58 protein-coding genes and 1 pseudogene (1 of these 59 running past the window's edge) are annotated in these 56153 nt (G+C 69.3%); 21 read left to right on the forward strand and 38 right to left on the reverse strand.

Going from position 1 to position 56153, the window contains the following annotated elements; all coding sequences use genetic code 11:
- Positions 1–105: pseudogene (locus tag ACWEPG_RS26465) on the forward strand (pyridoxal 5'-phosphate synthase lyase subunit PdxS); the annotation flags it as partial.
- Positions 106–201: 96 nt separating this feature from the next.
- Here the strand turns inward: ACWEPG_RS26465 and ACWEPG_RS26470 are convergent.
- A complete protein-coding gene (locus ACWEPG_RS26470; RefSeq protein ID WP_450115696.1) occupies positions 202–1050 on the reverse strand; it encodes a TIGR02569 family protein in 849 nt (282 codons plus the stop codon).
- A gap of 106 nt (positions 1051–1156) precedes the next feature.
- The gene (gene moeZ, locus ACWEPG_RS26475) at positions 1157–2395 is read right to left on the reverse strand and encodes an adenylyltransferase/sulfurtransferase MoeZ (RefSeq protein WP_452595738.1); all 1239 of its coding nucleotides are present in this window, start codon (positions 2393–2395) and stop codon (positions 1157–1159) included.
- Positions 2396–2516: 121 nt separating this feature from the next.
- Between moeZ and ACWEPG_RS26480 the strand changes: the two genes are divergently transcribed.
- Positions 2517–2960, forward strand: coding sequence for an acyl-CoA thioesterase (locus ACWEPG_RS26480; RefSeq protein WP_450115698.1), 444 nt, complete (start codon positions 2517–2519; stop codon positions 2958–2960).
- Between the two features lie 22 nt (positions 2961–2982).
- On the opposite strand, the gene ACWEPG_RS26485 is transcribed toward ACWEPG_RS26480, so the two are convergent.
- Positions 2983–4116, reverse strand: coding sequence for a DUF3152 domain-containing protein (locus ACWEPG_RS26485; protein WP_450115699.1), 1134 nt, complete (start codon positions 4114–4116; stop codon positions 2983–2985).
- Between the two features lie 290 nt (positions 4117–4406).
- Between ACWEPG_RS26485 and ACWEPG_RS26490 the strand changes: the two genes are divergently transcribed.
- Positions 4407–5054: a TetR/AcrR family transcriptional regulator gene (locus ACWEPG_RS26490; RefSeq protein WP_450115700.1), complete on the forward strand. Its 648-nt coding sequence runs from the start codon at positions 4407–4409 to the stop codon at positions 5052–5054.
- A 64-nt stretch (positions 5055–5118) separates the two neighbouring features.
- Here the strand turns inward: ACWEPG_RS26490 and ACWEPG_RS26495 are convergent, their stop codons facing one another.
- On the reverse strand, positions 5119–5346 hold the full coding sequence (locus tag ACWEPG_RS26495; protein WP_450115701.1) for a DUF3107 domain-containing protein: 228 nt from the start codon (positions 5344–5346) through the stop codon (positions 5119–5121).
- Positions 5347–5481: 135 nt separating this feature from the next.
- Positions 5482–6162 carry a ferritin-like fold-containing protein gene (locus ACWEPG_RS26500; protein ID WP_450115702.1) on the reverse strand — a complete coding sequence of 227 codons (681 nt, stop codon included), beginning with the start codon at positions 6160–6162 and terminating at the stop codon, positions 5482–5484.
- A 357-nt stretch (positions 6163–6519) separates the two neighbouring features.
- Between ACWEPG_RS26500 and ACWEPG_RS26505 the strand changes: the two genes are divergently transcribed.
- Both ACWEPG_RS26505 and ACWEPG_RS26510 read left to right on the forward strand, forming a co-directional pair.
- Positions 6520–8103, forward strand: a complete 1584-nt coding sequence (locus ACWEPG_RS26505) for a DEAD/DEAH box helicase (RefSeq protein WP_450115703.1) — start codon at positions 6520–6522, stop codon at positions 8101–8103.
- Between the two features lie 9 nt (positions 8104–8112).
- Positions 8113–9345, forward strand: a complete 1233-nt coding sequence (locus ACWEPG_RS26510; RefSeq protein ID WP_450115704.1) for an Rv3212 family protein — start codon at positions 8113–8115, stop codon at positions 9343–9345.
- Positions 9346–9348: 3 nt separating this feature from the next.
- Here ACWEPG_RS26510 and ACWEPG_RS26515 read toward each other — a convergent pair whose 3' ends face one another.
- The gene (locus tag ACWEPG_RS26515) at positions 9349–10137 is read right to left on the reverse strand and encodes a ParA family protein (protein ID WP_450115705.1); all 789 of its coding nucleotides are present in this window, start codon (positions 10135–10137) and stop codon (positions 9349–9351) included.
- A 61-nt stretch (positions 10138–10198) separates the two neighbouring features.
- Between ACWEPG_RS26515 and ACWEPG_RS26520 the strand changes: the two genes are divergently transcribed.
- On the forward strand, positions 10199–10810 hold the full coding sequence (locus ACWEPG_RS26520) for an acid phosphatase (RefSeq protein WP_450115706.1): 612 nt from the start codon (positions 10199–10201) through the stop codon (positions 10808–10810).
- Between the two features lie 48 nt (positions 10811–10858).
- Entirely contained in the window at positions 10859–11332 is a 474-nt protein-coding gene (locus ACWEPG_RS26525) for an N-acetyltransferase family protein (protein ID WP_450115707.1), read from the forward strand.
- Between the two features lie 9 nt (positions 11333–11341).
- Here the strand turns inward: ACWEPG_RS26525 and ACWEPG_RS26530 are convergent, their stop codons facing one another.
- On the reverse strand, positions 11342–11767 hold the full coding sequence (locus tag ACWEPG_RS26530; protein ID WP_450115708.1) for a hypothetical protein: 426 nt from the start codon (positions 11765–11767) through the stop codon (positions 11342–11344).
- A 76-nt stretch (positions 11768–11843) separates the two neighbouring features.
- Between ACWEPG_RS26530 and ACWEPG_RS26535 the strand changes: the two genes are divergently transcribed.
- Complete coding sequence (locus ACWEPG_RS26535) at positions 11844–12800, forward strand: diacylglycerol/lipid kinase family protein (RefSeq protein WP_452595739.1); 957 nt, start codon at positions 11844–11846, stop codon at positions 12798–12800.
- Between the two features lie 353 nt (positions 12801–13153).
- Positions 13154–13408, forward strand: a complete 255-nt coding sequence (locus ACWEPG_RS26540) for a WhiB family transcriptional regulator (protein WP_007537924.1) — start codon at positions 13154–13156, stop codon at positions 13406–13408.
- Between the two features lie 66 nt (positions 13409–13474).
- Here ACWEPG_RS26540 and ACWEPG_RS26545 read toward each other — a convergent pair whose 3' ends face one another.
- Both ACWEPG_RS26545 and ACWEPG_RS26550 read right to left on the reverse strand, forming a co-directional pair.
- The gene (locus tag ACWEPG_RS26545; RefSeq protein WP_450115710.1) at positions 13475–14989 is read right to left on the reverse strand and encodes a sensor histidine kinase; all 1515 of its coding nucleotides are present in this window, start codon (positions 14987–14989) and stop codon (positions 13475–13477) included.
- A 12-nt stretch (positions 14990–15001) separates the two neighbouring features.
- The gene (locus ACWEPG_RS26550; RefSeq protein WP_450115711.1) at positions 15002–15217 is read right to left on the reverse strand and encodes a biotin/lipoyl-binding carrier protein; all 216 of its coding nucleotides are present in this window, start codon (positions 15215–15217) and stop codon (positions 15002–15004) included.
- Positions 15218–15315: 98 nt separating this feature from the next.
- Here ACWEPG_RS26550 and ACWEPG_RS26555 point away from each other — a divergent pair, with 98 nt between their 5' ends.
- The 3 genes from ACWEPG_RS26555 (at position 15316) to ACWEPG_RS26565 (ending at position 17023) form a co-directional block, all read left to right on the forward strand.
- On the forward strand, positions 15316–15390 hold the full coding sequence (locus ACWEPG_RS26555; RefSeq protein WP_095887907.1) for a 50S ribosomal protein bL37: 75 nt from the start codon (positions 15316–15318) through the stop codon (positions 15388–15390).
- A gap of 244 nt (positions 15391–15634) precedes the next feature.
- Positions 15635–16270, forward strand: coding sequence for a hypothetical protein (locus ACWEPG_RS26560; RefSeq protein ID WP_450115712.1), 636 nt, complete (start codon positions 15635–15637; stop codon positions 16268–16270).
- A gap of 21 nt (positions 16271–16291) precedes the next feature.
- The gene (locus ACWEPG_RS26565) at positions 16292–17023 is read left to right on the forward strand and encodes a hypothetical protein (protein WP_450115713.1); all 732 of its coding nucleotides are present in this window, start codon (positions 16292–16294) and stop codon (positions 17021–17023) included.
- A gap of 129 nt (positions 17024–17152) precedes the next feature.
- Here ACWEPG_RS26565 and rsrA read toward each other — a convergent pair whose 3' ends face one another.
- The gene (rsrA, locus tag ACWEPG_RS26570) at positions 17153–17434 is read right to left on the reverse strand and encodes a mycothiol system anti-sigma-R factor (protein WP_450115714.1); all 282 of its coding nucleotides are present in this window, start codon (positions 17432–17434) and stop codon (positions 17153–17155) included.
- Complete coding sequence (locus ACWEPG_RS26575) at positions 17431–18081, reverse strand: sigma-70 family RNA polymerase sigma factor (protein WP_450115756.1); 651 nt, start codon at positions 18079–18081, stop codon at positions 17431–17433. Before ACWEPG_RS26575 ends, rsrA begins: the two co-directional genes overlap by 4 nt.
- A 230-nt stretch (positions 18082–18311) precedes the next feature.
- Here ACWEPG_RS26575 and ybaK point away from each other — a divergent pair, with 230 nt between their 5' ends.
- Together ybaK and ACWEPG_RS26585 are read left to right on the forward strand one after the other, a co-directional pair.
- Positions 18312–18806, forward strand: coding sequence for a Cys-tRNA(Pro) deacylase (ybaK, locus tag ACWEPG_RS26580; protein ID WP_450115715.1), 495 nt, complete (start codon positions 18312–18314; stop codon positions 18804–18806).
- 80 nt (positions 18807–18886) lie between these two features.
- Complete coding sequence (locus tag ACWEPG_RS26585) at positions 18887–19882, forward strand: LLM class flavin-dependent oxidoreductase (protein ID WP_452595746.1); 996 nt, start codon at positions 18887–18889, stop codon at positions 19880–19882.
- Positions 19883–20016: 134 nt separating this feature from the next.
- Here ACWEPG_RS26585 and ACWEPG_RS26590 read toward each other — a convergent pair whose 3' ends face one another.
- A complete protein-coding gene (locus tag ACWEPG_RS26590) occupies positions 20017–20796 on the reverse strand; it encodes an SOS response-associated peptidase (RefSeq protein WP_450115716.1) in 780 nt (259 codons plus the stop codon).
- A gap of 118 nt (positions 20797–20914) precedes the next feature.
- Between ACWEPG_RS26590 and aroA the strand changes: the two genes are divergently transcribed.
- Both aroA and rsgA read left to right on the forward strand, forming a co-directional pair.
- The gene (gene aroA / locus ACWEPG_RS26595) at positions 20915–22210 is read left to right on the forward strand and encodes a 3-phosphoshikimate 1-carboxyvinyltransferase (protein WP_450115717.1); all 1296 of its coding nucleotides are present in this window, start codon (positions 20915–20917) and stop codon (positions 22208–22210) included.
- Positions 22168–23211 carry a ribosome small subunit-dependent GTPase A gene (gene rsgA / locus ACWEPG_RS26600; protein WP_450115718.1) on the forward strand — a complete coding sequence of 348 codons (1044 nt, stop codon included), beginning with the start codon at positions 22168–22170 and terminating at the stop codon, positions 23209–23211. The genes aroA and rsgA overlap by 43 nt, the downstream gene beginning before the upstream one ends.
- Before the next feature lie 344 nt (positions 23212–23555).
- Here the strand turns inward: rsgA and ACWEPG_RS26605 are convergent, their stop codons facing one another.
- The 6 genes from ACWEPG_RS26605 to ACWEPG_RS26630 all read right to left on the reverse strand — a co-directional run bounded on the left by ACWEPG_RS26605 (position 23556) and on the right by ACWEPG_RS26630 (position 29784).
- A complete protein-coding gene (locus ACWEPG_RS26605; protein WP_450115719.1) occupies positions 23556–24797 on the reverse strand; it encodes a fatty acid desaturase family protein in 1242 nt (413 codons plus the stop codon).
- Positions 24798–24886: 89 nt separating this feature from the next.
- Positions 24887–26098: a fatty acid desaturase family protein gene (locus ACWEPG_RS26610; protein WP_450115720.1), complete on the reverse strand. Its 1212-nt coding sequence runs from the start codon at positions 26096–26098 to the stop codon at positions 24887–24889.
- An 8-nt stretch (positions 26099–26106) separates the two neighbouring features.
- A complete protein-coding gene (locus ACWEPG_RS26615; protein ID WP_452595740.1) occupies positions 26107–27222 on the reverse strand; it encodes a ferredoxin reductase in 1116 nt (371 codons plus the stop codon).
- Positions 27223–27304: 82 nt separating this feature from the next.
- Positions 27305–27838, reverse strand: a complete 534-nt coding sequence (locus tag ACWEPG_RS26620; protein WP_450115722.1) for a DUF6912 family protein — start codon at positions 27836–27838, stop codon at positions 27305–27307.
- A gap of 10 nt (positions 27839–27848) precedes the next feature.
- The gene (locus tag ACWEPG_RS26625; RefSeq protein ID WP_450115723.1) at positions 27849–29324 is read right to left on the reverse strand and encodes a WS/DGAT/MGAT family O-acyltransferase; all 1476 of its coding nucleotides are present in this window, start codon (positions 29322–29324) and stop codon (positions 27849–27851) included.
- A 13-nt stretch (positions 29325–29337) separates the two neighbouring features.
- Positions 29338–29784 (reverse strand): HAD family hydrolase, encoded by a 447-nt coding sequence (locus ACWEPG_RS26630; RefSeq protein WP_450115724.1) that lies wholly within the window; start codon positions 29782–29784, stop codon positions 29338–29340.
- A 197-nt stretch (positions 29785–29981) separates the two neighbouring features.
- Between ACWEPG_RS26630 and ACWEPG_RS26635 the strand changes: the two genes are divergently transcribed.
- Complete coding sequence (locus ACWEPG_RS26635; protein ID WP_450115725.1) at positions 29982–30542, forward strand: Rv3235 family protein; 561 nt, start codon at positions 29982–29984, stop codon at positions 30540–30542.
- 44 nt (positions 30543–30586) lie between these two features.
- Here ACWEPG_RS26635 and secA read toward each other — a convergent pair whose 3' ends face one another.
- From secA to ACWEPG_RS26720, 17 genes are all read right to left on the reverse strand, one after another.
- Entirely contained in the window at positions 30587–33388 is a 2802-nt protein-coding gene (secA, locus tag ACWEPG_RS26640) for a preprotein translocase subunit SecA (RefSeq protein ID WP_452595747.1), read from the reverse strand.
- A gap of 260 nt (positions 33389–33648) precedes the next feature.
- Positions 33649–34317, reverse strand: coding sequence for a ribosome hibernation-promoting factor, HPF/YfiA family (gene hpf / locus ACWEPG_RS26645; RefSeq protein ID WP_450115726.1), 669 nt, complete (start codon positions 34315–34317; stop codon positions 33649–33651).
- A 175-nt stretch (positions 34318–34492) separates the two neighbouring features.
- The gene (locus tag ACWEPG_RS26650) at positions 34493–35152 is read right to left on the reverse strand and encodes a ComF family protein (protein WP_450115727.1); all 660 of its coding nucleotides are present in this window, start codon (positions 35150–35152) and stop codon (positions 34493–34495) included.
- A gap of 63 nt (positions 35153–35215) precedes the next feature.
- Positions 35216–36979 carry an MtrAB system accessory lipoprotein LpqB gene (gene lpqB, locus ACWEPG_RS26655; protein WP_450115728.1) on the reverse strand — a complete coding sequence of 588 codons (1764 nt, stop codon included), beginning with the start codon at positions 36977–36979 and terminating at the stop codon, positions 35216–35218.
- The gene (gene mtrB / locus ACWEPG_RS26660; protein WP_452595748.1) at positions 36976–38694 is read right to left on the reverse strand and encodes an MtrAB system histidine kinase MtrB; all 1719 of its coding nucleotides are present in this window, start codon (positions 38692–38694) and stop codon (positions 36976–36978) included. The genes lpqB and mtrB overlap by 4 nt, the downstream gene beginning before the upstream one ends.
- Positions 38695–38708: 14 nt before the next feature.
- Positions 38709–39386, reverse strand: a complete 678-nt coding sequence (mtrA, locus tag ACWEPG_RS26665) for an MtrAB system response regulator MtrA (RefSeq protein WP_450115729.1) — start codon at positions 39384–39386, stop codon at positions 38709–38711.
- 4 nt (positions 39387–39390) lie between these two features.
- Complete coding sequence (locus ACWEPG_RS26670) at positions 39391–40056, reverse strand: dTMP kinase (protein ID WP_450115730.1); 666 nt, start codon at positions 40054–40056, stop codon at positions 39391–39393.
- Positions 40057–40265: 209 nt separating this feature from the next.
- A complete protein-coding gene (ahcY, locus tag ACWEPG_RS26675) occupies positions 40266–41744 on the reverse strand; it encodes an adenosylhomocysteinase (protein WP_450115731.1) in 1479 nt (492 codons plus the stop codon).
- A gap of 53 nt (positions 41745–41797) precedes the next feature.
- Positions 41798–42415 carry a TetR family transcriptional regulator gene (locus tag ACWEPG_RS26680; protein ID WP_450115732.1) on the reverse strand — a complete coding sequence of 206 codons (618 nt, stop codon included), beginning with the start codon at positions 42413–42415 and terminating at the stop codon, positions 41798–41800.
- A gap of 133 nt (positions 42416–42548) precedes the next feature.
- Complete coding sequence (locus ACWEPG_RS26685; RefSeq protein WP_387474511.1) at positions 42549–42722, reverse strand: rubredoxin; 174 nt, start codon at positions 42720–42722, stop codon at positions 42549–42551.
- A gap of 13 nt (positions 42723–42735) precedes the next feature.
- Positions 42736–42903: a rubredoxin gene (locus tag ACWEPG_RS26690; RefSeq protein ID WP_450115733.1), complete on the reverse strand. Its 168-nt coding sequence runs from the start codon at positions 42901–42903 to the stop codon at positions 42736–42738.
- Position 42904: 1 nt separating this feature from the next.
- Positions 42905–44116: an alkane 1-monooxygenase gene (locus tag ACWEPG_RS26695; RefSeq protein WP_450115760.1), complete on the reverse strand. Its 1212-nt coding sequence runs from the start codon at positions 44114–44116 to the stop codon at positions 42905–42907.
- A 254-nt stretch (positions 44117–44370) separates the two neighbouring features.
- Positions 44371–45933 carry an amino acid permease gene (locus ACWEPG_RS26700; protein ID WP_450115734.1) on the reverse strand — a complete coding sequence of 521 codons (1563 nt, stop codon included), beginning with the start codon at positions 45931–45933 and terminating at the stop codon, positions 44371–44373.
- A 281-nt stretch (positions 45934–46214) separates the two neighbouring features.
- Complete coding sequence (gene manA, locus ACWEPG_RS26705) at positions 46215–47444, reverse strand: mannose-6-phosphate isomerase, class I (RefSeq protein WP_450115735.1); 1230 nt, start codon at positions 47442–47444, stop codon at positions 46215–46217.
- Positions 47445–48572 carry a tobH protein gene (locus tag ACWEPG_RS26710; RefSeq protein ID WP_450115736.1) on the reverse strand — a complete coding sequence of 376 codons (1128 nt, stop codon included), beginning with the start codon at positions 48570–48572 and terminating at the stop codon, positions 47445–47447.
- 144 nt (positions 48573–48716) lie between these two features.
- A complete protein-coding gene (locus tag ACWEPG_RS26715) occupies positions 48717–50093 on the reverse strand; it encodes a phosphomannomutase/phosphoglucomutase (protein WP_450115737.1) in 1377 nt (458 codons plus the stop codon).
- Between the two features lie 160 nt (positions 50094–50253).
- On the reverse strand, positions 50254–50631 hold the full coding sequence (locus tag ACWEPG_RS26720) for a DUF3499 domain-containing protein (protein ID WP_450115738.1): 378 nt from the start codon (positions 50629–50631) through the stop codon (positions 50254–50256).
- Between the two features lie 81 nt (positions 50632–50712).
- Here ACWEPG_RS26720 and ACWEPG_RS26725 point away from each other — a divergent pair, with 81 nt between their 5' ends.
- Positions 50713–51198 (forward strand): metallopeptidase family protein, encoded by a 486-nt coding sequence (locus ACWEPG_RS26725; RefSeq protein WP_450134781.1) that lies wholly within the window; start codon positions 50713–50715, stop codon positions 51196–51198.
- A gap of 131 nt (positions 51199–51329) precedes the next feature.
- On the opposite strand, the gene ACWEPG_RS26730 is transcribed toward ACWEPG_RS26725, so the two are convergent.
- On the reverse strand, positions 51330–51596 hold the full coding sequence (locus tag ACWEPG_RS26730) for a WhiB family transcriptional regulator (protein ID WP_450115761.1): 267 nt from the start codon (positions 51594–51596) through the stop codon (positions 51330–51332).
- 513 nt (positions 51597–52109) lie between these two features.
- On the opposite strand from ACWEPG_RS26730, the gene cofD reads away from it, so the two are divergent.
- Genes cofD through ACWEPG_RS26745 form a run of 3 tightly spaced genes read left to right on the forward strand, consistent with a single transcriptional unit; the run spans position 52110 to position 55029 of the window.
- Positions 52110–53087, forward strand: coding sequence for a 2-phospho-L-lactate transferase (gene cofD / locus ACWEPG_RS26735; protein ID WP_450115740.1), 978 nt, complete (start codon positions 52110–52112; stop codon positions 53085–53087).
- 23 nt (positions 53088–53110) lie between these two features.
- Positions 53111–54481: a coenzyme F420-0:L-glutamate ligase gene (locus ACWEPG_RS26740; protein WP_450115762.1), complete on the forward strand. Its 1371-nt coding sequence runs from the start codon at positions 53111–53113 to the stop codon at positions 54479–54481.
- Complete coding sequence (locus tag ACWEPG_RS26745) at positions 54478–55029, forward strand: NUDIX hydrolase (protein WP_450115741.1); 552 nt, start codon at positions 54478–54480, stop codon at positions 55027–55029. The genes ACWEPG_RS26740 and ACWEPG_RS26745 overlap by 4 nt, the downstream gene beginning before the upstream one ends.
- A 4-nt stretch (positions 55030–55033) precedes the next feature.
- Here ACWEPG_RS26745 and ACWEPG_RS26750 read toward each other — a convergent pair whose 3' ends face one another.
- Both ACWEPG_RS26750 and ACWEPG_RS26755 read right to left on the reverse strand, forming a co-directional pair.
- Positions 55034–55714, reverse strand: coding sequence for a GNAT family N-acetyltransferase (locus ACWEPG_RS26750; RefSeq protein ID WP_452595741.1), 681 nt, complete (start codon positions 55712–55714; stop codon positions 55034–55036).
- 171 nt (positions 55715–55885) lie between these two features.
- A protein-coding gene (locus ACWEPG_RS26755; RefSeq protein ID WP_452595742.1) for an SGNH/GDSL hydrolase family protein crosses the window boundary here: on the reverse strand, positions 55886–56153 show its final stretch. 518 nt of this gene lie beyond the right edge of the window; 268 of the gene's 786 nt are visible here — the last part of the coding sequence; the start codon falls outside the window, past its right edge; it ends in the stop codon at positions 55886–55888.

Genomic DNA, 56153 nt, shown 5'->3' on the forward strand with positions numbered 1-56153 from the left:
CCGGATGTGCTCGCGAAGGTCTCGCGTGGTCTGGGCGAGGCGATGGTCGGCATCAACGTCGACGAGATCCCGCAGCCGCACCGGCTCGCCGAGCGCGGTTGGTGACCTGGCTGCATCGTGCGCCGGGTGCGGCCCGTGACGCCGCCGCACCGGCTCGCCGAGCCTGGTTGGTGACCCGGCTGCATCGCACGCGGGTCCTGCTCAGAGCATCAGCCTGATCAGGTCGGCCGTACGCACAAGTCCGGGCAGCGCCTCCGCCGTGGACCGGGGATGCAGGGCGTGCACGGCGAGCCGGAACATCAACGCCCGCAACAACATCTGCGGCCATTCGGGCAGTTCCTCCCAGCGCCCGATCAGTTCCTCGTCCGCCCCGCCCCAGGAGAGCGCGTCGACGACGACCACACCGGCCGCCCACGCCGCCGGTCTCCAGTAGGGGGTGATGTCGGTGATGCCCGGCGCTTCCGACCCCGAGAACAGCACGGTGCCGAACAGGTCGCCGTGCACCAACTGATCGGGGCCGTGCACCGGCTTGCGCAGGGTCGCGAGCTGCCCGATCAGCTCCACACTGGTGCGTCCGTCCGTCGATGCCGGCTCGAACTGCCCCTTGACGCCACGGAGCGGGACCTGCTCCCACGCGGCCCGGTCGGCCGCGACGAACACGTCGACGTCCTGCCACGGCGGCACCGGCGGCTGCACCAGGAACCGGGGCCGCTCCAGCGCAGCGGTCGCCGCATGCAGCCGCAGCGACAGCGACACCACCTCGTCGTGCCGCGGTTCCGGCGAACCCTCGATGTAGGTGTCGGCGCGCCACCCGGAGACCACGTACCGCCCGTCCGTCGCTCGCACCGGACGCGCCAACCGGACGCTGTCGGGGTTGAGGGTCTCGCGCACCTTCGCCGACCACGCCGCGCGCGCGTGATCCGCGACCGGCGAGAGCACGACGTCGCCGCAACGCCAGCCACCCTCCCAGTCCGGACCGAGCGCGACGGGGCTGGTCTCGCGCAGACCGAAAGTGGACCGCACGTGGGCGGGAGGTTCGACGGAGCTCACGCTCGTCACGCTACCGCCGAGGCCGGTCCCGACCGGCGCTGACGCGCCCTGAGGGTGATCTCTTTACCCCGGTAGAGGTGCGGATCACCCACAGGCACTCCAGGCGCTAGTAGGTCGGAAGGCTCGGATCGACCTGGTTCGCCCAGGCGATGATGCCGCCGTGCAGGTGGGTCGCGTCGGCGAACCCGGCGCGCTTGAGCGCGGCGAGCACCTCGGCGGAGCGGATACCGGTCTTGCAGTAGAGCGTGATCGGGCGGTCCTGCGGCAGCTCCGCGAGGGCGTCGCCGGACAGGATGCGATCCTTGGGAATCAGCGTCGCGCCGGGCAGGTGCACGATGTCCCACTCGACGGGCTCCCGGACATCGATCAGCGCGACGTCCTTGCCCGCGTCCAGCAGGTCGGCGAGTTCCCTTGCGGTGACCGTCGACCCGGCCGCGGCGTTCTGCGCGTCCCCATCGGCCCGGGACGGGTCGACCGGATCCTCTGCGACGACCCCGCAGAACGCGTCGTAGTCGATCAGTTCGGTGACCGGCTCCCGGCCGGGATCGCGCCGCAGCCGAATGGTGCGGTAGTTCATGGCGAGGGCGTCGTAGATCATCAGCCGCCCGAGCAGCGGCTCCCCGATGCCGGTGATCAGCTTGATCGCCTCGGTCGCCATGATCGAGCCGATCGACGCGCACAGCACGCCGAGCACGCCGCCCTCCGCGCAGGACGGCACCATGCCCGGTGGCGGCGCCTCCGGGTACAGGTCCCGGTAGTTCAGTCCGCGCCCGTCGGGTGCCGCCTCCCAGAACACCGACACCTGCCCCTCGAACCGGTAGATCGATCCCCACACGTACGGCTTGCCCGCCAGGATCGCCGCGTCGTTGACGAGGTAGCGGGTGGCGAAGTTGTCGGTGCCGTCGAGGATCAGGTCGTACTGCGCGAACAGATCCACCGCGTTGGTGTTGTCGAGCCGGTACTCGTGCAGCCGCACGTCGATGCGGTCGTTGATCTCGAGGACGGAGTCGCGGGCGCTGTGCGCCTTCGGCCTGCCGACATCGGAACGGCCGTGGATGACCTGACGCTGCAGGTTCGACTCCTCGACGTCATCGAATTCGACGATGCCGATCGTCCCGACCCCGGCGGCCGCGAGGTACAGCAGGGTCGGCGACCCGAGGCCACCGGCGCCGATCACCAGAACCTTCGCGTTCTTGATCCGCTTCTGCCCGACCATGCCGACGTTCGGGATGATCAGGTGGCGGCTGTAGCGCGCCACCTCCTCACGGCTCAACTCGGCGGCCGGCTCCACCAGCGGCGGCAGCGCACCCGTCGGTGTGGCGGAGGGCTGTACGGATGTCGACATGCCTCCCATTCTCCCCGTCGGTGCCGAACGGGTGTCGAGGACCCGGCATCGCACGGCCGCCATCGGCTACGGTCCTGGTCGCCGGTCCCTCAACATCTCGACGCCGACCTCCAGGAGCACGATGACCACGTCCGCCACGCCCGACGACGCCGTCCACCGGACGCGGATCTCCGTCCGATGGTCCGACATGGACGCGTTCAAACACATCAACCACGCCCGGATGGTGACGCTGCTCGAGGAGTCCCGGATCGACTGGCTGGCGTCCGTGGACCCGGAGGTGTCGGCGCTGCTGCAGAACTCGGTCGTGGCCCACCTGGAGGTCCGTTACCGCACTCCGCTCACCCACGCGGACACGCCGCTGCAGGTGTCGATGTGGCTCGAGCGGCTGCGCAGCGCGGACCTCACCGTGCGCTACGAGGTCCGGGCGGCCGACGCGGATCCCGGGTCCCGGCCCGCGGTGGAGGCCTCGACGCAGCTGGCACTCGGCGACCCGTACACGCAGACGTTGCGTCGGCTGACCGCAGAGCAGCGCGCACAGCTGGCACCGTGGGTGCGCCCGGACTGACGACCGGGCAGCCCGTGCCGGCTCAGCCGCGCGGGTACGGCCAGGGGTTGAACCGGCAGGTCTTGCCGTCCATCGGCACGACGCCCTCCGGGTCGAGCTTGGCGATGTCGTTGTTCGCCGTTCCGAAGGTCTGCTGCATCATCACCGGTGCCAGCCCGCCGTCCGCCTCGCACGGCTGGTGCGCCTGGTATCCGATGGCGTGTCCGACCTCGTGGTTGATCTGGTACTGCCGGTACGACCCGATGTCGCCCTGATACGCGACGGCACCGCGCACCCACCGCGGCTCGTTCAGCACGACGCGGTCGATGCCCGGGTTGTAGCAGGAGACCTCCAGCTGGATGTCGTACCCGCATGCCTCGCGGATCGTCATCTGCGAGGTCAGTGAGATCCGGAAGGTCGGGTCGCCGGTGTCGATGCGCTGGAACGCGAATCGCGGGTCGTGGGTCCAGCTCTTCGGATTCGCGAGGGTCTGGTCGACCATCCGGGCGAAGGACTCGTCTCCCCCGAATCCCGCGGTGTCGACGCCGTCCTCGACCTCGACCGTGTAGGTGAACACCTGCTCGGTGCCCTGCCCCGCCTTCGGGCCGGTGCCCGGGATCACCCGCCAGGTTCCCGCACCGGTCGCGGTGAACGGTCCCCCCTCGGGCAACGCACCGGACGGGATCGTCTCGGCGAAGTTGCCGTCGGCCAGCGGCGGAACCCCGATAACTCCAGTGCCCTCGCTGGTGCTGCGGGCACCGAACCCGGGATCGCCGTACGGGAGGGACTCGGGTTCCCCGACGCCCCGTAGCGCGTCGACGAGGACGAGGACGGTGACGACCGCCAGAACCGGGATGGCGTAGGCACGCCACCCGTAGGTGGCGACGAACTTGCCGAGTCGGCTCTGCTTGCGCACCTGCCGTTCGGGGCGGGAACTGCGCGGCCGACCGCGGTCCTCGCCGATCGGATCCCACTGCGCTCGCAGCGGCTGGTGTGACCCGACCTGGGTGCGGCTCCACCGGTCCGACGCGCTGTCCGCCTCGGGCCGGTCGGGGTTCGTGGTGTCCTCGCGCTCGCCGGGACGCGGGCCGTCCGGGTGACCTGTGCGCGCATCCGTCGAGTCGTCTGGACTCCAGGGGTGTCCACCCCGCAGTCGCGGTCCGCCTCCATCCGTCACCGGTCCAGCGTCTCACAACCGCGAACGTCCTCCGCCCGGGCACGCCGATCGGCGATCACCCGCCGCGGCCGACCGGAACCCGCTGCGACCTGCAGCGGGACCACCCCAGGCACACTGGACACCTATCGGCAACAGTGACCTGGAATACTCGGGGCAGGAGCATTCGCCATTCCGCGGATGGCCGGGCACAGGTCCGGTATCGTTCGATCACTTTGTGCACCCGGTGCCGTGAGCAACCTCACCCGCGCAGCACGAGGCACGGATGGTGACAACGCAAGATTGGGAGCACGATGACTGAACTCGCGGATCGTTCCGCAACGTCGACCGGGCGTCAGGGCGCCAAGCGCAGCACCCGACTGCCCCGGGACGCTCGCCGGCTCCAGCTGCTGCAGGCCGCCAGCGAAGTGTTCGTCAGCCGTGGCTACCACTCGGCAGGCATGGACGAGATCGCCGAGTGCGCCGGGGTCAGCAAGCCCGTGCTCTACCAGCACTTTCCCGGCAAGCTCGACCTGTACCTCGCGGTGCTGCAGAGCTACGTGGACAGCCTGATCTCCGGTGTCCGCCAGGCGCTGCGCTCGACCACCGACAACCGGCAGCGCGTCCGCGCCGCCGTGCAGGCGTTCTTCGACTTCGTCGACAACGACAACCAGGGCTACCGGCTGGTGTTCGAGTCGGACTTCATGGGCGACCCTCAGGTCCTCGCCCGCGTCGACCGCGCCACGGAGGCGTGTGTGGACGCCGTCTTCGACCTTGTCGCCCACGACTCCGGACTCGACCCGTACCGGGCGCGCATCCTCGCCGTCGGACTCGTCGGGACCAGCCAGTTCACCGCCCGCTACTGGCTGCAGGCGAACCGGCCGATCCCCAAGGAGGAAGCGGTGGACATCACCGTCCAGCTCGCCTGGGGCGGCCTCTCCCACGTGCCCATGCACAACTGAACGACCCGAACGCAAGAAAACGGGGCGCGCGGATCATTCCGCGCGCCCCGTTTCCGATTCGATGTCAGCTCGCGAAACCGACCTTGCGGCTGTCCGGCTGCCCGATCTCGACGTAGGCGACCTTCGAAGCCTGGATCAGGAACTTGCGACCCTTGTCGTCGGTGAGGGCGAGAACTCCCGATGCGTCGCCACCGATCGCCGCTGAGACGAGCTCGGTCACCTCTTCCGGGGTCTGCGCGCTGCTGAGGATCAGCTCGCGCGGGCTGTCAGAAATGCCGATCTTGACCTCCACGGCCAACCTCCGAACTCTCGTGCCATCACTACCTGATGCCAGGCTAATGCAGCCCGCCTCCACCCCACCCGCTGCCGGCGTGTGCTGAGAGCGAACACCTCCGGCGTGGCCGCACCCTGACCGTTGGCGCCGGACTCAGACGAGCCCGAGCACCGCCATCCGCTCCGAGTGCCGCTGCTGCATCCGGTCGAACAGCGCCGCGACGCCGTTGAGGTCCCCGCTCGCCGAGAGCATCAGATCCGTCAGCGCCTCCCGTTGCGCCATCACGTACTGCGCCTGCGTGATCGCCTCGCCGAGCAGGCGCCGGCCCCACAGCATGAGTCGGTCCTTCTCCTTCTTCGATGCCTGCACGGCGGCGCTGACCTCCTGCACCACGAACTCGGAGTGCCCGGTCTCCGCCAGCACCTCGCGCACCACAGCGCCGACGGACGGATCCAGCGAGCCCGCGATCTCGAGGTAGAAGTCGGCGGCGATCCCGTCGCCGACATGCGCCTTGACCAGGGACTCGAGCCACGTCGCCGGGTGGGTCGACGCGTGGTAGTCGTCGAGCGGCTTCACGAAGGGCGCCATCGCGGAGTACACCTCGAGGCCGCGGTCGGTGAGCGCCGACTCCAGCGTCTCGAAATGCCCCATCTCGGCGCCGGCCATGCGGGCCAGCGCCACCCTGCCCGCCATGGTCGGCGCCATCCGGGCGTCCTCGGCGAGGCGGTAGAAGGCGGAGATCTCACCGTAGGCCAGTACGGCGAACAGTTCGCTCACACCGGGGTGGTCGGCGGCGATCGAGGACGACAGCGAATCGGCAGAATTGGCTCCCATGCGGGACAGCGTAGACCGCGCCTACCTGCGAACTCGGCCACGGCAGTTACCATGGTTGCGGGTCGCCGCCCGATCGTCCGACCAATCGGACACATCGCATGGACGCGGCGACCCACAGATAATGTGCGCGCACCTGATCCGCAGGTCCTCCTCCCGCGCCGCGCCGAGACACCCGTCTTGCGCGCAGGGCAGCAGGAACAGTGACCATCGGACAAGGGCACCGGCGTCAGTCGGAAAAGGGCATCGCCCGGAGTTCGACTCGGGCACCGCCCGGGGTTTCGACTCGGGCACCGCCCGGGAGTTGGACACGGGCAGCACCCGGTGGCCGACCCCCGGCCCCGCCCAGCTCGTGCGCGCGTGCCGACGAGGAAGGCCAGAGCACTGAGCAAGATCACGATCGACCACGAAGACGACGCAAGCGAGACGACCCTGTCCGCCCAGCTCGACGAGACCCACACCGCCCCCACGTTCGCCGAACTCGGCGTCCGCGACGAGATCGTCCGGGCCCTGACGGAGATCGGCATCGAACGCACCTTCGCCATCCAGGAGTTGACGCTGCCGCTCGCCCTGGCCGGCGACGACCTGATCGGCCAGGCCCGAACGGGCATGGGCAAGACCTTCGGCTTCGGCGTGCCGCTGCTGCACCGGGTCTCGAGCACCGATTCCGGCACCGCGCCGCTCGACGGCACCCCGCGAGCGCTGGTGATCGTGCCGACCCGCGAGCTGTGCATCCAGGTGACCGACGACCTGGTCAACGCCGCCAAGCACCTGAAGGCCGGGAACCGCAGGCTCGAGGTCCTCTCGATCTACGGCGGCCGCCCGTACGAGACCCAGATCGAGGCGCTGCAGAAGGGCGTCGACGTCGTCGTCGGCACCCCCGGACGACTGCTGGACCTCGCCAAGCAGGGTCACCTGATCCTCGGCAAGGTCGGCGTGCTGGTCCTGGACGAGGCCGACGAGATGCTCGATCTGGGCTTCCTGCCCGACATCGAACGCATCCTGGGGATGGTGCCCGACGCCCGGCAGACGATGCTGTTCTCGGCGACGATGCCCGGACCGATCATCACCCTGGCGCGCACGTTCCTGACCCGGCCGACGCACATTCGCGCCGAGGAGCCGGAGTCGTCCGCGGTGCACGACCGCACCACCCAGCACATCTACCGGGCGCACGCCCTGGACAAGGCCGAGATGGTGGCGCGGATCCTGCAGGCCGAGGGCCGCGGCGCGACGATGATCTTCACGCGGACCAAGCGCACCGCGCAGAAGGTCGCGGACGAGCTGAACGAACGCGGCTTCTCGGTGGGCGCCGTGCACGGCGACCTCGGCCAGATCGCCCGCGAGAAGGCCCTCAAGAGCTTCCGCACCGGCAAGGTGGACGTCCTGGTCGCCACCGATGTGGCCGCCCGCGGCATCGACATCGACGACGTCACGCACGTGATCAACTACCAGTGCCCGGACGACGAGAAGACCTACGTGCACCGCATCGGCCGCACCGGCCGCGCCGGGCGCACCGGCACCGCGGTCACGCTCGTCGACTGGGACGACGTGCCGCGCTGGCAGCTGATCGACAAGGCCCTGAACCTGGGGGTCGCCGAGCCGGTCGAGACCTACTCCAGCTCCGAGCACCTGTACTCGGACCTGAGCATCCCCACCGACGCGAAGGGCTCGATCCGCAAGCCGAAGCCCGCCCGCACGCACGAGGTGTCCGCCGACGCCGAGCAGTCCTCGGATCGTCCCCGCCGCACCCGTACCCGCAAGCGCACCCGCGGCGGCCGGACCGCCGACACGGCGAGCACCGCACCCGCCGACACGTCGTCGGAAACCGTTGCGCCGGAACCCACCTCCCCCAGCGGTGAGGCGACCCCGGCACGTCGACGTCGGCGTCGCCGTCGTCCGGCCTCCGGCTCGACCGCCACCTCCACGGCGTCGACCACGGAGTAGCCACCCACCGTGCTCGCACCCGAGCGGCGCACTCGCGCCGACGTTCTGGCCGCCTGCGCGATCGCGGTGCTCGTGCTGGTCGCAGCCGCGGCGGTCTGGTTGACCAGCGACGCCGAGGGCACCGAGTCGGTGACCGCGACGACGCCGGCGCCGCCCGCGGAGACCGCACTGGCGGTTCCCGAGACGCTCACCGAGATCTGGCGCGCCGACAGTGACGCCACCCGCACCCCTGTGGTCGCGGGTGGCGCCGCCGTCAGCGGAGACGGCGACACCGTCGTCGGGCACGACCCGGCGACCGGCGACCCGATCTGGCACTACCGGCGCGACCGGACGCTGTGCGGGGTCATCGGAGCCTGGAACACCGCGGTCGCGGTCTACCCGGACGACCGCGGATGCGGTCAGGTCACCCAACTGGACGGGTCCACCGGGGTCCGGAAGGCGCAGCGGGCGAGCGACGCCGACCCCGCCGTGACCCTGTCGGAGGACGGGACGTACCTGACCTCACGCGGCGCGACCCGGATGGAGGTGTGGCGTTCGGACCTGGTGCGCACCCTCGAGTTCGGGCGGGTCGACGCGCCGGTCAATCCCGCCGCGCAACCCCGGACCGGGTGCACGCTGCTCTCCTCCGCGTCGAGCAGCAGCCGGGTCTCGGTGCTGGAGTCGTGTCCGGGCGAGGACGCGGTCCGGCTCAGCGTCCTCAACCCTGCACCGAAGGACAACTCCGAGCCCGAGGAGTACGGGTCCCGGGTTCTCGACGAGGCCGGACCGTCCGACACCGGCGCCCGCGTGCTCGCCGTCTCCGGCGAGCGGACGGCCGTCTACCTACCCGCCACCGGGACCGCGGGGGCGACGGTCGCCGTTTTCGACGGGACCGGAAACGAGACGTCCCGGTACCCCGCCCCCGCGGACGTCTCCCCCACCACCGTCGTGGAGCGCACCGGATCCTTCCTGAGCTGGTGGACCGGATCGAGCGTGATCGCCCTGCGGACAACGGATTTCACCCCCGCCTGGTCGGTCGGCGGCGCACTCGGCCCTGGCACCGCGATGGCGGGCCTGTTCCTCGTCCCGGTCGAAGGCGGCGTCGCGGTGATCGACGCGGCCACCGGCGCCGAAACCCGGCGCATCCCGATCGACCGGCCGGGCCTCGCACCCGCACAGCTCGGCGGCCGCCCGATCACGTCCGCGGTTCTCGGCTCCGTCCTCCTGGAACAGCGCGGCGACGAACTGGTGGCCCTGCGTTAGACGTCACTCACCGAAGGTGTTCAGTTCGGCACCCTCGTCCCAGTGCGCGACCAGGTTCGCGGCCAGCTCGCGGTACGCCTGCGCGCCCTTGTTGGCGCGACCGGACAGCACGGTGGCACCCGACGCGCTCGCCTCGGCGAACCGGACGGTGCGCGGGATCGGCGGCGCCAGAACCGGCAGGTCGTAGCGGTCCGCGACGTCGGCGAGCACGTCGCGGCTGTGCGTGGTGCGCGCGTCGTACAGCGTCGGCAACGCGCCGAGCAGGGCCAGGTCCGGGTTGGTGATCTCCCTGACCTCGGAGACGGTACGCAGCAACTGCCCGACGCCTCGGTGCGCGAGTGTCTCGCACTGCAGTGGCACCAGCACGGAGTCGGCCGCGGTGAGCCCGTTGAGGGTCAGCACGCCCAGCGACGGCGGGCAGTCGACGATCACGACGTCGAAGTCGTCACCGAGCGTCGCCAGCGCCCGCTTGAGCGTGAACTCGCGCCCCGGCCGCATCAGCAGCACCGCTTCCGCCCCGGCCAGGTCGATCGTCGCGGGCACCAGCGCGAACCCCTCCTCCGTGTCGAGGATCACGTCCCGGATCTGCATCTGCCCGGTGAGCACCTCGTGCACCGACGACTCGAGCCGATCGGGATTGTGCCCCAACGAGAACGTCAGACAGCCCTGCGGATCGAGATCGACCACCAGGACCTTCCGCCCGAGCGCCGCCAGCGCCGCGCCGAGCGAGGCCACCGTCGTGGTCTTCGCGACCCCACCCTTTTGATTCGCCACCGCGAGCACCGTCGTCACGGAGGTGATCTTTGCGTACTCGGAACGCTCCCGCGACCGACCGGCCTGAGATGATGCACAGGTGCCTCCCGCCGACCCGTCCATACCCGTCCCACCTCGCGACACCGGACGCATCGTGTTGCTGCGGCACGGGTCGACCGAGTGGGCGGCGACCGGCCGGCACACCGGCCGCACGGACGTGCCGCTGACGCCCGAGGGCGAGGAGCAGGCCCGTGGTGCGGGCCGCCGCCTCGAGTCGCTGGCCCTGCGGGACCCGGCCGTCCTGTCCAGCCCGCGCATCCGTGCGGCCCACACCGCCGAACTGGCGGGCCTGAGTGCCCGCGTGTGGGACGAACTCGTCGAGTGGGACTACGGAGACTACGAAGGTCTGACGAGCGCGCAGATCCACCACCAGGTGCCGCACTGGACGGTGTGGACGCATCCCTGCCCCGGCGGCGAGGAGGCCGACTCCGTGGAGTCGCGGGCGGACCTGGTGCTCGCCGTCGCCGAGTCCACCCTGCCGGGGCGGGACGTGGTGCTGGTCGGGCACGGGCACTTCTCCCGGGCGCTGATCGCCCGCTGGGCCGGCCTGCCACTCGTCGAGGGCCGCCGGTTCGCGTTGTCGCCCGGGGCGATCACCGTGCTCGGCTACGACCACGGCGTCCGGCTGATCGTCACCCACAACGCGTCCTGACCCGCCCCACGGACCCGCAACGTTCGACGAAAACGAAAGAGGTATCGCATGATTCGCCGCGTCTCCACCGCGGACGTGCCGGCCGTCACCGGCCTGGTGTACGAACTGGCCGAGTACGAGAAGGCCCGCCAGGAGTGCACCGTCACCGCCGAGCAGATGACGGCCGCGCTGTTCGGCCCGAACCCGGCCGTGTTCGGCCACGTCGCCGAGGAGGACGGTGTCGTGGTGGGGACCGCGCTGTGGTTCCGCAACTTCTCCACGTGGGACGGGGTGCACGGGATCTACCTGGAGGATCTGTACGTGCAGCCGGCCTTCCGCGGCCGCGGGTACGGCAAGGCCTTGTTGGCGACCCTCGCGCGCGAGTGCGTCGACCACGGGTACACGCGACTGGCGTGGTCGGTGCTGAAGTGGAACACGCCGTCGATCGAGTTCTACGACTCGCTCGGCGCGCAGGCCCAGGACGAGTGGACCGGCTACCGGCTCAGCGGCGACCCTCTGGCCCGCCTGGCGGCGACGGTCTGACGACCGCGGTCACTCCGGCTGTGCGGTGTCCCCGCCGTACTCCTCGGCCATCCAGCGCGACGTGGGCGCCGAGAACAGGCACACCAGCGCCGGCACCACGACCACTCCGAGGAGCACGCCGAGCACCGGCCGGTGCGAGTCGGTGAGCAGCGACCACACCACCGGCAACAGCAGCAGCTGCGCGACGACGGCGATGGCCCGGCCCCAGCGGCGGCCGCGCAGCAGCCCGAGGCCGGCGGCGAGCACGGCACCGCCGAGGATGACGAACCACGCCGCCGTGCCGTACGGGTTGGCGGCGTCCTGGTCGTGTCCGAGCAGACCCCGGATCACCAGGACGAGTGCGACGACGACCGCGACCGCCCCTTCGAAGGTGACCAGCCCTCCCGCCCATCGAACCGTGGCGGGGGTGGACAGGGGCGCAGCAGACTCGGGCACGGCGCCAGCCTATAGAACGCCGCGCCCGGGTCGGCGCGAACTCCCCGGCGCCCGGTCCCCGCTAGGCTGACGATCCGTGCGTGCGCTGCTGATCGTCAACCCGAATGCGACCTCGACCACCCCCGCGGCTCGCGACCTGCTCGCGCACGCGCTGTCGAGCCGGGTGCAGGTACGGGTGGTGCACACCACGCACCGCGGGCACGCCGCCGAGTTGGCCCGTCGCGCGGTCCTCGAGGGCATCGGGCTGATCATCGTGCACGGCGGCGACGGCACCGTGAACGAAGTCGTCAACGGTCTGCTCGGCGCCCCGGAGCCGGAGTCGATGAAGGCGCTGCCCATCGGACCGACCCCCCTCGTGGCCGTGGTGCCGGGCGGATCCGCGAACGTCTTCGCCCGCTCGCTCGGCATCGACCCGGACCCCGTCGTGGCGACGAACCAGTTGATCGAACTGCTGGAGCTGCGGGAGAGGCGGAGGATCGGGCTGGCGCACTGCGACGGCCGCTGGTTCACCTTCAACGCCGGCCTCGGGCTGGACGCGCAGGTGTGCGAGGCGATCGACCTCGCCCGCGCGAAGGGCCACGCGGCGACCCCCTCCCGCTACGTCCGCACGGCGATCCGCGCGTTCCTGAGGAACCGGCGCCTGGAGCCCACGCTGACCGTCGAGATTCCGGGGCACGATCCGGTGGACGGCGTGCACTACGCGTTCGTGTCGAACTCGAGCCCGTGGACCTATCTGAACCACCGGCCGATCTCGGTGAACCCGGAGACGGGGTTCGAGACCGGTCTCGGGGTGTTCGCGATGCGCACGATGAGCGTCGCGGCCAGCCTGCCCGTCGTCCGACAACTCCTCACCCCCGGATCGAACCCCAAGTCGCGCAAGCTTTTTCGAGTCGACGACGCATCCAAGGTGCGAATCACGTCGAGCGCACCGATCGGACTGCAGGTGGATGGCGACTACCTCGGCAAGCGCACAGAGGTGGAGTTCGTCGCGGTGCGCGACGCGCTGACGCTGGTGGCGCCGAGCCTCGGTTGACGGGCCCGATCGAGCGAGGTCCCGGCGAGGGGCGGCGGGCGAACCGGCGGCTAATGGCTTATACACCGTTTCGGCGCCTGCCGAGGGTCAGTTCAGAACAGAACCGTACACCCATAGTGCATAAGTGCCGCGAGCGGGGTACAAAGTAATGCAGACCACACCGGGTGATTCGAAAGAGTGAGTTACCCCACGGACGGGCCATTTTCTATTGACTTCCTGCGCGTTCGTGAAAGCATTCACAAGCAACAGCGAGGAAACAATTCGCTCCCCGCGCATGAACGACGCGATACGACGCGGTGCATTCGCACCGAAAATACGACACGGTGCGACGCACCCGGTGAAGGAGTAGAAGGATGGACTGGCGCCACAAGGCAATCTGTCGGGACGAGGACCCGGAGTTGTTCTTCCCGGTGGGAAACAGTGGACCGGCCATCGCGCAGATCGCGGACGCCAAGCTGGTGTGCAACCGCTGCCCCGTGACCGCCGACTGCCTGTCGTGGGCCCTCGAGTCGGGCCAGGACGCGGGCGTCTGGGGCGGCATGAGCGAGGACGAGCGGCGCGCGCTCAAGCGTCGGAACGCGCGCACCCGTGCCCGCAGCGCGGTCTGACACCGTAATACTTCTCGTGAGGCCCGGCACCGAAAGGTGCCGGGCCTCACGCGTATTCGGCACCGATCACACGCGGGACGCGGCGCGCCGGCCCAGCGGAACCCGCAGCGCGGCCTCCGTGCCCCCACCCTGGGCGGGCCGCAGCCCCAGCGAGCCGTTCAGTTCCGCGGACACCAGGGTGCGGACGATCTGCAAACCGAGACTGTCCGACCGCTCGAGGCTGAACCCGTCCGGCAGGCCCGCGCCGTCGTCGTGGATCACCACGTCCAGCCAGCGCGCGGACCGGGTCGCGCGCAGCGTCACCGTTCCGCCCTGGCCGGGCTCGTAGCCGTGCTCGATGGCGTTCTGCACCAGCTCCGTCAGGACCATGACCAGCGGCGTGGCACGCTCGGCAGGGAACACCCCGAAACTGCCCTCACGGCGGATCTGCACGGTGCTGTTGACCACCGCGACGTCCGCCATGATCGGCACCAGCCGGTCCACGACCTCGTCGAGGTTGACCTCCTCGTCGACGGACATCGACAGGATGTCGTGCACGAGCGCGATCGACGTGACGCGACGCACCGACTCGGCCAGGGCCTGCCGCGCCTCGTCGTGCTGGGTACGCCGGGCCTGCAACCGCAGCAGCGCCGCCACCGTCTGCAGGTTGTTCTTCACCCGGTGATGGATCTCCCGGATCGTCGCGTCCTTGCTCAGCAGCGCCCGGTCGCGGCGCTTGACCTCGGTGACGTCCCGGATGAGCACCACCGCGCCGGCGGGCTGACCACCCGGCCGCAGGACCAGCGTGCGCATCAGCACCGTCGCCCCGCGCGCCTCGACCTCCATCCGCTTGCCCGCCTTGCCCGCCAGGGCCGCGCGGATGTCGGTGGCCACGTCCTGCGCGTCGAACGGGTCGGTGATCAGGGTGCGGGTCACCGACGCCAGGTCCCGCCCCTTGAGCGTCGTCGTGGTCAGACCCATCCGGTGATACGCCGACAGGGCGTTCGGGCTGGCGTAGACGACGGTGCCGTCGGAGTCGAGCCGGATGAAGCCGTCCCCCGCACGCGGGCTGGACAGGATCTCGCTGTGCTCCTCGGGGGTCGGGAAGGTGCCCTCGCTGATCATCTGGCACAGCTCGGCGGCGCAGTCCAGGTACGCGACCTCCAGCGGGCTCGACTGCCGCTGCTGCGTCGGGTTGGTGTCCCGGCTGAGCACCGCGATCACATCCCCGCTGCAACGCACCGGAATCGCCTCCCGCCGCACCGGGGCTCCCTCGGCGGGCGGGCCGTCCGGAACCCGCACGATCCGCCACTCGGCCAGTGCCTGGCGCACGTGCGGGTGTTCGACGTCCGAGGCAACCCAGCCGACCGCGTCCTCCGCGAAGGCTGTCGGCGCGGTCGTCGGCCGGCACTGCGCGACGCACACCAACTGGGGACCACCGGCCGGCTCGGCGACGCCGGCGTCGGTCGGCACCCACAGCAGGACGTCGGCGAACGACAGGTCCGCCAGCAACTGCCACTCCCCGACCACCCGCTGCAGGTGGTCGACGCCCTCCCCGGGCAGGTCGGTGTGTTCGGCGAGCAGATCGCTGAGCGTCGACATCGGACGGTCGGGTCAGGCGATGACGGCGATCAGGTCGCCCTGCTGGATGACGTCGCCGACGGTGACGTCGACGGAGGTGACGGTGCCGTCGATCTCCGCGATCACCGGAATCTCCATCTTCATCGACTCCAGGATCACGAGGGTGTCCCCCTCCTTCACCTCGTCGCCTGCTGACACCACCACCTGGAAGACGGTGGAGACCATCTCGGCGCGCACGTCTTCGGCCATCGAGCACCTCGCTTGTGTTGGAGACCTACCAGTGGAAGTACAGCCAACCACACGTGGAAGAATGTCCCCGAGCGAGATCGGATAGAAGGGAGACAACCATGGGTAAGCGTGGTCGCAAGAAGCGCAGCCGTAAGGGCAGTGCCGCCAACCACGGCAAGCGTCCCAACGCCTGAGCGCGTAGACGAAGCCTCACACAGGGCCGGATTCCTTCGGGGGTCCGGCCCTGTGTCGTACGCGGACCATTTCCACGGTTCGCCCCCACGACATGCCCTTCGCCCCTACGATTGCGCGCACGCGGTCGGGGGACCACTCGGTATGTTTCGGCTTGGTCGGGCACCGGCGCAGCTCGACCTCCGCCGCGGACACTCACCCAGCGGCACGAGGGACACCCGCCGATGCCGCCCCGACAGGAGGCTCATGCCCCACACACGCACGCCACTCCGGACAGTCTTCCGGCACACTCACCACCGCACACTCGCCCGCCTCGCCACCGCAACGGCCACCACCCTGATCGCGGGCGCGTTCGTCACCGGTGCCGCGACCGGCACCGCGGCCGCGGCACCGCTCGAGGACGATCGCAGCGTCACCGTCACGACCGACGAGTACCGCGTCGACAAGGAGGTCGTCGGCAGCAACGAGAAAGTCCCCGGATCGACTGTCACGTATCGGACGAGCTTCTCACCTACCGACGCGCCCGAGTACTTCAACTGGGTGAGTGATGAGTACGCTCCCGGTCTCACCTTCGTCACGGGCACCCTTTACCTGTCCGACACGAACGGCACGAAGACCGCGCTCGACACCTCCCCGTACGTCTCACCCGAAGGCGACACCCCACACGTGAGTTTCCGCCCGGGCGACATCTGGGTGGGCCCAGGTTGGGCCCTCGTATACGAGGTGACCTACATCATCCGGGCAGACAGATTCGAACCGGGTGACGTCATAGCGAGCGGCATCAGCGCGGGTGGATGGAACGACACTGCGGACTTCGATCGAAATCCGATCGGAGTGAACGTCCACGTGGTCTCACCCTTCGCCTCCGGCTCCGCAAGCTGAATCGAAAGGACGGTTACTCCGATGAATCGCGATACGCGCAACGCTTTTCGGCGACTCGCCCGTACCGTCGCCGGCGTCGGCCTGATGGTCGGCACACTCGCCACCGGTGGCGGCACCGCGGCAGCCGACGAGTTCGGCCCCGGGAGGTCGGTCACCGTGACCGCCGACAACGTACAGGTCGAAGGGGCTGTGGGCGGGTTGGGTACATCGACCAACGTCGTCACGAACTCCTCCATGGTGACCTATTACGCATCGCTGACGACCACAGACCGGACCGAGCGCCGCATCAACAGCGTCGCCTTCCATGTGCCACCCGAACTCCAGTACTTCACGGACAGCGCGGCGGTGACGCGGTTCACCCAGCCCTATGTCGAGGAGCACTGGAAGCTCACCCCTGTGTTCGACGCAGCGGCCAACACCGTCACTTTCGCCGATCCCGGCTTCTACATACCCGCTACCGAACACGGCCGTCTCTCGGTCTCGGTGTCCTTCTTCATCCCGCCGGACAGCTACGAAATCGGCTCGTCCGTCGACAGCGGGCTGACGGTCGACATCGACGGACTCGGCAAACAGACCTGGAATCCGATCGGGCTGCAGTTTCACATCCGCAGCTACGAGGCTGAGCCCTGCTTCCTCTGCGTCGACTACGGTGGCGGTGACTGGGACAACGGCTTCTGGGGCTTCGGTAGCGCCGACCTCGGGCGGGGAGACAACGAGACACTCAATCTCGTTTCAATGATGCTGGGCAGCTGACCCGTCCGGGTCGTTCGTGCAGCTCGACGACACCCGCTCGAACGCTTTCCGACAACCGTCGACAGGTCCCGTCCCGAACAGGCAGGGAGCGACCCCGAGGCTTCCTCGGGGTCGCTCGCTGTGTCGGTCCTACTGCCCCGGGTCGACCCGGGTGATGATCGTGGTCTGGCTCAGCTGGATGCGCAGGCGCTGGCGCAGGCTGTCCGGCGCGTGCTCCCCACCGCACTTGCGGGCGAGCAACGACTTCACCTTCGCCTCGATGCCGTACGCCTCGAAGCAGGAGCCGCAGTCCTCCATGTGCTGCTGCAGCCGGGCGCGGGTCCGGTCGTCGCATTCGTTGTCGAGCATCAGCCATACATCGGCAATCACGGCGGAGCAGTCGAGCCGCTCGAATTCGTTCTGCTCGCTCACCGGGACGCCTCCTGCTCCTGGCCTGTCGCGGCCGCGGCGGCGGCCCCTCGATTGAATCCTCGTTCGCGGGCCACGTCGGCGAGCAGTCCACGCAGTTGCTTGCGGCCGCGGTGCAGCCGCGACATCACGGTCCCGATCGGGGTGCCCATGATCTCGGCGATCTCCTTGTACGGGAAGCCCTCGACGTCCGCGTAGTACACCGCCATCCGGAACTCCTCCGGCAGTTGCTGCAGCGCGTTCTTGATGTCGTCGTCGGGCAGCGCGTCGAGCGCCTCGACCTCCGCGGAGCGCAGACCCTGCGAGGTGTGCTCGGCGGTCGCGGCGAGCTGCCAGTCGGTGATCTCGTCCGTCGGGTACTGCGCCGGCTGCCGCTGCTTCTTGCGGTACGAGTTGATGTAGGTGTTCGTCAGAATCCGGTACAGCCACGCCTTGAGGTTGGTGCCCTCCTTGAAGGACCGGAACGCGGAGTACGCCTTGACATACGTCTCCTGCACGAGGTCCTCGGCGTCGGCCGGGTTGCGCGTCATCCGCAGTGCGGCGCCGTACAGCTGATCGATCAGCGGCAGGGCGTCGCGCTCGAAGCGCTGCGTCAGCTCCGCCTCGGACTCGACGACCGGATCGGAGGCCAAGGGCTCCGGCGGGTCGATGTCGTGGGGTTCGCTCAGGTCGTTGGGCACGGTGATCCCTTCGCTCTTGTCAGAGATCCAGGCTACCGCCACACGGTTCCCCTCACGGCGACCAGCGGGACGCTCCAGGCACTTCACCGACACGGGCGGCTCCTTTCCAACACGGACCAACGTGCACGGTGCAACACCCACGAGGCGCCGAGTGTTCCCGCCGACAGCCGGCACGAGGCGCGGTTCTACAGTGTCGAGACATGGCAGGTTCCGCGACACCGGCAACACAGGCCCTGGTCAAGGCGAAGGTTGCGCATCGGGTCCACAGCTACGACCACGACCCCTCCAGCGCCTCCTACGGCACCGAAGCGGTCGACGCCCTCGCCGGCGAACTCGGTCTCGACGCCTCGCAGATATTCAAGACGCTGGTGATCAAGACCTCCGACGGCAAGCTCGCGGTCGCGGTCCTGCCGGTGCCGGCGAAGCTCTCGCTGAAGGCTGCCGCGGCGGCGTTGGGCGCAGGCAAGGCCGTGATGGCGGACCAGGCCGAGGCTCAGCGCTCCACCGGATACGTGCTGGGCGGCATCTCCCCGCTCGGCCAGCGCAAGAAGTTGCCGACGGTGATCGACGCATCGGCCACCGACTGGGACCGGGTGCTGTGCAGCGCGGGCCGGCGTGGACTGGAGATCGACCTCGATCCGCGGGACCTGGTGCGACTGACGGGTGCGGTTCTCGCCCCGATCACCGCCGGCTGAGGCACCCGGGGAACAATCAGCTCCGCGACGACTGTTGCACCTCACAACAAAGTCTGTTCGTGTCAGAAAGCGGGTACCTCGTGACCGTCCCCCTCTCCATTCTCGACCTCGCCCAGATCGGCGAGGGCGAGAGCGCCCGGGACAGCTTCCGCGCCAGCGTGCAGATGGCGCAGGCCGCGGAACGGCAGGGCTACCAACGGATCTGGTACGCCGAGCACCACAACATGCCGTCCATCGCGTCGTCCGCGACGAGTGTGCTGATCGCGCACATCGCCGCGAACACCGAGACCATCCGCCTCGGTTCCGGCGGCGTGATGCTGCCGAACCACTCCCCGCTGACCATCGCCGAACAGTTCGGCACCCTGGCCGAACTGCACCCGGGCCGCATCGACCTCGGCCTCGGCCGCGCACCGGGCAGCGACCAGCAGACGATGCGGGCGCTGCGCCGCGACCCGGCGTCCGCCGACTCGTTCCCCCAGGACGTGCTCGAACTGCAGGGCTACCTGACCGGGCCCTCCCGCATCCCGGGGATCGAGGCCACCCCCGGTAAGGGCACGAACGTGCCGCTGTACATCCTCGGCTCGTCACTGTTCGGCGCGAAGCTGGCCGCGATGCTCGGCCTGCCGTACGCGTTCGCCTCACACTTCGCGCCGAACGCCCTCGACGACGCGATCGCGATCTACCGTCGCGAGTTCCGGCCCTCCGCGCAGCTCGCGGAACCGTACGTGATCGCCGCCGTCAACGTCATCGCCGCCGACACCGAGGACGAGGCGCAGCGACTGTTCACCGCAACGAAGCGCAAGCGGGTCCAGTTGTTCGTCGGTCGCGGCCGCACCTTCACGCCCGAGGAGACGGACCTGGTGCTCGAGTCCCCCGCCGGTCAGCAGGTGCTGCAGATGTTGCGCTTCACCGCCGTCGGCACACCTACGCGGGTGCGCGAGTATCTGGACACCTTCACCGAACGAACCGGCGCCGACGAGCTGATGGTCGTCTCCTCCGCGACGGAGCGTGCGGCCTGGCTGCGGTCCCTGGAGCTGGTCGCCGAGGTCAGCGACCTCGCCGCCCTCGCCCGCTGACCCTGCTCGCAGGCCCGCCCCTGTCCTTCCCTCGTCTTCTTCCCGAATGGCCCATTCGGTCTGTTCAACCGACCGAATGGGCCATTCGGGACAACGGGCAGGGGTCGGACAGGGTGGCACCGGGCGGTTCGGGGTCAGAGCAGGCTGATCTGCTCCCCGACCGCCGAGCCGGGCGGCCCGGCAGGAGCGATCAGGTCGGGGCCGTCGTTGCGGACGCTGTTCACGCGATCCGAGACGAGTCGGATCTCGATGCCCGCGGCGACCTGCTCGTCAACACCGGCGAGCAGCTCGACCGGGACGTCGACATCGGGATCGAGCCACCGGTCCCAGTGCTCCGGAGTCACGATCAGCGGCATCCGGTCGTGCACCGACTGGAGGTCCCCGACCGCATCGGTCGTCAGGATCGTGCAGCTCAGCAGCGGCGCGGCGCGGGAGCCGGGCGCGTGCCACACCGACCACAGGCCGGCCATGAAGAACCGCGACCCGTCCGCGGGCGTCATGAAGTGCGGCACCTTGGCGACCTTGCCGCCGGGGCGTGGTTCGCTGGTCCACTCGTACCAGCCGTCCATCGGCACCAGTGCGCGCTTGGTCTTGAGCGCGGCCCGGAACGCCGGCTTCGTGGAGGCGGTGTCGGCGCGGGCATTGAACAGCGGCGCCGACCGCACCGGCGCACCGTCGTCGCCGGCCTTCGTCCACGGCGGCAGCAGTCCCCACCGCATCCGGCGGATCCGCCGGGTCGCCAAGTCCTCCGGATGTTCGCGATCGTGGCGGGCGACCACGGCCAGCACCGGGTCGGTCGGCGCGACGTTGTAGCGCTCCGACGGTTGGGGTGGCGCCGACCCCGTCTCGTCGATCGCGTCCAGCTCGACCGCGAGCAGGGCCGGGTCGACGGTCGTCGCGTATCTGCCGCACATGCCACCCATTGTGGGCGTGCCCACCGACATGCGCAGTGGGCGTGCCCACCGACAGGCATGCGTGCCCACCGACATGCGCTGTGTGCCCCTGCACCGGCTCGCGGCGCGATGCGGGAAGATGGAGCCCGTGAGTCTGTGGAGAGCGCCCCTCGCCGAATCGCCCGTGCACGCGACCGTGACCCTGCCCGGGTCGAAGTCGATCACCAACCGGGCCCTGATCCTCGCGGCGCTCGCGAGCGGGCCGTCCACCGTCACCGGGACCCTGCGCAGCCGCGACACCGATCTGATGATCGACGGCCTGCGGTCCCTGGGAGTCGACATCACCGAGGTCGGCTCCCCCACCACTCTGCGTGTGACTCCCGGCCCGTTGCACGGCGGGGCGGTCGACTGCGGGCTGGCGGGAACGGTGATGCGGTTTCTGCCGCCGGTGGCCGCCCTCGCGGACGGCGTCGTCGCTTTCGACGGGGACGAGCAGGCCCGCACCCGCCCGCTGGCCACGATCCTCGACGGGCTTCGCGGACTCGGGGTGGCGATCGACGGTGACGGTCTGCCGTTCACCGTCACCGGCCGCGGTTCCGTCGCCGGCGGTGAGGTGACGATCGACGCGTCCGGGTCGTCGCAGTTCGTGTCGGGCTTGCTGCTCTCGGCCGCCAGATTCAGCGACGGCGTGACCGTGCACCACGACGGCGCGTCGGTGCCGTCGATGCCGCACATCGACATGACGGTCGAGATGCTCCGCCGGGCCGGGGTCCGGGTGCACACGCCGGGCGCCGGTCAGCCGGCCACCTGGCGGGTCGAGCCGGGCCCTGTCGCGGCGGTCGACTGGGTCGTGGAGCCGGACCTGTCGAACGCGACCTCGTTCCTCGCCGCGGCGGCGGTGACCGGAGGCTCCGTGAGTGTGCCGCTGTGGCCTTCGGTGACCACCCAGCCGGGCGACGCGATCCGCGGCATCCTCACCGACATGGGGGCGACCGTGTCCCTGCGGGATTCCTTGCTGACGGTGGCCGGGCCGGAACGCCTGCGCGGCATCGACATCGACCTGCACGACATCGGCGAGCTGACGCCGACGGTGGCGGCACTGGCCGCCCTCGCCGACTCCCCGTCGACCCTGCGGGGCATCGCGCACCTGCGCGGTCACGAAACCGACCGGCTCGCGGCGCTGTCCACCGAGATCAACAATCTCGGCGGCGCGGTCACCGAGACCCCGGACGGCCTGCACATCGATCCCTGCCCCCTGCACGGCGGCGTGTGGCGTTCGTATGCCGACCACCGGATGGCCACCGCAGGCGCGATCCTCGGTCTGGTCGTGCCCGGTGTCGACGTCGACGACGTGGGCACCACGGCGAAAACCCTGCCAGGCTTCGAGAACCTTTGGGAGACAATGCTCCAGGACCAGATCGGGGCGCGCTCCTGAGCGCGCGCCGGTACGACGAGTCCGACGTCCGGATCCGCCCGGGCAAGGGCTCCCGGCCGCGCACCAAGACCCGGCCCGAGCACAAAGCCGCCGAGATCGCGATGGTCGTCTCGGTGGACCGCGGACGCTGGGGATGCGTGCTGGACGGCGACCCCGACCGGCCGGTGGTGGCGATGCGGGCACGCGAACTCGGCCGCACCCCGATCGTCGTCGGGGACCGGGTCGGCGTGGTCGGCGACGTCTCCGGCCGGGTCGACACCCTGGCCCGGATCGTGCGGGTCGAGGACCGGTCGACGGTGCTGCGCCGGACCGCGGACGACACGGATCCGTACGAGCGCGTGGTGGTCGCGAACGCCTCCCAGCTGCTGATCGTCGTCGCGCTGGCCGACCCGCCGCCGCGGACGGGATTCGTCGAGCGGGCACTGGTCGCCGCCTACGTCGGCGGGTTGGAGCCGATCCTGTGCCTGACGAAGGGCGATCTCGCGGATCACCGTGAATTCGCCGCCGCCTTCGAGGACCTCGACGTGCCGGTGGTGCTGGCGGGCACGTCCGAACCCCTCACCGCCGTGAAACACATTCTCGCAGGGAAGCTCACCGCCCTGATCGGCCACTCCGGCGTGGGAAAGTCCACGCTCGTCAATCGGCTTGTCCCCGAGGCGGATCGGGCCACCGGAGTGGTGTCGGGCGTCGGCAAGGGCCGGCACACGTCCACGCAGTCGGTGGCGCTGCCGTTGCCGAGCGCGGCCGACGCGCCGCGCGGCTGGGTCGTCGACACTCCGGGCATCCGCTCGTTCGGCCTCGCACACATCTCCCCCGACGACGTGATGGGGGCGTTCACCGATCTGGCGGCCGCGATCGAGGACTGCCCGCGCGGGTGCACGCACCTCGGACCTCCCGCGGACCCGGAGTGCGCGCTCGACCATCTCGAGGGGCAGGCGGCCCGCCGGGCGGGCGCGGTGCGGCAGCTGCTGGTGGCACTGTCGTCCAACGAGGCCTGGTGACCCTCGACCAGCGCCTTCGGGTCACGATTGGGTCAATTCGCTCGAGAACTCCTTGATCGTTACTCCACCGGTCTTACGCTGTACGGGCTCAACTCTGATTCGAATCAGCCCGCAAGTCACGACACAGGTGGGAGCCCTCCCACCGTCACGACCCAAGGAGTACTGATGAGTGATGCGTTTCTCGAAGCCGGTTCCGCCCTTCTCGGCAACTTCACCGACAGCATCAAGATCCTGCTGAACCTCGGTTCGTCGATCGTCGGATCCGACGAGTAGCAGCCCGAAACGCCGTTGGGCCCCGCCGTTTCCGGCGGGGCCCAACGAGGGTGACTCGACCCACAGAACACTCAGCGAGGCAGCAGTTTCCGGATGCCGCGCCGCTTCCGCGATTCCCGGATGGCGGTCTTCAGTCCGCGCGCGCGTCCGGTCGTGGGATCCACGGTGAGAACGGCCTCGCGCCCCTCCCACCTGCGTTCGGACGCCGTTTCCGGCGCATCGTCGACGGTGTCGTGGAGGTACTTGTTCGGCAGCGACAGCTTGGCGATCGTGCGCCACGCCTTGCCGTACTGCACCAGCAGCGGACCCGTGGTGTACGGCAGGTCGTACTTGTCACACAGTTCGCGCACCCGCACCGCGATCTCCGCGTAACGGTTCGACGGCAGATCCGGGAAGATGTGGTGCTCGATCTGGTAGCTGAGGTTGCCGGTCATGAAGTCCATCACCCGGCCGCCCGAGATGTTGGCGCTGCCCAGCATCTGCCGCAGGTACCACTGGGCCTGCGTCTCCTTGTCGACGTCCTCCTTGGTGAACTTCTCGGCACCGTCCGGGAAGTGGCCACAGAAGATGACGGCGTTGGTCCACACGTTGCGGATCACGTTGGCGGTCAGGTTCGCGGTCATGGTGGACTTCCATGCCTTGCCGGTCAGCGCCGGGAACACCACGTAGTCCTTGACGACCTGCTTGCCGATCTTCTCGCCGACCTCGCGCAGCTTGCGCTTGGTCTCCTCGCGGTCGTCGCGCCCCTTGGCCACCTTGCCGAGCTCGAGGTGCTGCGCCGCGACGCCGTACTGGAACGCCAGGGCGAGAACCGTGTTGTAGACCACGTTGCCGGCATTGAACGGCTTCCAGCGCTGGTCGCGGGTCACGCGCAGCAGGCCGTATCCCACATCGTCGTCCATGCCGAGGATGTTGGTGTACTTGTGATGCAGGTAGTTGTGGGTCTGCTTCCAGTGCGCCGACGGCCCGGCGTTGTCCCACTCCCAGTTCGCGGAGTGCACCTCGGGGTCGTTCATCCAGTCCCACTGCCCGTGCATCACGTTGTGCCCGAGCTCCATGTTCTCGATGATCTTGGCGACGCCGAGCATGCCCGCGCCGAGCAGCCACAGCGGGCGCTTCCGGCTGCCGAACAACACGGCCCGGCCGCCGATCTCGAGGGAACGCTGCAGCCGGATGGTGTTGCGCAGATACCGGGCGTCACGCTCGCCGCGGGACTCCTCGACGTCACGGCGGATCGCGTCCAGTTCCCGACCGAGGGCCTCGATGTCGGCCTCGGTCAGGTGCGCGTACTCCTTGATGTCTGAAATAGCCATGGCTCTCCCGGTCCTGAACTTCGAATTACCGGCTTACCGTACCGTAGGTTACGCCTGCGTAGGTTACCGATCCATTGCTGTGAGGTGAATCACAAACCGCGAAGTCGCCGCAACGCCGACCGCAACCCCGACCGCCGTCCGGTCACCGGATCGACGCGCGCCGAGCCGGAATCGCGGAACTTCCGTTCCGAGGAGGTCTCCGGCGCGTCGTCGGAGGTCGCCTTCAGAAGCCGGTCGGGTAGTGCCAGCTTGAGCACGGTCCGCAGGGACAACAGGTACTGACGCGAGAGCGGCCCGGTCGTGTACGGCAGGTCGTACTTGTCGCACAGCGCCCGAACGCGCACCGACACCTCACGCAACCGGTTACTCGGCAGGTCGGGGAAGAGGTGGTGTTCGATCTGGTAGCTGAGGTTGCCGGTCATGAAGTCCATCACCCGGCCCCCGGAGATGTTGGCGCTGCCCAGCAACTGGCGCAGATACCACTGGGGTTTCGTCTCCCGCTCGTGCTCCTCGATCGTGAACTTCTCGGCACCGTCCGGGAAGTGCCCACAGAAGATCACCGCGTGTGCCCACACGTTGCGGATCACGTTCGCCGCCGCGTTCGCCGTCAGGGTGGTGCGCCAGGCGGGCCCGGTCAACGCCGGGAAGATGACGAAGTCCTTGACCACCTGCCGGGTCGCCTTGCGGGCGAACTCCCGATCCACCTCGCGGCGATGATCGTCGCCGCGGGCGGCCTCGGCCTCGCGGGTGATGTGCCAGTCGTGCAGCGCGATGCCCCACTCGAAGCCCACCGCGAGGACGACGTTCGCCACTGGCTGCAGCAGATTGACCGGCCGCCACGGCACGTCCCGGGTGATCCGGATGATTCCGAACTGGACGTCCTCGTCCATCCCGACGACGTTCGTGTACGTGTGGTGCGAGTAGTTGTGCGCCCGCTTCCACTGCGACGACGGACCGGTCTGGTCCCATTCCCAGGTGGTCGAGTGGATCTCCGGATCGTTCATCCAGTCCCACTGCCCGTGCACGATGTTGTGCCCGAGCTCCATGTTCTCGACGATCTTCGCGACGCCGAGCATCGCGGTCCCCGCCAGCCAGGCCGGCCGGTACCGGCTGCCGAACAGGATCGCCCGGCCGCCGATCTCCAGGGCCCTCTGCAGGCGGATCACATTGTGGACGTACCGCGCGTCGGCGGCGCCGCGCGAGTTCTCCACGTCCCGCCGGATCGCATCCATCTCCCGCCCGAGCGCCTCGATGTCGGCCTCGGTCAGGTGCGAAAATTCCTTGATGTCCGTGATGGCCATGATCGGCGCTACAGGTCGATGGTGCAGTCGCCGGCAGCGACCGAGATACAGGTCTGCACCCGTTCACCCTCGCCGTGCTCCCGACCGGACCGCAGATCCCGCACATGCCCGGACAGCAGCGGGGCAACACACGTCTGGCAGATTCCCATCCGGCAGCCGAACGGCATCTGCACACCAAGGTTCTCTCCGGCCTCCAGCACGGTCGTGGCGCCGTCGACCTCGGCGGAGCGCTCCGACTTGGCGAAGGTCACAGTGCCGCCCTGGCCTGACATGTCGGCACGCGAGATCGTGAACCGCTCGGTGTGCAGCCGGTCCGCGATCCCGGCCTCGGCCCACACCTTCTCGACCTCGTCGAGCATCTTCACCGGACCGCACGCCCAGGTCTGCCGCTCCCGCCAGTCCGGGTACATCTCGTCGAGGTCGGCCAGCTTGAACCGGCCGCCGGTGCGGGTGTGCTGGACGTGCGAGACGAAGGTCGGGTGCGAGTCGTGCAACGCCGCCAACTCCTCGCCGAACATCACATCCTGTTCCGTCGGCGCGGAGTGCACGTGCACCACGTCCGGCACCGTGCCCCGGCGCACCATCGACCGCAGCATCGCCATCACCGGCGTGACGCCGCTGCCCGCGGTGATGAAGAGGATCTTCTCCGGCGGCGGTTCCGGCAGCGAGAAGTTGCCCTGCGGCGCGGCCAGGCGCACCACGGTGCCCGCAGGCACGCCGTTGATCAGATGGCTTGACAGCCGGCCCTCGGGCATCGCCTTGACCGCGATCGTGATCAGCTTCCGGTCCCGGCTCGGCGGCGACGTGAGCGAGTACGAGCGCCAGTGGAAGCGGCCGTCGACGAGAAGGCCGATGCCGATGTACTGGCCGGGCTGGTAGTCGAAGTCGAATCCCCAGCCCGGCCTGATGACGAGGGTCGCCGAGTCGCACGTCTCCTTGCGAACCTCGACGATCTTGCCGCGGAGTTCGCGCGCCGACCACAACGGATTCGCCAGATGCAGGAAGTCGTCCGGCAACAGCGGGGTCGTGACTCGGGTCACCGCCCCGCGCAGCATGTTCACACTCGGCCGTCGCGGTGCCGACACATCTGCCGCCGGCGCCTCGAGCCACTTCCTCAAGCCCATCAAACTTCCGTCCACTCGGATAGGTTACGGGTCCGTAGGTTACCCGCAGGTGGCGCGGCCTGTCACGCAGTCCGCGGCTCTGTCAGAGCAGTTCGAGCAGGAAGGGCAGTTCCTGGGTGGCATACCAGGCCAGATCGTGGTCCTCCGCGTCACCGAGGACGAACTCGGCATCCGCGTCGCCGAGGTCCGCCGCGTCCACGACCGACGCGGCCCGCTCGATCGCCTGCTCGGCCTCCGACAGGTCCACGTGCACCGATGCCACCGCCGACAGCGGCAGCGGTGCCGCGAGCCGCACCACGGCGTCGTCGAGGTCCGGTCGCAGCGTCACCTCGTCCACATCGGCCGCGATCACGGCCCGCCGGTACACTACCGCCCCCGGCTCGGCGGAACCCGCCTCACCGGCCTCCACGTCGCCGGCCTCCGTCGCGATCAACCGCAGCGACGCCCGTGCGGCCTCGTTCATCGCGACCTCGGCAAGCTCGTCGTCGTCCCCGGCGGCGTATGCCTCGCGCAGTGTCGGCGTCACCGCGAACGCCGTCCGGCTGATCGGGTTCAGCTCCTCCTCGGCGACCAGCCGCTGCAGCATCGCGATCGTGGCGGGCACGTAAACCCTCATGCATTCCCCTTCACCGGCAGGCTTCAAGCAACTCGTCGAGCGCTTCGTACAGCAACCCGGTCAGCACGTCGACATCGGACATCGCATCCCGGTCACCGTTCAAACCGTAGTAGACGTGCCCGTCGTACGACGTCAGGCCGATGCTCACCGCCTGGTTTCGGATCAGCGGCGACACCGGATAGGTCTCGAGCAACTCGGCGCCGCCGAGGCACAGCGTCGACTGCGGCCCGGGCGCGTTGGTGATCATCACGTTGAACATCCGCTGCGACAGCCCACTCGCCATTCGCAGTCCCATCGCGTGCAGTGTCGCCGGCGCGGTCCCGGACACCCGCACCAGCGTCTGCGCCGCCACCGTCCGGTTCTGACGGGTGTGCGCCTCCGTTGCGTGCGCGATGTGCGACAGTCGCACAACGGGATTCGGCTCCCCCACCGGCAGGTCGATCAGCAACGACGAGGCGCGGCGCTCGTCACCGCGCGGCTCGTCGCCCGCGAGCCGCTCCGCCCCGCCCTCGACGTCGGTGGTCGGCGCTCCACGCTCGGTGTCGGTGATCGGCGCTCCGACGGCGCTGTCGGGCGACGACACGTCGATCGCGATCGGCACCATCGCTCGTACCGTGGAGAACGCGGTGACCGGCTCACCGCGCGAGAGCAGCCAGTTCCGCAACGCCCCGGTCAGCACCGCCAGAATCACGTCGTTCACCGTGCACCCGAACCGGCGGCGCACGGTCCGGTACTCCTCGAGCGAGGTCTTCGCGGTGGCGAATCGGCGATTACGCGAGATCGTCGCGTTCAACGGTGACGCCGGTGCGGCGGTCGCCGCGGTCCGCAACAACGCAGCGACGTTCCCGACCGCGCTGGTCGCGGTCCCGACCACGTCCCCGACGAGCGCCTTCACCGTCGCCGCCCCCTCGGCCGGCCGCGCGATCATCTCCGCGAGCGCACCGAGCACCAACTCGGCCTCCCGGGGTTCGCGCCCGGGCATCCACAGTTCCTCCGGCACCTCCCGCGGTTGGTCGCACCGGTCGAAGATCACCTGGCCGATCTCGAGCGCGTCGACACCGTCGACCAGCGCCGAGTGCGACTTGGTGAAGATCGCGATGCGGTCCTCCGCCAGTCCTTCCACCAGGTACATCTCCCACAGCGGCCGGCTGCGGTCCAGTGGCCGCGACGTCAGGCGCGCGACCAGGTCGTGCAACTGTTCGTCGGAGCCCGGCTTGGGCAGTGCCGAACGCCGCACGTGGTAGGTGATGTCGAAGTCGCGGTCGTCGACCCACACCGGCCGCGCCAACCCGAACACCACCTCGCGCACCCGTTGCCGATAGCGCGGGACCAGGGGCAACCGCTTCTCGACGTGCGTGAGCAGGTCCTCGTAGTCCAGGCCGCCCTCCGGTGCGCGCAGGATCGCCAACGATCCGAGATGCATCGGAGTGCTGCTCGCCTCCAAGAAGTAGAAGGACGCGTCCTGCGTGCTCAGCCTGCTGTCCATGCCACCCCCGTGTTCATGTGTCCCCCGTACCGGAGTTCGCGCTGTCGCCCGGCACGCCGGTGTCAGGGTCGAACAGTATCCGCAGTTCCGCCACCGTGACGTCCACGTCCACATGATGGACTCCGACCATGCCCGCCGCGACCGCACCGCGAACGTTGACCGTCAGGTCGTCGACGAACACACACTGCCCGGGCTCGATGTCGAGCAGTCGGGCCGCGTGCCGGTAGATCCGGGGATCGGGTTTGGCCAGGCCGACGTCACCGGACAGGACGACCTCGTCGACGAACCGCCCGCCGCCGAGATTCCGGAGCGCCGCGCCACCCGGACCACCCGGGTCGTTGCTGAGCAGCACGGTCCGCACCCCCCGCGCACGGAGCTCGTCGACCAGCCCGCGCAGCGGGTCCGGGTCGGGCTGTGCGCCGTCGAGGACGCCTCCGAAGTCGAGTACCAGACCCCTCATTGGGCCAACCCTAGGGCGTGTCTCCCGATCCCAGGCACCACCGCCCCCTCGTTCCGCGGAAACCGTGCGGTCGAGGACGATTCGTGCGATTCTCTCCCCGCCCGGACTCTCCCCGGGCTCGACCCACTCCCGCGCCTGTGGCGCACCCGTCGAGCGCGCCCCGGCACATCGGATCAGGCGCGAAGAGGAGAGCACGCATGAGGACCTATGTCACCGCCGCACCCCACGCGGAACCGCCGACCGCGCCCGAACCGGCAACCCGACCGCAGGCGCAGTGCGCGCGACGACCGGACCTGCACGCACCTCGTCGCGTCCCGCACACTGCCCGCACGGGGCACCGCACCACCGGCGATCCCGCCGGTGCCTGCGTCGGCCCGGACCGCCCGGCCGCGACCGGGGCGGACCGCCCGGACCTCGAGTGCCGACGATTCGCCGAGGTCACCCTGCGGATGATCCTCGAGGTACTCGACCACCGCCGCCAAGCGTCGGCACTGCGACCACTCCTGGCATCCACACCGTTCGACCTCGTGACCGCACTGACCCGTGCCGGCGCACCGGGGCGCCGGCTGGGCGCGGCCCGACTGAGACGGGTGCACCTGCACCCCGGTGGACCCGACCGTGCCGAGGTGTTCGGCAGCTACGCCCGCGGCGAACGCACCTTCGCGATCGCGGGTCGCCTCGAACGCACACCAGCCGCCCGCCGGCATTCCGAGGAAGCCGGGGGCGGCTGGGTGTTCACAGCACTACAGGTGGGCTGACACCGGCCCGACGGCACCGGGCGTGACGTCGGGCCGAGGTTTGGTCAGCGATTCTTCTTCGGCCGCGACTTCTTGCCGTCCCGCTCGGCCTGCCTGCGTTCCCGTCGGGTGGGGCCGACGGTGGACGCGGCGGAGCCGCCACTGGTCCGCACCGCCGCGGTGCCGTCCTCGGCCGGGCCCGAGAAGGTCAGCGGGCTCTCGTTCTGCTCGTCGAGACCCTTCGCCCGCAGCGCGGCGGGCGCGGCAGGCTGAGGCGCCGCCTGCTCGGCCCGCGCGGTCTGCTCGGCCGGTGCGGTCGCGGTCGCGGTCTGCGCCGCGGCGACCTCGCTGCGCGCGGCGGCGGCAGCGGTGGTCCACCCCGACTGCTGCGGCGCCGGAGCGGCCTCGACCTGCAGGTTGAACAGGAAGCCGACCGACTCCTCCTTCAGACCCTCGAGCATCGCGGTGAACATGTCGTAGCCCTCCCGCTGGTACTCGACGAGCGGGTCACGCTGCGCCATCGCCCGCAGGCCGATGCCCTCCTTGAGGTAGTCCATCTCGTAGAGGTGTTCACGCCACTTGCGGTCGAGGACGGACAGCAGCACCCGGCGCTCGAGTTCACGCATGCCGTTCTCGCCGGCGATCGCGTCGATCTGCTGCTCCCGCTGTGCGTAGGCGGAACGGACGTCGGCGAGCAGCGCGTCACGCAGCTCGTCGCGGGACAGGTCGCCCCGCTCGCCGTCCTCGGTCTCGCCGGTGAGCGCATGGTGATCGATGCCGACCGGGTACAGCGTCTTCAGTGCGGTCCACAGCTGGTCGAGATCCCAGTCCTCGACGTAGCCCTCGGAGGTGGCGCCGTCCACGTAGGCGGTGACCACGTCGGTGATCATCTTTTCGACCTGGCCCTCCATGTCCTCGCCCGCGAGGATCCGGCGACGCTCGTCGTAGATGACCGTGCGCTGCTGGTTCATCACCTCGTCGTACTTGAGGACGTTCTTGCGGATCTCGAAGTTCTGCTGCTCAACCTGCGTCTGCGCGCTCTTGATCGCCTTCGAGACCATCTTCGCCTCGATCGGCACGTCGTCCGGCAGGTTGAGCCGGGTCATGATCGACTCGAGCGCCGCACCGTTGAACCGGCGCATCAACTCGTCACCGAGCGAGAGGTAGAAACGCGATTCACCCGGATCGCCCTGACGGCCGGAGCGACCGCGCAACTGGTTGTCGATGCGGCGCGACTCGTGCCGCTCGGTGCCGAGCACGTACAGTCCGCCGGCCTCCCGAACCTGGTCTGCGTCCGCCTTGACCTGTGCCTGCACCTGCGCGAGCGCGTCGTCCCAGGCCGCCTCGTACTCGTCCGGCGTCTCGACCGGGTCCAGGCCCTGCTTGCGCAGCAGCACGTCGGCGATGATGTCCGGGTTGCCACCGAGGACGACGTCGGTGCCACGGCCCGCCATGTTGGTGGCGACGGTGACCGCACCGGTCCGGCCGGCCTCCGCGACGATCTGTGCTTCCTTCTCGTGGAACTTCGCGTTGAGCACGTTGTGCGCGATCCCGCGCTTGGTGAACTGCTTCGACAGGTACTCGGAGCGCTCGACGCTGGTGGTGCCGATCAGCACCGGCTGCCCATTGGCGTGCCGCTCGGCGACGTCGTCGACGACGGCGTCGAACTTCGCCTCCTCCGTCTTGTAGATCAGGTCGCCCTGATCGACGCGGATCATCGGCTTGTTCGTCGGGATCGGGATGACGCCGAGCTCGTAGGTCTGGTGCAGCTCGGCCGCCTCCGTCTCGGCGGTACCGGTCATGCCGGACAGCTTGTCGTAGAGCCGGAAGTAGTTCTGCAGCGTGATCGTGGCGAGGGTCTGGTTCTCGGCCTTGATCTCGACCTTCTCCTTAGCCTCGATCGCCTGATGCATGCCCTCGTTGTAGCGCCGGCCGACCAGGATGCGACCGGTGAACTCGTCGACGATGATGACCTCGCCGTCGCGGACGATGTAGTCCTTGTCCCGCTGGTAGAGCTCCTTGGCCTTGATCGCGTTGTTCAGGTAGCTGACCAGCGGCGAGTTGGCGGCCTCGTAGAGGTTGTCGATGCCCAGCTGGTCCTCGACGAACTCGACGCCCGCCTCGTGCACGCCGACGGTCCGCTTCTTGATGTCGACCTCGTAGTGGACGTCCCGCTTGAGCAGCGGCACGATGCGCGCGAACTCGCCGTACCACTTGCTGGAGGCGTCCGCCGGGCCCGAGATGATCAGCGGGGTCCGCGCCTCGTCGATGAGGATCGAGTCGACCTCGTCGACGATGGCGAAGCTGTGCCCGCGCTGCACCAGGTCGTCGAGGGTGTGCGTCATGTTGTCACGCAGGTAGTCGAACCCGAACTCGTTGTTGGTGCCGTAGGTGATGTCCGCGGCATAGGCGTCACGTCGCTGCGCCGGGGTCATCCCGGACAGGATCACGTTGGTCTCGAGACCGAGGGAGCGGTGCACACGGCCCATCCACTCGGAGTCACGCTTGGCCAGGTAGTCGTTGACGGTGACGACGTGCACGCCGTTGCCCGCGATGGCGTTGAGGTAGGCGGGGAGCACGCAGGTCAGGGTCTTGCCCTCACCGGTCTTCATCTCCGCCACGTTGCCGAAGTGCAGGGCCGCACCGCCCATGATCTGCACGATGTAGTGCTTCTGGCCGAGCACCCGCGAGGACGCCTCCCGAGCGGTCGCGAACGCCTCCGGCAGCAGGTCGTCGAGCGACTCCCCCTTCGCGTACCGGTCCCTGAACTCGGCGGTCTTGTCCCGCAACTGCTGGTCGGACAGGGCCTCGAAGTCGGGCGAGAGGGTATCGACGTGCTCGGCGATGTGCTTGAGCCGCTTGACCATGCGACCTTCACCAACACGGAGCAGCTTGGACAGTGACAGCGAGGGCACGGGCTTGAACGTCCTAGGGTCTCGGCGGGCAGGTGGCGATCCTGCCGTCACAGCAGGATCCGGTCGAGTGGAGTGAACCCCTCGACCGGATCCCATGGTAGGCGCTGTGGCGGCTGATCGAGTCGATCGACCGCTCATTCTTGTCTGTTACTCAGGCTTCCCCGGCATCTCCCGGGCCATTTTGTTGCCCGAATGTTGCCGAGTGCGCCGATTCAGGCGAGCCGGATCAGTCCGTAGTCGAAGGCGTGTCGCCGGTAGACGACGGACGGTCGGTCCGTCTCCTTGTCGTGGAACAGGAAGAAGTCGTGTCCGACCAGTTCCATCTCGTACAGGGCGTCGTCGACGGTCATCGGCGCCGCGGAGTGCACCTTCGTGCGGACTATCTGTCCCGGACCCTCCGGCTGCTCGGGCTCGAGGGACAGATCGGGCGAGATCCCGAGGGAGTCGTCCTCGGCCAGCGTCGCTGTCGCCTCTGCGACCGACACCGGCGTCTTGTCGCCGTAATGGACGCGACGACGATCCTTTGTGCGACGCAACCTGGCCTCCAGCTTGGAGGTCACGCTCTCGAAGGCGGCGTAGAAACTGTCGGCGGCGGCTTCCGCTCGAACGACGGGGCCCTTGCCGCGCGCCGTGATTTCCACCCGCTGGCAGTTCTTGGCCTGCCGGCGATTGCGTTCGTGTTGGAGTTCGACGTCGAAGTGGTAGATCGTCGGATCGAAGCGCTCGAGGCGAGCGAGCTTCTCGGATACGTAGACCCGGAAATGGTCCGGGACCTCGACATTGCGGCCCTTGACCACGATCTCGGAGCGTGGGGCTTCGGATTGCCCGGTGGATTCTGCAGCGTCCTGAACGAAGACAGATGCTGTCGAAGGGGTCGTCACGCGTACCTCCCGAATACGGCCGAGCCAAGAAATTGACCTGCGGCGGATGAGCTACGCCGGGAAGGGGACCGCCCGGCGTCAGGGTCTGGAACTATCACCTCCCACCCGTTTCGTCGGCTGTGTTGGCGACGGTAGTACGAGTTCGACCCGAGTGCCAGCATTGGCGCCGAACGCGTCATGCGGCGGTGATCACAAGGGCCGCATCGACCCGCACGCCCCCTGCCGTCAGCGCGCGAACCGACTCGGCCGCGGTCGCTCCGGTGGTGAGGACGTCGTCGATCAGCAGCACGCAATCAGACCTCCCGATCGCCGGTGTCGGGGCCACGCGGATGCGCCCTGCGAGGTTCTCCACCCGCTCCCGCGCCGACAGACCCACCGAATCCCTGACTCCCGCAGAGAATTTCAGGGACCGATCGACACGCACCGCTTCGGGCGCCAGGGCGGCGGCCGCCGCCCGTGCCGCCGCGTGCACAGGATCACCACCGCGAGCACGCGCCGCACGCGGCCGACTCGGCGCCGGAACCAGCACCAGACTCGCCAATTCGGGAGGGTCGATCTCGCCGCACGCACGCAGGCGCCGGACCGCGGCCGCCAGTCCCGCACCGAGTGGCCGCGCGAGGTCGCGGCGGCCGCGTTCCTTCGCGGCGATCACCGCTGCCCGGCGGGGCCCGCTGTGCGACCCGAGCGCCCACACCGGAACCCCCGGATCCACCCGGGGCGTCACCGCAACCGGCTCACCCGACAGCAGCGTCGAACATCGCGGACACCACAGGGTGCCTGCCGCACCGCAGCCGCCGCATTCGCGGGGCAGGACCAGATCCAGCAACGCACGCATACCGGCAGTGTGCGCGGGACCACCGACACGCGGCGCCGTCGCTGCCCGGCGGACGGCCTCCGGTCAGCCGGGCAGCACCGGGACGGCCTTCACCCCGGTCAGGCCGGGCACCTCGCGCCAGTAGCGGTCGCCGGTCGGGTCGGTGCTGTTCAGCTGGAAGACCGCCCGCGTGTCCGCGACGAACGTCGTCGTCGGACTCGCGTCCACCGCCGTCACCGGCGGGGTGAGGTTGCGGCTCGGCAGCGCGTCCATCCGGGAGCCGTCGACAGCGACGGTGACGACCGGGATGTCCGACGCCGCCCGTGCCACCACGACCGCGTCACTGCTGGACCAGTCCAGCGCCACCGCCGGGCTCCCGAGCCCGACCGCGATCGGCACCCCCGAGGACAGGCGGTAGCTGCCGTCCTCCCTGGGCACGACCGTCAGCATGAACACCTTGCCGTCGATGATCGCCGCGGCCCGGACCCCGTCCCGGGAGAGCCGCAACTCGGTGATCGTGGTGCCGAGAGCGGCGATGTCGGCGGTGTCCACCGGCTGCGCGGACATCTCCCCCGACGGCGCACGCGACACACGCACCACCTTCGACCCGTCCACGACCGTCCACACCGCCGAGTCCTCGAACGCCCACGTCGGCCGCGTGAGGGTCGCACCTTCGAGGACGGAGGTGGCGAGCCCGTCGATCGGTCCGATCATCAGTGCCGAGAGCTGGTCCGGCGCCGGGCGCAGGGGAGCGGCGACCGCGGCCGCGGAGTCGCCGTCCCGGGACACCGCGATCGACCGCAGGCCCGGACTGGTCCCGAAGTAGCCCGGGATGGATTCGACGCCCGAGTCGGAGACCCGGACCAGCGAACCGTCGCGCAGGGCGTGCAGCCCGACCGTGTCCGCAGCCGAAGCGGCCGGATTCGTCGAGGACACGTCCGCCGTCGTCCACCCGTTCGGCAGTCGGTCGTCGAGTGGCTTCCCGTCGCCCATCAGAACGTACGGTCCCGGGATCTCGGCGTTCGCCAGCGTCCACACCACCTGGGCGGCCATCCGGTCCCGACTGACCACGTCCAGCGCGTCGGTGCCCTCGAACTCGATCCGCAGGCCACCGAACCCGACACCGACGCCCGCGCTGCGCCCGTCCGCCTTCGTGACCGGTTCCTTCAGCCGAACCTCGTCGAGCTGGTTCGACACCGCTCCCTTCAGCGTGGGCTTCGGCCCGGCGATCAGCATTTCGATCAGGGTGTCGGCCAGGTCCTGCGGAGTCGACGTGATCCACCGAAGGTCCGGGACGGCGGTCGACCCGGTCGGGTCCAGGAAGTACAGCGACTTGCGCTGATAGGTCTTGAGGAACTGCGGGCGGTCGAGGGTGACACCCGGGGGCAGTTCGTTGATCCGCCATTCACCGGCGTCCAGGACCAGCCGGATCGTGGCCTCGTACGTCCCGTCCACCGCCTGATAGACGCCCTCCGGGTCGAGTTGCCCGACCCGGTTCGCCCGGATCGTGTAGTTGGCCTTGTCGCCGGACCGCGATTCCTCGAGCACGTCGACCTTGTCGACGATCGACGTACTGGCGGTGTCGTCCCACGCTGCGGCGGCGCCGGCGGTCATGAACTGCCGTGCCGCGGCGTGCTCGTCGGTCGGATCGGTGCTGGCCGCGAAGAAGTCCCGCAGCAGCAGGTTCGGATCTCGCCCGGGGATCGGTGCGGGCACCGTCGGGTTCGCCGGTTCCTGTGCGATCGTGCCGATCGCCTGCGGAGTGGACGAATCCGGCAGGCTGGCGCAGCCGCCGAGCAGTACGGCGACCGCTCCCGCCGCTGCACACACTCCGTACCGCCGCCTCATGTCCGTCGCTCCCGCAGAACCGGAATGCTGCTCGTCTCGTCGGGATCGAGCGGCTCGCTCTTCGCTCCGTCGGCGACGGGCGGCTCCGGGTGCTCGCCGGGGGCCCGGCCCTGGACGCGCTTGATCGTCGGCGGGCGCAGCGGCAGCGGACTGCTGGTCACCTTGTGCCCCCGCACCAGCGGCAAGGTCAACCGGAAGCAGGCTCCGACGCCCGGCTCACCCCAGGCTTCGAGCCTGCCGTCGTGCAGTCGGGCATCCTCGACGCTGATCGCCAGCCCCAGACCGGTGCCGCCGGACCGGCGCACCCGCGACGGATCGGATCGCCAGAACCGGTTGAACACCAGCTTCTCCTCCCCCGGATGCAGGCCGATGCCCTGGTCGCGCACGATGAAGGCGGCCGCATCGTCGTCGGCGCGCAACCGCAGCAGCACCGGTTTGCCCTCGCCGTGGTCGATCGCGTTCGCGAGCAGGTTACGCAGGATCCGCTCGACCCGCCGCGGGTCGACGGTCGCGAACACCGGTTCCTCCGGCAGGTCGAGGATCAGTTCGGTGCCGGTTTCCCGGGCGAGGTGCCGGATCGTGGACACCGCCGCGCGGGCACTCATCCGCAGGTCCAGCCTCTCGGCGGCGAGCTCGGCGACGCCGGCGTCGTGCCGGCTGATCTCCAGGAGGTCGTTCAGCAGCGACTCGAACCGGTCGAGCTCCGCAACCAGCAGTTCCGACGACCGCCGCAGCGCGGGGTCGAGGTCGGCGCTGCCGTCGTGGATCAGGTCGGCCGCCATCCGGACGGTGGTCAGCGGGGTGCGCAGCTCGTGGCTGACGTCGGAGGTGAACCGCTTCTGCAGGTTGCCGAACTCCTCGAGCTGGGCGATCTGCTTCGACAGCGATTCGGCCATGTCGTTGAACGACATCGCGAGCCGGGCCATGTCGTCCTCGCCTCGCACGGGCATGCGTTCGCGCAGCTTGCCCTCCGCGAACCGTTCGGCGATCCGGGACGCGGACCGGATCGGGAGCACCACCTGCCGCGCGACGATCAACGAGATCGCGGCCAGCAACACCAACCGCACCGCGCCGCCGATCAGCAGGGTGCTGCGCATCAGCGACAGGCTGCGGTCCTCGCCGGCCAGGGGGAACACCAGGTACAGCTCGAGGTCGGGGATGTCGGTGACCACCGGGCTGCCGACGATGAGAGCGGGCCCGGAGTAGCCGTCGGGATCGTTCACCGTCGAGAACTGGTAGCTGATCTGCCCGTTGTGCACGAACTCGCGCAGGTTGCGCGGGATCTGGTCGAACGGTCCCGCCGTGGGTTCCGCGGCCACCGGCTCGGTGTTGGCGATCAGCACCGGGTCGAACGTACCCGCCGCACCCGACGCCGGACCGGCGTCCACGTTGCGGTTCGTCAGCGACGCGCGCGCACCCTCCAACCGGGTGCCCACCGCCGTCGTCTCGTCCGTGCCGGCGAGGTAACTCTGCACCGTGCCACGGGCACGGTCCATCTCCTCGGTGGCCGCGGAGATCTTCGCCTCCAGCAGACGATCGGTGATCTGACTCGTCAGGACGACACCGAGGATGGTGATGACGACCAGCGACAGGGTCAGCGTGGAGACGACGACTCGCAGCTGCAGCGAACGACGCCACAGGTGCGCGAGAGATCGACTCAGATTTCGGAACCGGCGGAGCAGCGGTGTGAAGGTTCCGTTGATCCGCCGGCGCATACGGGTGGAACGGATCACGGCGGTCCGGCCTTGTAGCCGACCCCCCTGACCGTGAGTACCACCTGCGGATTCTCCGGGTCTCGCTCCACCTTCGCGCGCAGTCGCTGCACGTGCACGTTGACCAGGCGGGTGTCGGCCGCATGCCGGTAGCCCCACACCTGTTCGAGCAGCACCTCACGGGTGAACACCTGCCGCGGCTTGCGGGCCAGGGCCACCAGCAGGTCGAACTCGAGCGGGGTCAGTGCGATCAGCTGCCCGTCCCGGGTCACCTTGTGCGCGGGAACGTCGATGTCGATGTCGGCGATCGACAGCAGTTCCGCCGGCTCCTCCTCGGTGCGGCGCAGGCGGGCGCGCACCCGCGCGACGAGTTCCTTCGGTTTGAAGGGCTTCATCACGTAGTCGTCGGCACCGGACTCGAGTCCGAGCACCACGTCGACGGTGTCGGTCTTCGCGGTCAACATCACGATCGGCACCCCGGAGTCGGCGCGCAGCACCCGGCAGACGTCGATGCCGTTCATCCCGGGCAGCATCAGGTCGAGCAACACCAGGTCCGGACGGATCTCCCGCACCGCGGTCAGCGCCTGGGTTCCGTCACCCACCACGAAGGGCTCGAATCCCTCCCCCCGCAGCACGATGGTGAGCATCTCGGCGAGCGCCGTGTCGTCGTCGACAACCAGAATGCGTGGCTTCATGTCTCTATCGTGTCACTCCGGACGCCGCGTGACACTGATTAGTGACATCGGCGGCGAGTTGTGTGGGATCGACGTCGGGGCCGACGACCGTCCACGGCGCGATCCAACCGCGCGCGGCGAGCCCGTCGTACACCTCCCCCGTGCGGGCCTGCAGCCCCCCGTCGCGCTCGTAGGCGTCACGCTTCCGGTCCGCCTCGACTCCGGCGCGATCCTTCGCACGCTGGGCGGCCAGCTCGACGGGAACCCTCAGCAGCACCTGCCGGTCCGGCCGGGGTAGCCCGAAGCGACCGAACTCGAGTTCCTCGATCCAGGCGACCTCGGGACCGTCGGCGCCCTGGTGTTTGCGGGCCGCCGTGTAGGCAGCGTTCGACGCGACGTAGCGGTCGAGCAGCACGATGTCGTGGGTGGCGATCAGTTCCCGCAGTTCGTCGGCGGCCTCGCGGCGGTCGAGCGCCCACAGCAACGCCATCGCGTTGACGCTCTCGGCGGTGTCCCCGTGGCCGCCGTGCAGAGCCTCGGCGCCGAGGTCGGCGCAGGCGGAGACGCCGTAGCGAGGAAAGGCCAGCGTGGCGACCGTGCAACCGTCCGCTCGCCACGCGGCAACGAGGGCATTCGACAGCGTCCGCTTCCCGGCACCGTCGAGCCCTTCCAAAGCGATCAGGATTCCCACGATCGCCACAATATGCGCTGCCGCGCCGGTGAGTGAATTTCTCCCCCGGAGGGGACCCGTCCCGGTCGGGGTGAAACTCACTCACCGGGCGCCAGGCGCGAAGCGCAGCGGAGCCGCCCCTCCGCGCAGGCGCGAAGCGCAGCGGAGCCGCCCCTCCGCGCAGGCGCGAAGCGCAGCGGAACCGCCCCTCGGTACAGGCGGCGGAGCCGCTAGTACCGGTAGTGCTCGGGCTTGTACGGGCCCTCGACGTCGACGCCGATGTACTCGGCCTGATCCTTGGTCAGCTTGGTGATCGAGCCGCCGAGCGCCTCGACGTGGATCCGCGCGACCTTCTCGTCGAGGTGCTTGGGCAGGCGGTACACCTCGTTGTCGTACTCGTCCGGCTTGGTCCACAGCTCGATCTGGGCGATGACCTGGTTCGAGAAGCTGTTGCTCATCACGAACGACGGGTGGCCGGTGGCGTTGCCGAGGTTCAGCAGCCGACCCTCGGACAGCACGATGATCGACTTGCCGGACTCGAAGGTCCACTGGTCGACCTGCGGCTTGATGTTCAGCCGCGTCGCGCCCGAACGCTCCAGGCCGGCCATGTCGATCTCGTTGTCGAAGTGACCGATGTTGCCCAGGATCGCCTGGTCCTTCATCGCCTTCATGTGGTCGAGCAGGATGATGTCCTTGTTGCCCGTCGAGGTGATGACGATGTCGGCGTTGCCGATCGCCTCCTCGACGGTGACGACGTCGAAGCCGTCCATCAACGCCTGCAGGGCGTTGATCGGGTCGATCTCCGTGACCTGCACGCGCGCACCCTGACCGGCGAGCGACTCGGCACAGCCCTTACCGACGTCACCGTAGCCGCAGATCAGCGCCTTCTTGCCGCCGATCAGCACGTCGGTACCGCGGTTGATGCCGTCGAGCAGCGAGTGCCGGGTGCCGTACTTGTTGTCGAACTTGCTCTTGGTGACCGAGTCGTTGACGTTGATGGCGGGGAACGACAGCTCACCGGCCGCGGCGACCTGGTACAGGCGCAGCACGCCGGTGGTGGTCTCCTCGGTGACGCCCTTCACGGACTCCGCGATCGCGGTCCACTTGGACTTGTCGGCCTCGAGGGACTTGCGCAGCAGCGCGAGGAACACCTTGTACTCGTCGGAGTCGTGCTCGTCGTCGGTCGGCGGGACGACGCCTGCCTTCTCGAACTGCGCACCCTTGAGCACGAGCATGGTGGCGTCGCCGCCGTCGTCGAGGATCATGTTCGCGGGCTCGCCCGGCCACGTGAGCATCTGCTCGGCCGCCCACCAGTACTCCTCGAGGGTCTCGCCCTTCCACGCGAAGACCGGGGTGCCCTTGGGCTCCTCCGGCGTGCCGTGCGGGCCGACGACGATCGCCGCGGCCGCGTGGTCCTGGGTGGAGAAGATGTTGCACGACGCCCAGCGCACCTCGGCGCCGAGCGCGGTGAGGGTCTCGATCAGGACGGCGGTCTGGATGGTCATGTGCAGCGACCCGGAGATCCGGGCGCCCTTGAGCGGGAGAACCTCGGCGTACTCGCGGCGCAGCGCCATCAGGCCCGGCATCTCGTGCTCCGCGAGGCGGATCTCCTTGCGGCCGAACTCGGCGAGCGAGAGGTCCGCCACCTTGAAGTCGATACCGTTGCGGCTGTCCGCCACGAGCTTGTTCTCAGACACGCTGGTCGTCATCTGCCTCTCCTGGTTGGCAATATCTCCGATAGAGGCTATCGGTAGGTGCCGGACTACTGGTACTGCGAGGCAGGCATGATCGCCTCGACGAACGGCGTGAACACCCGGGCCAGCTCGTCGGCGACGTCGCGGTCCGATTCCGGTGGCATCGAGATGTAGCTGATCGCCAGCCGCGCGATCCCCCGCCCGAGGATCGCCGCGTCCGCCTCCGACGCCTGCACCCAGCTGCGCCGGAAGGTCTCCGCGAGCCGTGTGGCGGCGCGATCGATCAACGGCGCGCTGTCGGTGGTGATCAGGCGGAGCAGGTCCGGCTTGGCCTCTCCGGTGAGCAGTGACCGCACCAGCGGGTCGGCTGCGGACTGCCGGAAGAAGTTCGTGAAGCCCATGATCAGTGCCTCACGGGGCCGGCCGACGTTCGAGTACACGGCGTCGTCGACGGCGCCGACGAAGGTGTCGGCCAGCGCGAGTGCATAGGCCGCGGCGAGGCCCTGACGGGACTTGAACTCGTTGTAGAGCGTCTGCCGGCTCACCCCCGCCGCCGCGGCGACGTCGGTCATGGTGATCTCCGGCCAGTCCTTCGCGGTGAGCAGCTCCCGCATCGACCCGAGCACCGATTCCCGCAGGAGGGTGCGGGTGGCCTGCTGGTACGGGATTCGGGACGACGGCGCCATGGTGGCGAGGGTGACATTCGGCCGGTGGCGCGTCAACGAGGCGCACCCGGCCGTGACGGGCGCCACAGCCACCTCGGCCGGATCCGGGCGGATCCGGCCCCCGGCCGGGTGTTCCGCACCGACGCCGGGACACTCACGGCCGGGCGACCTCCTCCATGTAGAAGTCGGCCTTGGCCGCGCCACAGTCGGGGCAGCTCCAGTCGTCGGGAATGTCCTCCCACCGGGTGCCGGGCGCGATGCCGTCCTCGGGCCAGCCCAGTTCCTCGTCGTACTCGAATCCGCACTGGACGCAGCGGTACAGCTTCATGGCAGCTTCCCCTTCACGACGTCTTCCTCTCGAAGTCGATCTTCTCGCGTACACCACAGTCGGGGCAGCACCAGTCGTCAGGCACGTCGCCCCAAACCGTTCCCGCCGGGAACCCCTCCCGCGCAGCACCTTTCACCTCGTCGTAGACGTAGTCGCAGACGGGACACACGTAGGCGGCCATCTCACGCCACCCCGTATCGGGCGTGAACCTTCGCGCGCTTGGACGGCTGGACGTTCACCCTGGCGATGTCACCGTCGTAGTGGGAGAGCACACGATGATCCATGACGCGCCGCCAGACGGGCGGAAAGTAGGCGAGGGTGATCATGCTCGCGTAGCCGCTGGGCAGGTTCGGTGCACCGTCCATGCTGCGCAGCGTCTGGTAGCGCCGCGTGGGATTCGCGTGATGGTCACTGTGGCGCTGCAGGTGGTACAGGAAGATGTTGGTGCAGATGTGGTCCGAGTTCCAGCTGTGTTCCGGGGTGCACCGCTCGTAGCGTCCACTCGCGGTCCTCTGACGCAGAAGTCCGTAGTGCTCCAGGTAGTTGACCGTCTCGAGCAGCGAGAAGCCGTACACGCCCTGAATCACCAGGAACGGCAGCACCTCCCAGCCGAAGCCGGCGACCAGGCCACCCCAGAGCGCCACCGACATCAGCCAGGCGTTGAGCACGTCGTTACGAATCGTCCACGGCCCCTTGCCGAGTCGATGCAGTCGCGCCTTCTCCAGCTCCCAGGACGATCGCAGGCTGCCCCACACGCTGCGCGGCAGGAAGGCCCAGAAGGTCTCGCCGAATCGCGCACTGGCCGGATCCTCGGGCGTGGACACCCGCACGTGGTGGCCGCGGTTGTGCTCGATGTAGAAGTGCCCGTAGAAGGTCTGCGCGAGAGTGATCTTCGACAGCCACCGCTCCAGGTCGTCCTTCTTGTGACCGAGTTCGTGGGCGGTGTTGATGCCGATGCCACCCATCACGCCGATGCTCAGCGCGAGGCCGATCTTCGACACCAGCCCGAGCCCGCCCTCGATGCCGAGCCAGCCCAGGTTCTCGGACGTCCACAGGTAGCAGGCGAACACCAGGCTGGCGAGCTGGAAGGGGATGTAGACGTAGGTGCAGTACCGGTAGTAGCGGTCGTTCTCGAGCCGCTCCATGACCTCTTCGGGCGGATTCTGTCCATCCGGACCGAAGAAGATGTCGAGCACCGGCAGCAGCCCGTACACGAGGATCGGCCCGATCCACCACCAGACCGGGGACACCGCCGTCCAGCCGAGTTCGTTGAAACCCCACACCAGCGCGGCCGCCAGGAAGACGGCGGTCGGCGGGACGAGACCCAGCAACCACAGGTGACGCTTCTTGTCCCGCCACTGCGCGGGGGCCTGCTCCCCCGCTTCGGATTGCACCCTCACGACTTCCTCCCGTTCACCACGCCACCCTGTGAGTCACACCACCTTTCGTTGGACAATATGCGCCATATTGTCCCGTGTCTAGACATTTGGATCGTTTTGTAAACGCACCTGGGCCGCACAGACCTGGACAACGGGGCGCAGCACAGCGCCACGAAGCGACAGGAAGCCAACCGTCGTGACACACCGGTGTCCCGATCGCGCAGCCCGCGATCCGAGCCCGCGACGCAGCCGGCCCCGGAGACGTGCGGCTATCGGCCCCGATGCCTCGGTTCGTCCGGACCGCCGAGGTGGTCGAGCGCCTCCGCTTCCAGCCCGGGCTGCGGCCGCTGGCGCTTCCCGACCAGCGAGTGCCGGTAGCCGTAGCCGAAGTACACGACCACGCCGATCGCCATCCAGACCACGAACCGGATCCACGTCTCGACGGACAGGTTCAGCATCAGCCACAGGCAGGCGAGCACGGCCAGGATCGGGATCAGCGGGACGAACGGCACCCGGAACCCGCGCGGCAGGTCGGGCCGGGTCCGGCGAAGGATGACGACACCGATGCAGACGAGCACGAAGGCGAACAGGGTGCCGATGTTGACCATCTCCTCGAGGGTGCCCATCGGGAAGAACGCCGCGAGCGCGCCGGAGATCACACCGACGATGACGGTGATGCGGACCGGGGTGCCGTGCTTGCCGGTATGGGAGAGCGGCCGCGGCAGCAACCCGTCGCGCGACATCGCGAACGCCACCCGGGTCTGGCCGAGCAGCATCACCATCACCACGGTGGTCAGTCCGGCGAGGGCGCCGAGGTTGATCACCCACTGCGCCCACGTGATGCCGTGGGCCTCGAATGCCGTCGCCAGTGTCGAACTGTCACCGGCCAGTGCCGTGTAGGGCACCATGCCCGTCAGGACCAGCGTCACCGCCACGTACAGGACGGTGACGATCGCCAGCGAGCCGAGAATGCCGCGCGGCAATGCCTTTTGCGGGTTCTTCGTCTCCTCGGCCGTGGTGGCGACCACGTCGAACCCGATGAAGGCGAAGAACACCAGCGACGCGGCGGCGAGCAGGCCGTACCAGCCGAAGGTGCTGCCACCCGCTCCGGTGATGAACGAGAACAGGGACTGGTGGATGCCCTCCCCCGTCTCACCGGGCTGCGACGGCGGAATGTACGGCGAGTAGTTCGAGCCGGTGATGAAGAACGCGCCGACGATGATCACCAGCAGCACCACGCCGACCTTGATCGCGGTGATCGCGGCGGAAACCCGCGAGGACAGTTTGGTGCCGGTCACGAGCAGTCCGGTCAGCGCCGCGATCAGCAGGACCGCGCCCCAGTCGAATTTGACGGCGCCGATCTTCACCACGGTCGACTCGACACCGAGGACGTCCGCGAGGTACAGCGACCACCCCTTCGCCACCACCGACGCGGCGAGGGCGAACTCGAGGATCAGGTCCCAGCCGATGATCCAGGCGATGAACTCCCCGAACGTCGCGTACGAGAACGTGTACGCGCTGCCCGCGACCGGGAGCGTCGACGCGAACTCCGCGTAGCAGAGGGCGGCGAGACCGCAGGTGATCGCTGCGAGCACGAACGCGAGCGACACCGACGGCCCCGCGACGTTGCCCGCGGTCCGCGCGGTGAGCGTGAAGATGCCGGCACCGACCACGACGGCCACACCGAACACGGTCAGGTCCCACGCCGTCAGATCCTTGCGGAGTTTGCTGTCCGGCTCGTCGGTGTCGGCGATCGACTGCTCCACCGACTTCGTCCGGAACAGGCCGGCGCGCCGGCCTCCGCTGCCGCCCGATCCCTCGTGCACTGTCATCGCTGCCTCCTCGACAGGGGTACCGAGTGAGCCTATTGCGCCCGCGGGCCCGGGCCGCGAATTTCGCGGGCGCCGGTCGGCGTCGATTCGGCATCGCCCGTCGCGACCGCGCCCGCGGCCGACGCCGACGCGACTACTGCGTGACGACCCGGTGCAGGTCCGGCTGCAGGTGAATCATCCGCACAATGGGCACGCCGCGCGCACGCGCGCCTCGGCCTCTTCGATCGCCCATGACATCACCGACGTCGGCACCGGGCAGCGGTGTCCTCCAGCAGCGCCGGTCAGCCGACGGTGGCGCCGAACACCTGCGCCGGTGCTCCCGCGTCCGTCGACCGCACCGTGACCGTCGGATCCGATGCGGCGATCCAGGCCGACTCGCCCCGGTCGAGAACCAGGGACTCACCACCGCAGCGGAGTGCGACGGATCCGGACGTGCACAGCAGGATTCGAGGCCCGGCCTGTTTCAGATCGACGCTCGGCGCCTCCGGCGTCAACTCGATCCGAGCCAGGGCGAACTCGGGAGCAGGCGTGTCGTAGACCAGCACGGGCTCCGCCGGGTCCACGGTGGAGGCGGTGCGGGCCGGGCCGGTCAGCGGCTCGAAGTCCAGCACCCGCAACAACTCGGGCACGTCGACGTGTTTCGGGGTCAGCCCGCCACGCAGCACGTTGTCGGAGTTGGCCATCACCTCGACGCCGAGTCCGTGCAGGTAGGCGTGCAGGTTGCCGGCGGCCAGGTACAACCCCTCCCCGGGTTCGAGGGTGATCCGGTTCAGCAGCATCGACGCGAGCACCCCGGCGTCGCCGGGATACGACTCGCCGAGCTCGAGCACCGTCTGCACTTCACGCGCGTACACCCGCGGGGCCGACGGGTCGGACAGGTACCGCACGCAGCCCTCGAGGATCTGCGGCAGCAACGCACCCAGGGCCGGCGGCGGCAGGGTGATCCACGTGGTGAACAGCGCCCGCAGTCCCGACGAATCCGGTTGCCCCTCGAGCAGTGCGATGTAGTGCTCGAGCGCGGGCACGTCGAGCGCCCGCAACAGGTCGACCGTGCGGTGCGGGTCCCGGAACCCGGCGAGTGCCTCGAACCGGGTCAGGGCCACAACGAGTTCCGGCTTGTGGCTGTCGTCGCGGTAGTTCCGCACCGGCGAGTCCAGCGGAATCCCGGCGGCCTCCTCACGGCTGAACCCCTCCTTCGCCTGCGCGGCGCTCGGATGCGCCTGCAACGACAGTGGCTCCTCCGCGGCGAGCAGTTTGAGCAGGAACGGCAGCCGGTCCCCGAATCCTGCCCTGGCCCGGTCCCCGAGCTGGCCGTCCGGGTCGTCGGCGATGGCGTCGAGCAACGACACCGTGCCGTCACCGACCCTCAGGCGGGACGGATTCGCGGGATGGGCACCGAGCCACAGCTCGGCTTCCGGATGGTTGGACGGGACCGGCCGGCCGCACAGTTCGGCGATCGCGGTGCGCGATCCCCAGGCGTAGGTGCGGAGCGCGCCCTGCAGGAGATGCACTTATCGCCCGCCGATCAGCCGCAGGTACACAGCCGCCATTTCCAGCCGGACGGCCAACACCGCCAGCTGCTCCGTCTCGGTACGGTCCCCCTGAGCGGAACCACTCGCGGCCCGACCCGTCATCTCACGATCACCCGTTCCGATTTCATCGACTTCCTCCGCAGTCGACAGCACCTCCGCGTCGGGAAGCACCGCGACTCTCCGCATCGTCACGTTCCGCGACTGCGATGTGGCCAGGACGAACACCCGTGCCGGGGTCACCGGAGACGGGCCGTCCAGCTCCTCGTCATGGAAGAGCGGGTCGTATCCGGGCGGCACGTCGCCGGTCCCGGACAGCAGCGCCGCGGACGCCACCACGTCCGCCAGGTCGGCGGCGGTCGCGGTCACCCCCGCCGTGCCGAGCAACATGTCGGTGCCGTGGCCGGCGAATGCGGTCGTCGCAGGCCCGTCGCCCGCGAGCACCACGCGGCGGCCCTGAAAACGCACCGCGAGCGACTTCGCCGGGTTGTGGAACACCTCCGCCGACGGATGGTTGCGGGCGGCCTCCGCGTCGAGGCGGTCGGCGAGGTCCGCGAGATCCGGCAGCTGCGCACCCCGGCCGGTGTCGAGGGCTCCGAGAACCCCGAGACCGCCCGCCAGGTACCGGAGGAAGCCGTGCCGGTCGGGCACGGGCACGCGCGGCGCGAGGATCGTTCCCCGCCCGGCCGCCGCACCGAGCGGTCCCTCCGCGCGGGCCACCACCACCAGTTCCGCCCCGCGGCGCAGGGCGGAATCGGCGGCGGCGACCAGGCGTGGATCGGCGGCGTCGTCACCGGCCACGACCACGACGTCCAGCGATCCGACCCACGGCGGGACCGTGGACAACTGCACGATCGGCAGCCCGAACTGCGGCCCGACGGAAGCGACGAGCACGGACGCGGCCCGGGCCGCGCGCCCACCCGAGGTCACCAGCACGACGCTGCGCGGACGCAGATCCCGGAGCCGGTCGAGGACCCCCTCGGTCACTGATTCGGCCACCGACCTGACCTGGGCTCCGCCCAGTGCCGCGGCGCGCATCGCACCCTCGGTGTCGGCGGCGGCGAGACCCGCGGCGTCATCGAGATCGAGAAGGGGTGACGGAGCCGTCATGGCAACCTTCCTTTCTCGCAACCGCTCAGGACTCTCGCAACCGCAGGGGACTCGGCCCATGAGCATTGCCCGACCCGACCATTCTCGCACTGCCGGGACCGCAGGTGTGTCCTCCTCAACGCGTACTCGTCTCGCTCGCCTCGCTCAGGCGCGCACCACCGCGAGCACCTCGGCGACAATGGCGTCGACCTCGGCACCGGTGCGGGCCTCGACGTTCAGGCGCAGTAGCGGCTCGGTGTTCGACGCGCGCAGGTTGAACCAGGCACCGTCGCCGAGTTCCACCGTCACGCCGTCGAGGTGGTCGACGGATGTGGTGCGGTCGGCGAACGCCGCGAGCACGGCCTCGGTGCGCTCGCCGGCATCGGCGACGGTCGAGTTGATCTCCCCGGATGCCGCGTACCGGTTGTAGCCGGCCATCAGCTCCGACAGTGGCTTGTCCTGCTCGCCGAGCGCGGCCAGCACGTGCAGTGCGGCGAGCATGCCGGAGTCGGCGCCCCAGAAGTCACGGAAGTAGTAGTGCGCGGAGTGCTCGCCGCCGAACACCGCGCCGGTCTCGGCCATCTGCTGCTTGATGAACGAGTGGCCGACGCGCGTGCGGACCGGGGTGCCACCGAGTTCGGTCACCAGTTCGGGCACCGCACGCGACGTGATCAGGTTGTGAATGACGGTGGCGCCCGGCTCCTTTGCCAGTTCGCGTTCGGCGACGAGCGCCGTGACCGCGGACGGCGACACCGGGTTGCCCAGTTCGTCGACGACGAAGCAGCGGTCGGCGTCCCCGTCGAACGCCAGCCCGATGTCGGCGCCGGTCGCGAGCACGTGCGCCTGCAGGTCGACCAGGTTCTTCGGGTCGAGCGGGTTGGCCTCGTGGTTGGGGAAGGTGCCGTCGAGCTCGAAGTACAGCGGCTCGATCGTCAGGGGAAGCGAGCCGAGGACGGCCGGGACGGTGTGCCCGCCCATGCCGTTGCCTGCGTCGGCGGCCACGGTCAGTGGACGGATCGCCGACAGGTTCACCAGGCCGCGCAGGAACTCGGCATAGTCGCCGAGCACGTCACGTTCGGTGACCGTGCCCGGCGTTCCGTCGTAGCCGGGCACTCCGGCGATGACCTCGTCCGAGATGGTGCCGAGCCCGGTGTCCTGGCCGACGGGCTTCGCTCCGGCGCGGCACAACTTGATTCCGTTGTAGCGGGCGGGATTGTGGCTGGCGGTGAACATCGCACCCGGGCAGTCGAGCAGTCCCGACGCGAAGTACAGCTCGTCGGTGGACGCGAGCCCGATGAGTACCACGTCGAGCCCCTGGGCGTTGACCCCCTCGGCGAACACCTTTGCCAGGTCCGGCGAGGACGCCCGCATGTCGTGTCCGATCACGATCCGGGTGGCCTGCTGGGTCGGGTCGTTGCGCATCAGGCGAGCGAACGCACCGGCCACGTCCCGCACGAAGTCGCTGTCGAGTTGTTCCCCGACGACACCGCGGACGTCGTATGCCTTGATGAGGGCATGGACGGTTTCGGCGCTTCGTGCCACTGCAGATTCTCCTCGGTTCTTCGACTCGGCTCGGTCATCGCGGTACGCGGTCGCGCGCGGGTTGCCGAGGGCGTACCCCGATCACCCTAGTGCCACGCGGCCCGCTTCCGCCCCACCGTCGATCACGACCGTGGGTGCGCGACAGCGATCCGCAGGATCGTCAGTTACCCGGGTCGGGCAATACTCGCAGGTGACCGCGACGACCGGTGCGGGTCGTGGTCGGTGCCGGAGCGGACCGATCGCCGGAGACCGAGTCACCACGTTCGCCGCGGCCGGCCTCCCGAACCGCCTCGGCGAGCGCCGTCAGGTCGTCCTCGTCGGGGGTCGAACTGGAGAACCCGCCCTCGTACCGGACCAGTTCCCAGCCCTTCGGTGCGGTGATCCTGGACGCGTGCGACTCGCACAGGTCCCAGGAGTGCGGCTCGTCGACGGTGGCGAGCGGCCCGACGACGGCGGTGGAATCGGAATAGACGTACGTCAGGGTCGCAACGGCGGGGTTCTTGCACCCGGGCCGGCAGCATCGACGCAGTCCTCTCACGAATGAGAGGGTAGCGCCCCCGTCCCGCCGCGCCTACTCGGACACACCGAAGACACCCGGACGTCGGTAGCATCGACAGTTATGCGCAGAGCCCGACCACTGACTTCCCGTTCCGCGGCTCGGCGTGGTCGCGGGATTCGCGGGCCCGTGCTCCCACCCGGAGTGCCGGCCTGGCGCACCCGCGCGGAACAGTTCGACATGCTTGTCCTCGAGGCGTTCGCGCCGATCGATGCGCGCTGGCGCGAGCGCATGACGAAACTCGACATCGCCGTCGACGAGGTACCGAAAATCCGTGCACTGGACCCGGATTCGGTCACCTGGCCGCCGGAGGTGGTGGCGGAGGGCCCCGTGCCGCTGTCCCGCCTCGTGCCGGCAGGCGTCGACCGGCACGGCAATGCGACGCGGGCGCGACTGGTGCTGTTCCGCCGACCGCTGGAACTGCGGGCCAAGCGTCCGGACGACCTCGTCGACCTGCTCAACGAGGTCCTCGTGCGGCAGGTCGCGACCTACCTCGGGGTGGACCCCGAGGTCATCGATCCCGACCTGTCCGACGAACAAGGCGATTGACGGCCGTCGGGTCGACGGTCGCGGGAAGCGAACGGTCGACCGAACGACGACGGCGCCAAGCACAACGACGGTGTCGAATCGGTGACGGCGCCGAAAAACACACGCGCCGAACCTCTTCGAGATCCGGCGCGCTAGATGATGCCCTTCTTGAGACGGCGGCGTTCTCTCTCCGAGAGTCCGCCCCAGATGCCGAAGCGCTCGTCGTTTGCCAGCGCGTACTCGAGGCATTCGTCGCGCACCTCGCAGCCGAGGCAGATGCGCTTCGCCTCCCGCGTCGATCCACCCTTCTCCGGGAAGAACGCCTCGGGATCGGTCTGCGCACACAGTGCGCGGTCCTGCCACTGATCCTCGACGGCATCGAACATCTCGTCGAAGCCGCCCACGATCAGGCTGAGCATCGGGCGATCGTGATTCCCTTCGCCCTCGGATCGGCGGACGTCCCCCATTACGTCTGCCATGGAATCGGTCTGCGGTTCGTCGCCAAGCGCGCTCAATCGAGTCATCGATCCTCCGTGCTGGTTGGCCATCCGTTCCGCCTCCTTCACCTTATTGTTAGCGCACTGTTATCTGCGCTGTTGAATTTTCCTCCCCGGCACAGCCTTTCCGCAGCTCCCGAACCACCCCTACACCAGCAGGAACAAATGTTCGAAAGCGGTTGACCACAATCCTTCTCGGATGGTCACCGCGAAATGACATACACGTGATTACACACGGACCATTCGGTCGGGTCAAGCCGAAAGATGATTTGCTAGCGACAACGCATCCGATCGCAACCTTCGGCAGATTCCCGCCCGTCAACAGCGTGTCGCCGCATATTCCCCGCCATCCCGCGGCCACCCGGAAAAATAACTGGACGCTTGTGTGGGGTGCGCCGCCCCCGCCCCGGGCCTCGACGCCTAGGCTCGTGGACTGTGAAGGTCACAGTTTTGGTGGGTGGAGTCGGCGGGGCACGCTTCCTGATGGGGGTGCGCAGCCTGCTCGGCCAATCGGTTGGCAATTCTGCAGCAAATGAGATCACCGCGGTCGTCAATGTGGGCGACGACGTGTGGATGCACGGACTGCGCATCTGCCCCGATCTCGACACCTGCATGTACACCCTCGGTGGTGGAATCGACCCCGAGCGGGGATGGGGTCACGTCGGCGAGACCTGGAACGCCAAGGAAGAACTCGCCGCCTACGGCGCGAAACCGGATTGGTTCGGCCTCGGCGACCGGGACATCGCCACCCACCTGATCCGGTCCCAGATGCTCCGCACCGGATACCCGCTGTCCGCGGTCACCGAGGCACTGTGCAACCGCTGGCAACCCGGCGTTCGACTGCTCCCGGTGACCGACGACCGCAGCGAGACCCATGTGGTGATCACCGATCCCGCCGACGGCGAGCAGCGGGCGATCCACTTCCAGGAGTGGTGGGTGCGGCACCGCGCCCAGGTCCCCACGCACAGCTTCGCCCACGTCGGCGCGGACGCCGCCACGCCGGCACCCGGGGTGCTCGAGGCACTCGAGGACGCCGACGTCGTGCTGCTGGCCCCGTCCAACCCGGTGGTGAGCATCGGCGCGATCCTCGCGGTGCCCGGTATCCGCGGCGCGCTGCGCACGGGCCGCGCGAAGGTCGTCGGCCTCTCCCCCGTGATCGACGGCAAGCCGCTGCGAGGCATGGCAGACGAGTGCCTCGACGTGATCGGGGTCGAGACCTCCGCCGAGGCGGTGGGCCGGTACTACGGCGCGCGTTCGTCGACCGGCATCCTGGACGGCTGGCTGATCCACGACACCGACACCGCCGAGGTGCCGGGTGTCGAGGTTCGGGCCGTGCCGCTGCTGATGACCGACCCTGAGGCGACGGCCGAGATGGCGCGCGCAGCACTGAAGCTGGCCGGAGTGGACCTGTGAGCACCGACCACGGCACCAACGGAATGGTCGCCGACCACGGCGTGAACGGGGCGATCGACGACCACGGGGCGAGCGCGGGAATCGAGATCCTGCCCGTGCCGGGGCTGCCGGAGTTCCGGCCCGGCGACGACCTCGCGACCGCCCTTGCGGGCGCGGCGCCGTGGCTCGTGGACGGCGATGTGCTGGTGGTCACCAGCAAGATCGTCTCGAAGGTCGAGGGCCGAATCGTGGCCTCTCCCACCGACCCCGAGGAGCGCGACGCCGCGAGGCGCCTGCTGGTCGATCAGGAGGCGGTGCGGGTGCTGGCCCGCAAGGGCCGCACGCTGATCACCGAGAACCGCCTCGGCATCGTGCAGGCCGCCTCGGGCATCGACGGCTCCAACGTGCACCCGGCCGAACTCGCCCTGCTCCCGGAGGACCCGGACGCCAGCGCGCGGGCGTTGCGCGCGCGACTGGGCGAGCTGCTCGGGGTTCGGGTCGCGGTCGTGATCACCGACACGATGGGCCGGGCGTGGCGCAACGGGCAGACCGACGCGGCGATCGGATCGGCAGGCGTGCCCGTACTGCACGGGTACGCGGGATCGGTCGATGCCCAGGGCAACGAACTGATGGTCACCTCGGTCGCCGTCGCCGACGAACTCGCCGCCGCAGGTGATCTGGTGAAGGGCAAGACCGGCAGCATGCCGGTCGCGGTGGTGCGCGGACTGTCGCTGGGCGACGACGGGTCGAGCGCGTCGGACCTGATCCGGCGGGGCGAGGAGGACCTGTTCTGGCTCGGTGCGAACGAGGCGATCGAACGCGGCCGCGGCGAGGCCCTGCTGCTGCGTCGCTCGGTGCGCACCTTCGGTCCGGATCCCGTTGCACCCGAGCTGATCCAGGACTCCATCGCGGAGGCCTTGACGGCACCCGCCCCGCACCACACCCGGCCGGTGCGGTTCGTCTGGATACGCACCGGCGAGGTGCGGCTGCGGCTGCTGAACGCGATGCGCGAGAGATGGCGCGCGGACCTCACAGCGGACGGGTTGAGCGAGCAGGCGATCAGCACACGGCTCGACCGCGGCAAGATCCTGTTCGACGCCCCGGAGCTGGTGATCCCGTTCTGCGTTCCGGACGGTGCGCACAGCTACCCGGACGCCGCGCGCACCGCGGCCGAGCAGACGATGTTCACCGTCGCCGCCGGCGCCGCTGTGCAGGGACTACTGGTTGCGTTGGCCACCAGGGGAATCGGCAGCTGCTGGATCGGGTCGACGATCTTCGCACCGGACCTGGTTCGTACCGAGCTGGGACTGGCCGACGACTGGCAGCCGCTCGGTTCGGTCGCGATCGGGCACCCGAACGAACCGCTGTCGCCGCGGCCTCCGGTCGTTCCCGGCGAGCTGCTGGTGGAGCTGTGACCGCACAGTCGCTGCACCGGTCGGCGCACGCGGCGCTGTCGCACTGGCAGACGCCGAACGAGGCCGACGAGTCGCTGCGGCACACGATGCTCGCGTTCCTCGACGCCGCCCCGTTGGGGTGTCTGCGCGAACACGAGCCGGGTCACATCACCGCGTCGTCGCTGGTGCTCTCCGAGGACGGCACTCAGGTGCTGCTGACGCTGCATCCCAAGGTGGGCAGGTGGATTCAGCTCGGTGGGCACTGTGAGCCCGGCGACGAGACGGTGGTCGACGCGGCGCTGCGCGAGGCCACCGAGGAGTCCGGGATCGACGGCCTGCGCATCGAACCGGCGTTGTTGTCCGCGCACACCCATCCGATCACCTGCTCGCTCGGCAAGCCGACCCGGCACCTGGATCTGCGATTCCTGGTGTGGGCGCCGGTCGGCGCCGAGCCGGTGCGCAGCGAGGAGTCCGACGACCTGCGCTGGTGGCCCGTCGACGCCCTGCCCGACTCCGCCGAGCACGAGACGATCGACCACCTCGTCACGCTCGCCCGATCGCGGAGATAGACGCTCAGGCGTCGAGGCGCACCTCGAGCCCGCGGCGAACGACGGGCCAGTCCTCGGCGATCACCGCGAACATGACGGAGTCGCGGATCGTGCCGTCCTCACGGCGGAAGTGCCGCCGCAGGGTTCCTTCGTAGCGGGCGCCGAGACGCGCGATGGCCTGCTGCGAGCGCTGGTTACGGGTGTCCGTCTTGAGCTGGACGCGGCCGGCGCCCAGGGTGTCGAACGCGTATCCCAGCAGGAGCAGCTTGGCTTCCGGGTTGACCACCCCGGCCCACACCGCCGGCGTGTAGAGGGTGTAGCCGATCTCGATCCTGGCGTCGTGCTGGTTCGCGTCGAGGTAGCCGCTCACACCGACGACCGCGCCGGCGGGTGTGTCGCCGACGGGAACTCGGGTGCGGACGGTCCACAGGTGCCAGTCCGCGCCGGCACTGCGGGCGGTGAGTATCTCCGCGAAGTGCTCGGCGTCGCGCGGTCGCCCCGGGACGTGGGCCCACACCGCGTCGTGGTCGAGCGCGCGGAACAACTCCGCCGCATCCGCCACCGGGTCCAGCGGCGCCAGCTCCACGGCCTTCCCGATCAAGGCGGTTCCGGGATCGACCGGCCACGTCATCTGCGGCCAGGGACCCTCTTCCGGGCGCGGGTCCGAGATCGGGACGAACCGGTCCGGCACTGAATTCTCCTGCACCCAACCACCTTACGGCTCCGCAACTCGACGGCGGCCGCCACCCCACCGGCAGAACCCCGGTGCACAACCCGGATGCCGCACCCACACAACCCCTGGACGCCGAACACCCCCGTGCGCACCGCAACACCCGTGTGCACACGCCTGTCCACCGACCGCCCCCGAAGGGAATCGTCAGTCGGTGACGGAGATCGGAGCGAGAGCGGGCCTGCGCGGGGTCACCTCGTCGCCGGACGACTTGCCGGTGAGCCGGCGTCCGATCCACGGCATCAGGAATTCCCGGCGCCAGGTCGACTTGATCTTCTTCTCCTCGGCCGCGCTGCGGACCGGCGCGGGTCCGAGGTCCGGGACCACCAGACCGTGCGGGACCCGGAGCGCGTCGAGCACCTCGACGGCCATCCGCTGGTGCCCGTGGGTCGACATGTGGAGCCGGTCCCAGTCC

This window comes from Rhodococcus sp. NPDC004095 (assembly GCF_053604015.1).

Bases quoted from the DNA above. Each gene is read 5' to 3' on its own strand.
- ACWEPG_RS26525 (WP_450115707.1), top strand. From the start codon at position 10,859: ATGATTCGCCGCGTCTCCACCGCGGACGTGCCGGCCGTCACCGGCCTG.
- ACWEPG_RS26565 (WP_450115713.1), top strand. From the start codon at position 16,292: ATGAATCGCGATACGCGCAACGCTTTTCGGCGACTCGCCCGTACCGTC.
- ACWEPG_RS26550 (WP_450115711.1), bottom strand. From the start codon at position 15,217: ATGGCCGAAGACGTGCGCGCCGAGATGGTCTCCACCGTCTTCCAGGTG.
- ACWEPG_RS26540 (WP_007537924.1), top strand. From the start codon at position 13,154: ATGGACTGGCGCCACAAGGCAATCTGTCGGGACGAGGACCCGGAGTTG.
- ACWEPG_RS26625 (WP_450115723.1), bottom strand. From the start codon at position 29,324: ATGGACAGCAGGCTGAGCACGCAGGACGCGTCCTTCTACTTCTTGGAG.
- ACWEPG_RS26725 (WP_450134781.1), top strand. From the start codon at position 50,713: ATGCGCAGAGCCCGACCACTGACTTCCCGTTCCGCGGCTCGGCGTGGT.
- secA (WP_452595747.1), bottom strand. From the start codon at position 33,388: ATGGTCAAGCGGCTCAAGCACATCGCCGAGCACGTCGATACCCTCTCG.
- ACWEPG_RS26680 (WP_450115732.1), bottom strand. From the start codon at position 42,415: ATGGCGCCGTCGTCCCGAATCCCGTACCAGCAGGCCACCCGCACCCTC.
- ACWEPG_RS26500 (WP_450115702.1), bottom strand. From the start codon at position 6,162: ATGGGAGCCAATTCTGCCGATTCGCTGTCGTCCTCGATCGCCGCCGAC.
- ACWEPG_RS26690 (WP_450115733.1), bottom strand. From the start codon at position 42,903: ATGGCCGCCTACGTGTGTCCCGTCTGCGACTACGTCTACGACGAGGTG.
- ahcY (WP_450115731.1), bottom strand. From the start codon at position 41,744: ATGACGACCAGCGTGTCTGAGAACAAGCTCGTGGCGGACAGCCGCAAC.
- ACWEPG_RS26630 (WP_450115724.1), bottom strand. From the start codon at position 29,784: ATGAGGGGTCTGGTACTCGACTTCGGAGGCGTCCTCGACGGCGCACAG.
- ACWEPG_RS26740 (WP_450115762.1), top strand. From the start codon at position 53,111: ATGGTCGCCGACCACGGCGTGAACGGGGCGATCGACGACCACGGGGCG.
- ybaK (WP_450115715.1), top strand. From the start codon at position 18,312: ATGGCAGGTTCCGCGACACCGGCAACACAGGCCCTGGTCAAGGCGAAG.
- mtrB (WP_452595748.1), bottom strand. From the start codon at position 38,694: ATGCGCCGGCGGATCAACGGAACCTTCACACCGCTGCTCCGCCGGTTC.
- ACWEPG_RS26605 (WP_450115719.1), bottom strand. From the start codon at position 24,797: ATGGCTATTTCAGACATCAAGGAGTACGCGCACCTGACCGAGGCCGAC.
- ACWEPG_RS26685 (WP_387474511.1), bottom strand. From the start codon at position 42,722: ATGAAGCTGTACCGCTGCGTCCAGTGCGGATTCGAGTACGACGAGGAA.
- ACWEPG_RS26480 (WP_450115698.1), top strand. From the start codon at position 2,517: ATGACCACGTCCGCCACGCCCGACGACGCCGTCCACCGGACGCGGATC.
- ACWEPG_RS26635 (WP_450115725.1), top strand. From the start codon at position 29,982: ATGAGGACCTATGTCACCGCCGCACCCCACGCGGAACCGCCGACCGCG.
- ACWEPG_RS26490 (WP_450115700.1), top strand. From the start codon at position 4,407: ATGACTGAACTCGCGGATCGTTCCGCAACGTCGACCGGGCGTCAGGGC.
- aroA (WP_450115717.1), top strand. From the start codon at position 20,915: ATGGAGCCCGTGAGTCTGTGGAGAGCGCCCCTCGCCGAATCGCCCGTG.
- ACWEPG_RS26700 (WP_450115734.1), bottom strand. From the start codon at position 45,933: ATGACAGTGCACGAGGGATCGGGCGGCAGCGGAGGCCGGCGCGCCGGC.
- ACWEPG_RS26590 (WP_450115716.1), bottom strand. From the start codon at position 20,796: ATGTGCGGCAGATACGCGACGACCGTCGACCCGGCCCTGCTCGCGGTC.
- ACWEPG_RS26620 (WP_450115722.1), bottom strand. From the start codon at position 27,838: ATGAGGGTTTACGTGCCCGCCACGATCGCGATGCTGCAGCGGCTGGTC.
- ACWEPG_RS26615 (WP_452595740.1), bottom strand. From the start codon at position 27,222: ATGGGCTTGAGGAAGTGGCTCGAGGCGCCGGCGGCAGATGTGTCGGCA.
- moeZ (WP_452595738.1), bottom strand. From the start codon at position 2,395: ATGTCGACATCCGTACAGCCCTCCGCCACACCGACGGGTGCGCTGCCG.
- ACWEPG_RS26545 (WP_450115710.1), bottom strand. From the start codon at position 14,989: ATGTCGACGCTCAGCGATCTGCTCGCCGAACACACCGACCTGCCCGGG.
- ACWEPG_RS26730 (WP_450115761.1), bottom strand. From the start codon at position 51,596: ATGCTCAGCCTGATCGTGGGCGGCTTCGACGAGATGTTCGATGCCGTC.
- ACWEPG_RS26610 (WP_450115720.1), bottom strand. From the start codon at position 26,098: ATGGCCATCACGGACATCAAGGAATTTTCGCACCTGACCGAGGCCGAC.
- ACWEPG_RS26650 (WP_450115727.1), bottom strand. From the start codon at position 35,152: ATGCGTGCGTTGCTGGATCTGGTCCTGCCCCGCGAATGCGGCGGCTGC.
- mtrA (WP_450115729.1), bottom strand. From the start codon at position 39,386: ATGAAGCCACGCATTCTGGTTGTCGACGACGACACGGCGCTCGCCGAG.
- ACWEPG_RS26710 (WP_450115736.1), bottom strand. From the start codon at position 48,572: ATGACGGCTCCGTCACCCCTTCTCGATCTCGATGACGCCGCGGGTCTC.
- ACWEPG_RS26560 (WP_450115712.1), top strand. From the start codon at position 15,635: ATGCCCCACACACGCACGCCACTCCGGACAGTCTTCCGGCACACTCAC.
- lpqB (WP_450115728.1), bottom strand. From the start codon at position 36,979: ATGAGGCGGCGGTACGGAGTGTGTGCAGCGGCGGGAGCGGTCGCCGTA.